Genomic DNA, 57,671 nt, shown 5'->3' on the forward strand with positions numbered 1-57,671 from the left:
TGGTTATCGGCCTGCGTGAAGGCAAATCGTTCGAAGCTGCCAAGAATGACGGCTTTGAAGTATTGTCTGTAGCCGAAGCGGTGTCCCGTGCAGATGTAGTTCAGATCCTCATGCCGGACGAGACTCAGGCGGCTGTATATAAGAACGATATCGAACCGAACCTCAAGAACGGCGCGGCCCTGATGTTCTCCCACGGCTTCAACGTACACTTCGGACAAATCGTAGCTCCTAAGGATGCTGATGTGCTGCTGGTAGCTCCTAAATCCCCGGGACACATGGTACGACGTACTTATGTTGAAGGCTTCGGCGTTCCCGGCCTGATCGCGATTGAACAGGATGCAACCGGCAATGCCAAGGCGATCGGTCTGGCGTATGCCAAAGGGATCGGCTGTACCCGTGCCGGAGTCATCGAAACCTCCTTCCGTGAAGAGACTGAAACGGATCTGTTCGGTGAACAGGCTGTCCTCTGCGGTGGTGTGTCTGAACTGATCAAAGCTGGCTTCGAAACATTGACTGAAGCCGGATATGCTCCTGAGATGGCTTACTTCGAATGCTTGCATGAGCTGAAGCTGATCGTTGACATGGTATATGAAGGCGGATTGTCCAGCATGCGCGATTCCATCAGTAATACTGCGGAATACGGTGACTATGTAACTGGACCACGCATCATTACTGCTGAGACCAAGAAAGCAATGAAAGAAGTACTGTCCGATATTCAGCAGGGTAAATTCGCCCGCGACTTCATCCTGGAGAACCAGTCCGGCCGTGCCTTCCTGACGGCTACCCGCCGCAACGAAGCTGCTCATCCGGTAGAAGTGGTTGGCAGCCAGCTGCGCGAAATGATGCACTGGATCAAGAAATAGGTCATATACTTAAGACTACTTGAATCTTAATGAACACACTCAGATGCGGCCGTACTATTGCGGGCCGCATTTGAGGGTTTACGGACAATCTTCAGGAGGTGCTCAACTTGCGGAAAATCTATGTGTTCGATACAACACTGCGTGACGGGGAGCAGTCGCCGGGTGTGAATCTGAATACGCGTGAGAAGGTAGAAATTGCATATCAGCTGGAGAAGCTGGGAATTGACCGGATGGAGGCAGGCTTTCCGGCAGCCTCCCCGGGAGATTTGGCCTCTGTGAATGCAGTGGCCAGAGCCGTCAAGAACGTTACACTGATCGGTCTGTCCCGCTCCAGGGAGAGCGATATTGATGCCGTCCGGGAAGCGCTGCAGGGGGCACAGGACCCGTGCATCCACATCTTCCTGGCGACCTCGCCGATCCACCGTCAGCATAAGCTGCGGATGGACCGGTCGCAGGTACTGGAGACCGCACAATCGGCGATCCGTTATGCCAAGAAATATTTCCCGAAGCTGGAATTCTCTCTGGAGGATGCCGGGCGCACGGAGCGTGACTTCATGGCCGAAGTGGTGGCGATGGCGATCCGCGAGGGTGCGAATGTCGTGAATATTCCGGATACCGTAGGTTATCTGAACCCGGCGGAATACGGTGCAATCTTCAAGTTCCTGAAGGATACCGTGCCGGATATTGAGAAGGTGCAGCTTAGCGCCCATTGCCATAATGATCTGGGCATGGCTACTGCAAATACGCTGGCAGCCATCCAGAACGGCGCGGATCAGATTGAAGGCACGATCAACGGTATCGGGGAACGTGCGGGGAATACTGCGATTGAAGAGGTGGCCCTGGCCCTTGAGACCCGCAGTGAATATTTCGGCGCCAAGACCTCGCTGGTGCTGTCCGAGATCTCCCGGACCAGCCGTCTGGTCAGCAAGCTGACAGGGATGGTCGTGCCGGGGAACAAGGCAATCGTGGGGGCCAATGCGTTCGCCCATGAATCGGGGATTCACCAGGACGGCATGCTGAAGGAGAAGACCACATACGAGATCATGACACCAGAGACCATCGGCCTTAAGGAGAGCAAGCTGGTGCTTGGTAAGCATTCCGGGCGCCATGCCTTCCGTGACAAGCTGAGTGATCTGGGCTATGACCTCTCGGAGGAGGAACTGAACGGGGCGTTCGCCAAGTTCAAGGAACTGGCCGATAAGAAGAAGGAAGTTTCGGATGAGGACATCCTGGCCCTCCTGGAAGAGAAGCTGATTGATACGCCGGAGACCTTCCGTTTGCAGACGATTTATGTCACCTATGGTAATGAAGCCACACCAACCGCCAAAGTCATTATTCAGGGACAGGACCCGCAGCCGATTGTGGCCGAGGCTGAGGGCAACGGATCGGTAGACGCGATCTACAACGCGATTGATCAGGCGACCGGCGAGGAAGTTACGCTTGGCGATTATTCGATCAAGGCTGTGAGCCGGGGCAAGGATGCCCAGGGCGAGGTGCATGTCGTGTTGTCCCAGGGCGAGGTGGCTGCGCAGGGCCGCGGACTCAGCACCGACATTCTGGAGGCGAGCGCCAGAGCATATCTGGATGCGCTCAACAAGCTGATTGAGAAGCGCAAGACGTATACCAGACGGGAGCATGTTAACCTGTAATAGTTCATATGAACAGAAATGAAGCTTCACCGGACGAACTTATTCTCCGGGGACAGCTTCTTTTTTTTGTTCAACAATCTGTTGAAAATTTTTCTTAAGCAATTAAATCCCCGTGCAGAATCCACATAATCACTTATTGAAACCGGGTTTCCCCTCAAAAATATGAATAACATAAGGCAAAATAACGAAAAACCTTTCGTACCTCTTGTGCAGAATCCTCACTTTTACCATTTGAAACACCCTTTTTGTCGAAAAAAATTATTTATTTTTATTGATAGCTATGATCTAGATCATAATTTGTTCAGAAAATGTTCATTAGCAGAAAGTAGAGTTACAGAAGTACAGCTTAGGCGAATGTTGAAGGCTCACATACATATTAATGACAGGGGGACGATCGGGTAGAAGGGAAGAGCGAGGACACTCCATGCAGTTCGGATTCATCATTTTACTAAAGAGAGAGAGGTTACTGGGATATGAAAAGAAAGACTATCGGCGCTTGGCTGGTTGTAGTCATGATCATCACACAATTTGCCAACAGCCTCGGATTCATCCCGCAGGTTAATGCGGATACTACAGATGAAATCATCACCAGCGTTACTATGTCTGTATATGAGAACGGCACACAGGTTACCGACAGTGTGTATAAGCTTGATTCTGAGGTTAAAGTAGGGCTGACCTTCAAGCTTCCGGTAACGGACCCTGAGACGGGGGCACACGGCTATAAGGGTGGAGATACGTACGTGTATCAGTTGCCTCACCAGCTGGCCATTGATAAAGGCTACACTGGACCGCTGGTATATAGCGGCGTGGATTCAGGAAGCATCGGCACCTACACGGTAGGTACAGATAACAAAGTGGTGCTTACATTCAATAGTGAAATTGAAGGTTTGTTTAATGTAGGCGGTACGTTCAATTTGACATCCACGCTTAGCTCTACCAAAGTCACAGGAACTACCACACAGGAGCTGTTATTCCCGATCGCCGGGAACTTGAGTAATACGATTGTGATCAAAGTTCATCCTAAGGGCGGCACAAGCATTGTTAAGGACGGCATTCCGCAGCCGCAAAAATACAACCCGTCCAGCATTCTCTGGACCGTTGATGTAAACACTGTGCAGGATGAGGTGTACAAAGCGGTCGTTACTGACTCCATTCCGGCAGGCCTGGAGCTTGACCCAAGTTCAATCAAAGTCTATAAGCTTGCGGTGGATGTCCAAGGGAATGCATCGCAGGGAGCAGAAATCGGGTCCGACCAATATGATGCTTCAAGCAGCACGGCGAGCAGCTTGAACGTGAAGTTCTACAATACCATTACAGATGCTTACCGGGTGAAATTCTCGACCAAGATTACAGATACATCGGTTAAAAATTTCACTAATACCGCTAAGCTTACTGGTGAAGGAATCGATAAGAGCTCTTCTAAAACGGTTGGCATTGTGCGCGGAGTTCCGCTTGAGAAGATTGCCGGAGATTTTAATGAGAGCGATGAGACCATTCCCTGGGAAATCCGGTTCAACTATAATGAACAGACCATTACATCCGCCAATGCGGTGTTAGTGGATTATTTTAACGACTCTCAGGTATTGGTTGAAGATTCAGTGACAGTATATAAGATGAAGCTGGACCAGAATGGCAATGCCAGTGAAGACGGAACCCTGACTAAGGGGACGGATTTTACAATCGATACGCCTTTGACCCAAACAGGCAAGACCGGGTTCAAATTGCAATTCAGTCATGACATTAATTCAGCTTACAAAATTGTCTATAAAACAAAAGTTAAAGATCGAGTATACGGGTATACGGAATCGATCCGCAATGATGTGACCTACAACGGTGAAACCAAAGGGGCTACACGGGATATTAACCAGCGCATCGTGGATAAAAAGTACTCGGAAGTGGACTATTTGAATAAGACAGTAAAATGGACTATCAATGTAAACAAAGACTCTAAAGTGATGAACGATCTGGTGTTGAAGGATACCTTTGATAATGGCGGGTTGAAATTAATTGAGCCGATCACTATTAGTTCTACACCGGCTATAGACAGCGCCGATTACACGATTACACCGAACGGAACGGATTATGCCAAAGGTGCAGGGTTTACCATCACATTCTCTAAGCCTATTAATAAGCCGTTTACGGTGACGTATTCGACCAGTTTTGACTATTATCAATTGCAAAGTGGTGCAACCAGCTTCAAGAACACCGCTCAGCTCGATTGGAAGGATACTAACGGTGTTGGCCACACCATTAAGGGTTCATCAACCTTTGATCCGCGATCTGAAGTCAAGAATAACGGTAAGAAAACAGGCTCATACGATGTGAACACCAAACAACTTACCTGGACTGTAGGAGCCAACTATAATAAGCGGGTATTGGCTGCAGGAGCTGCGCTGGTGGATATGATTCCAGAAGGCCAGCAAGTAACCAATGTAACCGCAGCAGTCTACAAGATGGAATATGGCAAAGACGGGAACCACACGAAGGGTGCTGTCATTGATGCTTCCGAATACACGCTTACAGTTAACGATACGAAGCTGACAGTCAAATTTAAAGACCAGATCAACTATGCCTTCTATGTGGTCTTCCGCACGGAGTTCATTGGCGGGGATGTCAATAAAGAGCAGGTTAAGAATACAGCCACTTTATATGACAAGGACAACAACCCGGTTTCTAAGCCCCTGGATGCAACAGTAACAGTTCCTAAGGGCGGACAATATGTAGCTAAAAACTTTACCCAAGATAACAATGACCAGACCCTTCTGAACTGGAAAGTGGTCATTAACGCCAACCAGTCCGTTGTCAAAAACGTTAAAATCGTGGATACGCCAAGTGTGAATCAGGTGCTGTTACATGACAGCTTCCACCTCTACGTGACAACAGTGGATCAGAGTGGGAACGCAGCGAATCCAAAGACTGAGAATGAATTGAAGAAGGATATAGACTACACTCTTACTTTTAAAACCGGAACAGACGGCAAGGAAAGCTTCGAGCTTGTCTTCCTGAACCCGATCAGCAAGCCATACATTCTGACATATCAGTCTGTTGTGACTGAGGCAGGGAATGTGGTGGTGAGCAACGCAATCTCCTTCAGCGGGGATGGCGTGAAGCAAATTGATGTACCTTATACCTCCAATAGCAGTGTAAACATTGTTGATACATCCGGTACGGGTAGCGGTGTTAAAGGGTCCCTGGTTGTAACCAAAACCAATCAGGCAGGCGATGAAAAGCTTGCAGGTGCCGAATTCGCACTCTCACGGGTGGTTGGAACTGAACTGAAGGAGACTCAGAAAAAGACCTCCGCAAACGATGGAACGCTGACTTTTGAAAATCTCAAGGCAGGTAAGTATGTACTGAAAGAAACCAAAGCTCCGGCAGGCTACTCACTGGACAGCTCAGAGATTAAGGTGACGATTAATTCGTCCACTCCTGTACAGCTAACCGTTAAGAATGACTTCTTCGGTTCGCTTAAGCTGACCAAGGTAGATGTGAAGGATGCCTCCAAGAAGCTGGAAGGCGCAGTATTCGAACTGTTCGACTCCAAGAAGGCACTGGTGGGAACGAAAACAACCGATGCCAATGGTGAACTGGAGTTCACTAAGCTCAAAGGCGGGGAGTATACCCTGAAAGAGAAAACCGCCCCTGCCGGTTATGTCCTGGATACCAAAGTCATTAATGTGACCATTGATGCATCACAACAGACAACTGTTTCCGTGACTAACGCACTGATTCCTGCCGAAGTCTTCGGCTCACTGAAGGTAACCAAGGTTGCGCAAGAGGATGCTAACAAGAAGCTGAAAGACGCAGAGTTCGGACTGTATGATTCCGCCAAGAAGCTGGTGGCAAGCGGAAAAACAGACGCTGACGGCGTACTGGAATTCAAATCGCTGAAGCTCGGAACGTACACCCTGAAGGAGCTTGCCGCTCCGGCCGGTTATGTACTGGATGAGACAGAGCATAGCGTAACGATTGATTCTGGCGTGCAAAAGGTACTGTCGCCAATCACGAACAAGCTGATTCCTGCCGAAGTCTTCGGCTCACTGAAGGTAACGAAGGTTGCCCAAGAGGATGCCAGCAAGAAGCTGAAAGACGCAGAGTTCGGACTGTATGACTCCAGCAAGAAGCTGGTGGCAAGCGGAAAAACAGACGCTGACGGCGTACTGGAATTCAAATCGCTGAAGCTCGGAACGTACACCCTGAAGGAGCTTGCCGCTCCGGCTGGTTATGTACTGGATGAGACAGAGCATAGCGTAACGATTGATTCTGGCGTGCAAAAGGTATTGGCCCCAATCAAGAACACCCTGATTCCGGTTGAAATCTTGGGCTCGCTCAAGGTAACTAAGGTAGCGGAAGAGGATGCCAGCAAGAAGCTGGAAGGCGCAGAATTTGGACTCTATGATTCCGCCAAGGCGTTAATTGCAAGCGGCAAAACGGATGCAAATGGTGAATTGGTATTCACCTCTCTGAAGCTTGGAAGCTACGTGCTGAAGGAAATTACAGCTCCGGCCGGTTATGTGCTGGCTGCCACAGAGCATTCTGTGACCATTGATTCAGGTGTGCAAAAGGTACTGTCGCCGATTACGAACCAGAAACAAACCACACCGCCGACAGAACCGACACCGACACCGACTGCAACACCAGTCACAGAACCAACATCAACACCAGTACCAACATCACCGCCGGTGTACTACACACCGACACCTGAAACATCAAGTGTTCCTGGCGTGATCGTAACACCAACGCCATCGGCCACTCCAGGCACAACCGCTACACCGGCTGCTTCCAGCACGCCTGGAGCCAGCGCTACACCGGTAGCTACACCGGCACAGCCAGGCGTAGTGAGCACACCAACGCCGCAGGCTACGCAGGTGACCACGATTGAGGAAGTGCCTGTTGAGGGTGAAATTCCGCTGGGCGGCATTCCTAGCATTAGCAAGGAGCCGGAACATGGTACTGTAACGATTACACCGGACGGTAAATGGACGTATACTCCTGATCCGGGCTACACCGGAAAGGATAAATTCACGGTTGTCGTAACGGATGAGGACGGCAACGAAGAAGAGGTCACGATCGAAGTTGGGGTCGACGAAGTACCGAAGGGTACGGTTACAGAACCAACGGACAAAGGCAACAACAGCGGCCTTCCCGGCAAGCTGCCGCAGACCGGTGAAGAGAGCCCTCTCCCGATCTATCTGACAGGCGGCGGATTGATTATCCTGGGAGCAATCCTGGCCAGAAGATTCAGTGCCCGCAAGAAAATGTAAGAAGCTAATCACAAGCAAAGACACCCGCAGTCATCTGCGGGTGTCTTTGCTGTGATCCGGCAACAATTAATTTACAAGCTCCTGAGATTCTGATGCTTCCATTCATGGAACCAGCGCTTAATGTTGGCTGGAGGCTCCACATTAAGCTCCCGGCGCAGAAGCTCGGACAGTGTATGATATTGCTCTTCGACGGCAGAACGTTCGCCTATGCTGTCATAGACCTTCATCAGCCCGAGATGCCCCTGTTCAAAAAAGGGCTGGAGCTGCACCAAGCGCTGGTAGACCGTCACCGCTTCAGGTATCTTGCCGCTGCTGATATAGAATTCAGCAATGCCCATGGCATGATGCAGCCAGATGGTCCGCAGCCGCTGCCGTTCCCCTTCAGCCCACAGGTAGTCGTAATCACTCAGATAGTCACCGGAATAGAATTCAAACAGCCGCTGATGCTCCTCATAATTGTCTGCATTGATGGCGTCCAGGGTAAGAATACCCTTCTCCCACTCATAGCTGTCCACCAGCAGGCTGCCGGTCTCCAGGGTATAGCCTTCCCCGCCGCTGACATTACTGATCTGCAGGTCAAGATCGGCCTGCTTCAGGGATTGCCGAACCTGATAGATCGTTGTATAAAGATGAGTAGAGGCCTTCTTCTCATTGAAATCAGGCCACAGCAGATCCGTTAAGGTGTCCTTGCTGACGAAGCGGTTGCGGTTATGGAACAGATAAGCGAACAGCTCCTGCGCCTTGGAGGTCCGCCAGCGGATACCGGGGAGCGGCTGGCCGCTGCGCTCAAATCTTAACGACTGGAAGCTGCGGATCATGACAGCATCCAGCGGCTTGGCAGAGCTCTCCTGGGCCTGGCTCACCCGCTTTTCCAGCCGCTCGATGGTCTTCAGCAGGCGGTTCCGCTGCACAGGCTTCAGGATATAATCAAGCGCATAGAGCTCGAATGCCTCGACGGCGTAATGGTTATAAGCAGTAACGAATACGATGCTGGCCTGCGGGCATGACTTCTGCATCGCCTCTGCGGCCTGAACTCCGTTCATTTCTGGCATATCAATATCAAGGAATATCACATCAGGACTGAGCTGCGGGGCAGCACGTACGGCTTCGGTGGGATCGGTATAGGCAGCGATTACTTGTATAGTTGTCAGTTCTTCCAGCATCATTTGCAGCTTCACGAGAGCAAGCCGTTCATCATCTACCAGCAAGGCCTGAATCATATCTATCTCACCACTTCATTTAGGAATGTTGTCATGCCAAACGTTGTTAAAGGGTATGTTAACATCAATTCGACAGGTACGGCGGTATTCCTCCTTACGGCTGAATCAGCGGCCGATTTATCGGAGATAAAGTTTTTTGGAGCCAATCTGAAAATTCCTGCAGGGGAACGGGGACATCCGTCGTCTAACGTTATGTAACTGGAGGAGGGGAGAATAGACTTGGAAGAGACGGAGTGGATCAATGCTGTGCTGGGCGGGGAGCCGCAGGCCTTCGGGAATCTGGTAACCCGTTATCAAGGCATGGTATACAGTGTATGCATCAAAATAACAGGTGAAGCCGAGTCAGCCAAGGATATGGCCCAGGAGGTCTTCATCAAAGCCTATAAAGCCCTCCCCTCCTTCAGAGGGCAGTCGTCCTTCTCGACCTGGCTGTACCGGATCGCTTACCGTACCTGTCTGGACTGGAAACGGGCCAATGACCGGGAATGGCGCCACCGGAGCTCAGCAGATTATACCGAGAACGACTATGTTACCTCACAGACACCTGAGCAGGCAGCGCTCCGCAAGGAAGCCTCCCGGGAGCTGGGTGAGAACCTGAATAGTCTGGCGGAACCGTACCGGTCGGTTGTGCAGCTGTACTATTTTCAGCGACACTCGTATCAGGAGATTGCCGATCAAAAAGGAATTTCAGTCAAAACAGTTGAATCGCAGCTCTATCGGGCCAGACAGATGATGCGCAAAAACGGGGAGGAATGGCGATGAATTGTGCAACAGTAAAAGAGTGGATGCCGCATTATATCGATGGACAGCTGTCCCCTGAGGCGCAGCAGATGATGCATCTGCACATCAGCTCCTGCCCCGGCTGCGCGGAATGGCTGGAGGAGGCGCGCGGACTCGCGGCGATGTGGAATGAGATGGAAGCAGACGCTGCGAGCGGACTCGAGCCGCTGCTGCCGCCGGGCTTCCCTGACCTGACCGCAGACGTTATGGCGCGGATCGGCCAGCTGGAGAGCGGGCGCAGGGAGCGGGCAGTCAAGGCGACTGCGGTAAGACGGCGTGCAGGACGGGGAACCTCCTGGGTCCATTACGGCGTTGCTGTCGGCCTGACGTTTCTTCTGCTCCAGCTTGGCGTATTTGAGAATCTGGCCTACGGAATTACCGAGATTAACGGGCATATGTCCACCTCGGTCAGCTCCTGGTTCAGTCCGCGAAGCAGCACCCCATAGATTACGGGCAGCTTCTCCGGCAGCCTTATGCGGTTCCACGGTTCCACAATACTTTTGGGAGGGTAACACATGATTAAGAAAAGACGCTGGCTCACCTTTCTGCTGGCTATGATTCCGGGACTGGGACATATGTATCTGGGCTTCAAAAAAATGGGCCTGGAGTATATGATTGGAGCATCACTATGTATTATATTCATTCCGTCCATGCCTGCTGTATTTCCGTTTGCCCTGGCAGCCCTCTGGTTCTACCAGCTGTTCGATGCGCTTCAGAAGGCAGCCTGGATGAAGATCACTGCGGCCGAGCATGAACGGATGATGTTCCATCCGGACAGCTTCGGGGCTCCGTGGACGATGGGAATTACGCCGCCCCCGATGTATCCGCATGATGATGTGAACCCGGTATGGGTCGGGATCGGCTGTGTGGTAGCGGGAATTCTGCTATTGCTGATTACAGCTTTTCCAGCCCTCTGGGAGCTGCTTAACGATATGAATATCGGCGCAATTCTGCTGTCGCTTGCCTTGATCGGGTATGGGTTCAGAATGCTGAAGAACAATTCCAAAGTATAACGAAACGGGGAAGTGAACACATGGGGAGATGGAAAGTCGGCAGCTTCACTGCCGCAATAGGCTGTATAGTTGTGGGGGTTCTTGTAGTACTTGCCCAGTATAATATCATTACTTACGATGCACTGGGTTACATCTGGCCTGCACTGCTGATCCTGTTCGGCCTGGAGATGCTGCTCAGGCTCTTCATTAAATCCGATGTCAAGAGCAGGGTGAGCGGCTGGGCCATCGTACTGATCATTGTGCTTATCGCCGCCAGCGGGGCACAGACGGTACTGGCCGGCGGTTCGCTGAGCAGCCTCCTGGGCAATCACAAGCTTGTCCCGGTAAGCGGGAAGGTAGAGGTGCAGCAGGACATCAAGAAGGTGAGAATCGTTCTGCCTCAAGGGAAGGTTAAGCTTGAAGGCGTACAGGGAATCACCCTGGAGTATGAAGGCAAGCTGGAGGTGCCCGGCAATACGGACACTGAAGCTGCTAACGCTCTGGAGCGCAGATGGAAGGTGACAACAGAAAGCGATACGCTTGTCCTGGAGCTGGAAGGGGAGAACAACTGGCTCGCTAACATCCACTTCGGCGTCAATTCCAATTCCCCTTACCTGAATGTCAGTATTCCGCAGAGCCTGGCGGCCCAAGTGGAGACCAGCGACGGCTCGATTGAAGCCGGAGGTCTGGCAGCAGGCGTGGATGTACGCAGCAGCAACGGAACGATGGATCTCCATGACATCTCCGGTGGCGTGACAGCCCGTACCAGTAACGGCACAGTGAATGTACAGAATGTTCAGGGTGAGGTCGATGTGGTCAGCTCGAACGGGGCAATCACGCTCGGCAATATCGACGGGGCTCTGTCTGCCAAGAGCAGCAACGGCAAGGTCACAGCCAATTCTGCGATTACAGGCGACTGGGTACTGAAGTCGAGCAACGGCAAGATTGTCCTCGGAGTTCCGGCGGTTACGGATGCCAAGATCAAGGCGGATACCAGCTCAGGCTCGTTGAAGGGCAACGTAACCTGGGACGGCGGTGACAATCACGGGACGGCTGTACTCGGCAAAGGGACCCATGAGGTCAGCTTATCCACCAGCAATGGTTCCATCACTGTAGAGACCGCTCAATAAAAGAGAGAAGGGTATCCTAAGCCGCCATCGTGCGTGCAGGATACCTTTTTTGATAGTCCGGCAGGTTAAATGAACGCTTATAGGCTATATCTATGGATGTGATAGAATCTATATCTTTGTCCTTTGGTCCAGGTTATGTTACAACAATATACAGAAGAACTATGTCTGCGTGCAGCAGGACTACTAAGGAGTGACTGGAATGAGCGAGGTCAAGAAAATCGCCGTAATTGCCGGGGACGGAATCGGACCTGAAGTTGTGGCTGAAGCGGAAAAGGTATTGAAAAGAACGGAAGAGCTGTTCGGGTATGCATTCGAAACAGAGCATGCCTTGTTCGGCGGAATTGCCATTGACGAGCGGGGAACACCGCTGCCGGAGGATACGCTGGAGATCTGCCGCAGTGCTGATGCTGTATTGCTGGGAGCTGTCGGCGGACCAAAGTGGGACAATAACCCGAAGGAGCTGCGTCCGGAGACCGGGCTGCTTGGCATCCGCAAGGCGCTGGGGCTGTTCTCCAATCTGCGCCCGGCCGTCGTCTTCGACTGCCTGAAGGATGCTTCGACGCTGAAGCCGGAGGTACTGGAGGGTACAGACCTGATGGTGGTGCGCGAGCTGACAGGCGGCATCTATTTCGGGGACAAGCTGCGCCGTCAGGGCGAGCATGGAGAAGAAGCGGTAGATACCTGTGTATACAATGTTACAGAGGTAGAGCGGATTGTCCGTCAGGCGTTCGAGATCGCCGGCAAGCGCCGCGGGAAGCTGGCCAGTGTGGACAAAGCGAACGTGCTGGAGACCTCCCGTCTGTGGCGTGAAGTAGTCAACCGTATTGCGCCGGAATATCCGCAGGTGGAGCTGGAGCATGTGCTGGTCGATAACTGTGCCATGCAGCTGCTGCGCCGTCCGTCGAGCTTCGACGTTATCGTAACCGAGAATATGTTCGGAGATATCCTCAGTGACGAAGCAGCGATGCTGACAGGCTCTATCGGGATGCTGGCTTCGGCATCGCTCGGAGAAGGCAGCTACGGCCTCTATGAGCCGGTTCACGGCTCGGCGCCTGATATTGCCGGACAAGGGCTGGCGAATCCGATTGCAACGATCCTGTCGCTGGCACTGATGCTGCGGATGACCTTCGGCTATGAGGATGCAGCCGCTGCCATTGAAGCCGCTGTGGCTGAGGTGCTGGATGCCGGCCACCGGACCAGCGATATCGCTGTAGACAAGAGCCAGGCCATCAGCACAGAGCAGATGGGCGACCTGATTGTAGCAGCTATCCGCCGGGCCTAGTCATTACCACATTGTTCCACCTTTGAAGCAGACGCAAGAAAAACTTCACAAAATATTGCTTGTTTATAATAATTATAAAAAAGTAATGACTGTAATATTGACTTTGATTTTGTACGATGATAACATTTGTTCTGTACCAGTAAGAAGGTAACCATCCATCAAAATCAAGAAAAGCATATTACACCCGGCAGTGCTCCGGGAGTTGTTTTTCTTACATAATTCAAAGGAGGATTTAAGCAATGGCAGAACGTTTGGTAGGTAAACCCGCCCCTGACTTCACTATGGAGACAGTAACAGGCGACGGTAAGGATTTCGGTAAGGTTAGCTTGTCCGACTATCGCGGTAAATGGCTTGTATTCTTCTTTTATCCGCTTGATTTCACCTTTGTATGCCCAACTGAGATTACAGCCCTGAGCGAAGCTGCGGCTGAATTCGCAGAGCTCGATACAGAAATCCTCGGCGTGAGCGTTGACTCGATCCACAGCCACAAGGCTTGGCTCAATACACCGAAGGATTCGAACGGTCTTGGACCGGTTAACTTCCCGCTCGCTTCCGACATCACGAAGAAGGTAGCCAGCGATTACGGCGTCCTGATCGAAGAAGAAGGCGTAGCGCTGCGCGGCTTGTTCATCATTGATCCTGACGGCGAACTGAAGTATCAGGTCGTCAACCATAACGATGTCGGCCGCAGCGTAGAAGAGACACTGCGCGTGCTGCAGGCTCTCCAATCCGGCGGGCTGTGCGCAATGAACTGGAAGCCGGGCGACAAGAACCTGTAAGCCTGCAGACGCTTTAAGCCGCGATCCTTGATAGTGTGAGAGAACCTCCTTCCCGGAATATTTCCGGGCTGGGAGGTTTTTTGCACCAATGGAAATTATTAGCCGGACAAGCCGTTTGAAATTAGGCTTTCAGGTTAATATATAGCTTAAAGGAGAGGAATCTCTTCCCCTGTTCCGCAATATAATAATAGGAAACCGGCGATGATAATACTCAAGGAGGGTGAACAAAAATGAGCTTTTGCTGTGGAGCGAGTATGGTTGGAACGAAGGGAACCCTAAAGCATTATCGCACGCAAGTCCATAATGTTCCCCTGCTGTTTTGTCCGGTGTGCCACCGGGTAGAGGTACATTACAAAGTCGAGAACGAATATGAAATACTGGCCGAATATGCCCATGGCGACGGTGTCACCGATGTGGATTTCCAGGATTATGTGATGGAAGATGAGGAAGCGATCTTCGAGAATGTCATTAATATGGAGAGCGAAGACCCGCTGGCCATTGTACGCAGCCAGATCGACATGTCGCTTGATCTGCTCGCTATCGCCAAGCAGATCGGTGATGCCAAGTGGGAACGCGAGTTGAAGAAGCGCCTGGCCGTCATGAGCCAGCGCCGTAACCGGCTGCAGCAGAAGGCCTGAGCCGCTGCATGATAAGCTCCCAGTAGGTAATAAATTAATGAGCCTCCGCGCGTTTGCGGGGGCTCTTTTCAATGAATTTGCAGGAAATTAGGTATTCTTCTGATATTAAATGTGTCTTAAGAATCATTTTAAGAATATTTTTGGGATTCGACAGATTCTCTGATTGCGTTGTCTTCTGCTCTTGGATATGATTGGAATATAGTTGAAACGGTTGGATAATATAATACGATTTCCGAATGTTCTGGCGGCTTCGTCATATACTCATATACATAGTAAATTGATGTCGCTTAAGCGTCTTTGTTAATTGCACTAAAAGGGGGAACTTCGTATCGTGATAAGCCAATATCAGGAAAGCTTGCTGTTAACAGCAAGAACGTTTCAAACTGGTGCAATGGATACTACCTATGAGGATGTGCTCGAGCATATCGACAGCGGAATTCTGCTGTTTGACGTGGATGGGGTCCTAACCTTCGTCAACAAGCAGATGTATGGCATCCTGGAGCTTAGCCGCCATTCTCTTCTGGGCTGCACGTTGTCACATTTGTTATCCCATATTCAGTTAAGCCGCTTCAAGAAGAAGCAGGTCCTGCGGAGCTACCGTGAAATGGTGCTCAAAGGTAAGCCAAGCTATGAATTTGTAGACGAATACGGACGGTACTGGCGTGCGTCTCTGTGCAGCGGAGAGCAAATGAAGGGCAGCTATCTGTTCACGTTCAAAGAGATTTCCGATTATAAGCTGATCGAGCAGACCGCTTATCAGAACGACAGTCTGGCGATGCTGGGCCGGTTATCGGCCTCCATTGCCCACGAAATCCGCAATCCTCTGACTGCAATCCGCGGCTTCATTCAGTTGCTGCATCCTCATCTGCATCTGCTTGGCAAAGAGGAATATGCCAAGATTATACTGGCAGAGATCGACCGCGCTAATGACATTATTCATGAATTTCTCAACTCTTCGAAGCCCTCTGTCCCCCAAGTCAGTATGATCCGGGTCTCCGCTTTGCTTAAGGAGGTAGTGCTCCTTACAGAGAGCGAGGCTCTGATGAAGAACTGCCAGATTCATCTGCAGCCGCTTCAGGAAGATCTGTTCATCTCAGGAGATATCAAGCAGATGAAGCAGGTGGTCCTGAATATGATAAGAAATGCAATGGAAGCGATTTCAGAGCGGGCCGATGAATCTGCCGGCAGAGTAGAGGTGGGGGCCCGCAAGGAAGGCACAGAGGTGCGCATCTTCATCTCTGACAACGGCAAGGGCATGGATATCTGCACGCTCGACAGGCTGTTTAACCCCTTCTTCACCACGAAAGAGAACGGGACGGGACTTGGACTGTCCGTCAGTGACCGGATCATCAAGAACCATGGCGGCACGATTTCGGTCAGCAGCCGGCTGAATGAAGGAACCCGGTTCGTTATTTCCCTTCCGCTCGTTCATTGAAGAGCTCATAACCTATAAATAAAGAACAGCCGCAAGTCTTCAGTAACTGAGACTTGCGGCTGTTCGCCGTGTGGACCCTGTATGGTTAGCCAGAGGGAGAGCCCCCTATTTGCGGGCCTTCATCTGCGCAGTGAGGGACTGCACTCCGTTCATAATCTTATCCCGTGTATTCTTGTTCTTCAGCAAGTAGGCCGCTCCCAATGCTACCGTCGTAAATAATGTCTTCTTGGTGTTCATGGTTATTCCTCCTTGGTCTGGTTGTCACAGGCTTATAACTAACATACCCCGAGCCCGGGAGTTCTAAACGAAGGAATACCAGATCCTCAAGGCAAGTCCGGCGTCTTAGCGCTTGTGACCCGCTGTAGTGCCTCCGCAGCACAGGGGGGAGTCCATAGATGCTGCAGGACAGCTCTTGCCCTTGTCACAGCCTGCACAGGCGCCCTGCTTGCCCTTCTGGATATGCCGGTAGATCATCCAGCCGGAGTACCCGAAGATTAGCGCTACAATCAGAATATTAACGATCATCGCTGCCATCGCTTCCTCTCAATATACTTGAACCTTGGACTAAGTTACGGTTACGACCATCCGAGCAAACGCCCGCCTTGATAGATGACCAGTGACACTGCATAAGCCAGCACCAAAGAATATCCCATGGAGAAAAAGGTCCATTTCCAGGAGGCTGTCTCCTTCTTGATGACCCCCACTGTAGCCAGACAAGGAATGTAGAGCAGAATAAAGGCCATGAAGCTAACGGAGCTAAGCGGCGTAAAGACGGCAGCAATCTGGCTCTCCAATCCGGCGGCATCCGGCGCATGGTAGATGATATTCATGGTGGAGACTACCACCTCCTTGGCCAGAAAGCCGGGAACCAGAGTAGAGCCGGCCTGCCAGGTGCCGAAGCCAAGCGGCTGCAGCAGCGGGGCAATCCATCCGCCGAATCCTGCCAGGAAGGAATGATCCATATCAACATTGAGACCGCCAGGGCCTGCGTAGGACATCAGCCAGATAATTACCGAGCCGGCGAGGATGATCGTACCCGCTTTACGCAGGAAGCCTTTACCCTTCTCCCAGGTGCTCCGGCCGAGGGTCTTAAGCTGCGGCATCCGGTAGGGCGGCAGCTCGATAATGAAGATAGAGGATTCATTCTTGAACAGATGCTTGGAGAACAGCTTGCACAGAATCAGTGCAAACACAACACCCAGAACGTACATCGCCATTACAGCTGTAGCCTGCTGGGCCGGAAAGAAGACCGCTGCGAACAGCAGATATACCGGCAGGCGGGCGGAGCAGGACATCAGCGGCAGAAGCAGCGTGGTCAGCATCCGGTCCTTGGGCTGCTCGATGCTGCGGGCGGCCATAATGGCCGGCACATTGCAGCCGAAGCCGATGATGAACGGAATGAAGGCTTTGCCGTTCAGGCCCATCCGTTCCATCGTGCTGTCCATCAGCAGGCAGACGCGGGCCATATAGCCGGAATCCTCCAGGAAGGAGATGATCAGGAACAGAATGAAGATCTGCGGGACAAAGACGACTACCCCGCCGACACCTCCAATAATCCCGTCGACGATCAGCGCATGGGTGAATTCCGAGGCTCCAAGCATCTGCAGCAGCGAATTCGTCCAGTCGCTCAGCGGTCCGCCGATGAAGCCATCAACCAGATCCGATAACGGACTGCCGGCCCAGTCAAAGGTCGTTTTGAACATGACATACATGAAGAACAGGAACAGAGGCAAGCCCAGATACCGGTGAGTGAGAATAGAATCGAGCCGTTCGGTCAGGTTATGCGGCTTCTGCCGGGAGGAATCAATCGCAGCCGCGCATACAGAGCGGATGTAATCCATGCGGACAGAGCGTATCCACTGGGGAAGCGTGAGGGCCAGTTTATCCTTCTGCAGCCTGCTCTGGCAGGCTTCACAAATCTCTGTTAAGCCGGTAATATCCATCCGTTTCATAAGGAATTCTGTAACAACCGGATTCTGCTCCATCAGCTGCAGAGCTACCCAACGAAGGTTAGGCAGTTCAGAGGTTTTCTGCAACTGCGTAACAATAGAGGCGATGGTCTCTTCAACCAACTTGCCGTAATCCAGCCGGAAGCTGACAGTCGGGATATGGGACGGCTTCTCCAGGACGCTGAGCACCTGGCCGGTGCCCTTCCCGGTTCTGGCAACCAGCGGCATGACGGGAATGCCGAGCTGGGCCTGCAGAATACCCGGATTGACCTGAATGCCGCGGGCCTGGGCCACATCGGTCATATTCAGTCCAAGAATAGCCGGTTTGCCGTATTCGAGCAATTGAACTGTAAGGAGCAGGTTCCGTTCGAGCTGGGAGGCATCGACAATGTTGATCAGCGCTTCGGGGTTCTCTTCGATCAGGTACTGGGCAGCAACGCCTTCATCGCGGGAGAGGGGGTGAAGGGAGTAGATTCCGGGCAGGTCGATCAGCTTGCCGGCTCCGTTCTTCAGGCTGCCGATCTTTTTCTCGACCGTGACGCCCGCCCAGTTGCCGACATATTCGTAGGAGGAAGTAAGGGTGTTGAATAGTGAGGTTTTGCCGGTGTTGGGATTGCCCACAAGTGCGATAGAGCTCATGACACCTTCACCTCAATCAAGGATGCTTCTTTACGGCGGATTGCAAATAACTGGCCGTTGCATTCCAGTGTAACAGGTCCCAGGAAAGGCCCCTTGCCCTTCAGACGGATGACCACACCCTCAGACACTCCAAGATCGGCCAGACGCCGCCGCAGGACAGGGTTCATGCCCTCAATGCTATGAATGGAACCGGTTGAGCCTGGTTGTAAATGCAGCAGGGAGCAGGATGCAGATACCATTATTATCCCTCCAAAAGATATTGATAATCAATCTCAATGATATCTTGAAATGTAGCATTTTTATGTAAAAAGTACAGTGATTTATGTCATTGTCTAAGGTTGCTGAAATCAGTATAGAAATCGCGGAATTTGTCTTTACAATATATTCTTCATTAAAGTATGATTGAACGATAATGTAAGCATAGTAAAGAGATACCCCGAAGGGAGAGCCGCATTGTGAAGACGAATCAGAGTAAAATTGTCGATTGTACCATCCGCGATGGGGGATTGGTGAATAATTGGGATTTCAGCGTTGAATTTGTGCAGAAATTATACGCAGGGCTGAATGAGGCCGGTGTTGATTATATGGAGATCGGATACAAAAACTCGCCGAAGCTGCTCAAAGGTTCCGAGGGTGCGGGTCCCTGGAGATTCCTGAATGATGACTTCCTGCGCAAGGTCATTCCGCAAAAGGGTCATACCAAGCTGTCCGCTCTGGTGGACATCGGGCGTGTGGACGAGAACGATATTCTGCCGCGCAGCGAGAGTATGCTGGATCTGATCCGTGTGGCCTGCTACAGCAAGGATGTGGACAAGGCCCTTCAGCTTGTACAGACCTTCCATGATCTAGGATATGAGACGACGATCAATATTATGGCTCTGTCCAATGTAATGGAGAATGAATTACTGGAAGCTTTTGAGATGATCCGTGAGAGCGTTGTGGATGTGGTGTATATCGTGGATTCCTACGGCAGCCTCGACCATAATGATATGCATTACCTGATCGAGAAGTTCAAGACACATCTGCCCAATAAGCGCCTGGGCGTACACACGCACAACAATCTTCAGCTGGCCTTCTCCAATACGCTGGTTGCCGCCGAGAAGGGCGTGGAGCTGCTGGATGCCTCCTGCTATGGTATGGGCCGTGCGGCAGGTAACTGTCCGACAGAGCTGCTGGTTACCCACCTGAAGCATACGAATTACATCCTGCGTCCTGTGCTGGATATTGTCGAGAACCTGATGATCCCGCTGCGGGAGAAGGAAGAGTGGGGGTATATCATTCCTTACATGATTACCGGAACCTTGGACGAACATCCCCGCTCGGCAATGGCGCTGCGATCCTCAGACGATAAAGACAAAGCGGTTGACTTCTATGACAAGCTGACAACACCTGAGGTTAATTTCGGGGATAAATAACCGTCTCGAAGGAGCAAAGCACTCGCCTCTACTTGTGGCCGGTGCTTTTTTTCTTCCGGTGGCGGTTCCGTTCAATATTGTAGATGATCGATGTAACTTTACGGAGCTGTCATGCCGATATTTATACATAGGACATTGTATACATCCAATAGTTACTATAGATATCATTTTTAGACGCGAGGGACTTATGAGACAAGAAGAGAGAAAAACCATTCATGCGGCTGTTCTAGGAGCTGTGCTGTTCCTTCTGATCCAGATTTTTCGTACACCGCTGGGCCTGATTGAGGATAAGGATCTGCTTATGGCGCTTTACCTTATTCTGGGCTGCTGTACTGTGGCGTTTGGATTTGCGATTTTTGCCCAGGGCTGGTTGTTGTTCTCGAGCAGATTATCCAGAGCAAGGCTCTATACATCTGCGCTGTTCCTCGGCGTGAGCATCTTCGACTTCCTGCATGTTCTCGGTTTCACAGGCATCCCGGGAATCACCTCATATATCAGCGTGGAGCAGTCCCTGTGGCTGCTGACCTTCTCGCGTCTGGCCAGTGCCCTGGGCATCGTGTTTATCTTCTGTCATGCGGACCAGCCGGTAGAGGCTGCCAGCAAGAATAAGGTGTTCCGGAATTCCTTCCTGCTGCTGCTGGTGGCCGGTGCCTTATTCTGCTTCGGCAATCTATGGGTGTCCGGGCTTGAGGATTCTGCATGGGCAGAAACAGCCAGAAATCTGATGAATATGGCAGTGCTGTTTGTATATCTGTTTGGCGCAGGCATCATTATCTATCCGGGGAAAAGGGAGAAATCGGCCTCCCTGCTGATTATTATCCGTTCGCTGGTATTTTTCGCCCTGGGCCAGGTCTTCTTCATGAATCTGTTCAGTGTGGGAGAGACAGATTATCTGTTCGGGATGCTCAGCAGCGCAGCGGCGTATTACCTGCTCCTTACCGGGGTCTACCGGCTGACGCTGGAGGAGCCCTTTCAAGAGAATCAGGAGGCGGAGGCGCGAATTAATTACCTGGCCTACCACGATGAGCTGACCGGCCTGCCGAACAGACGCCGTCTGATGCAGCGCATGGAGGAGATCGTACTCCAGAGTGAGAAGGACAAGAGCCGCGGCTTCTCGGGGCTGGTCATTATGAATATCAATCACTTCAAGAATATCAATGATTCCCTTGGCCATTATGCCGGAGATCTGCTGCTGCAGCTGGTCTCCCGGCGGATTAAGGATGAGGTGAAGGCGGGGGAAGAGCTCTTCAGCATGGGGGCGGATGAGTTTGCTTTTCTGATGACGGAGCGGACCGGTCTGGAGCATTGCCTCGTCCGGGCTGGCGAGCTGCTGCAGCTGTTCGATACGCCGGTGGGTCTGGAGTCGGGGGAATACCATATCTCGCTGAGTCTGGGCGTAAGCATCTATCCTGGGGACGGGGATACCGCCGAGCAGCTGATCCAGAATGCGGATACGGCGGTACATAATGCGAAGGAGCAGGGGGTGGAGATCCGGCGCTATATCCCGGCGATGCAGATGAAGGCCAAGGAGCGTCTTAAGCTGGAGAATGATCTGCGCCGGGCCTTGGAGCGGGATGAATTCTATCTCGTCTATCAGCCCCAGGTTCTGCTGGAGACCGAGGAGATTGTCGGCATGGAAGCGCTGCTCCGCTGGAACCATCCGAAGCGCGGACTGGTCTCTCCGGTAGACTTCATTCCAATCGCCGAAGAGAGCGGGCTGATTGTGCCTATAGGGGAATGGGTGCTCAGAACGGCCTGCCTGCAGAATAAAATGTGGCAAGACGCGGGCTATCATCCGATCTGCGTGTCCATTAACCTGTCGATGCGCCAGTTCCTGCAGCCGAATCTGGCCGGCAAGATCGATGCCATCCTGGAGGAGATCGGTCTCGATCCCTGCTATGTGGACCTGGAGATTACCGAGAGCATGACGCTGGATAAGGAGACCGCCTTCGAGCAGCTGATCCGCCTGAAGCGGCTGGGCGTGTGCATCAGCATCGATGATTTCGGCACAGGCTACAGCTCTCTGCATTATCTGAAGAATATGCCGATTGACCGGCTGAAGATCGACCGCTCCTTCGTATCTGATGTCATGGAGGACAGCAACAATGCGGCGATTGTCTCGACCATTACGTCCATGGCCCACCACTTGAAGCTTAAGGTAACCGCCGAAGGCGTTGAGAATCAGGAGCAGCTGCAATTCCTGCGCCAGCAGCACTGCCATGAGGCGCAAGGATACCTGTTCAGCAAGCCGGTGAAGGCGGCGGAGTTCGAGCAGTCCTTCCTGAAGCCTTTGCTGGAGATGCCCTCCTAGCCCCCACAAATCCGCCGCCGCAAGGGTTGCATTTTATTCGTAGCGGTGGTAGAATGTTTCATGTACTCGATTCGAGTTGCGGGTGTAGTTCAATGGTAGAACTTCAGCCTTCCAAGCTGATAGCGTGGGTTCGATTCCCATCACCCGCTCCATAATGATTAACCTAAATCCTTGTTATGCAAGGGTTTTTTTGTGTTTTCCTGGAGGCGGGCTGATGTGGGCGGAAAAGCGAATACGTTTGACTAGTAGATTTCTGCTCTTACATTCAAATAGGTGATTGTATTTCCTGCAATAGAAAATGGATTACTGACCGTAAAATGAGATTCTATTGGATTTCATACAGTAGAATGTTGGGTTTTGGGTGAAAACTGGCCCTTGTTCAACATTCCATTGTACGGAATACAATCGATTCTGTTTCGAAGCCTTTTTTACAGCAATCCAATGTACAAAATGCAGTTACTATCGTTCCAGTAATGATCATATTCACAATATTAAATCTGATGCTGTACTAGTAGAGCATCAGAATTAAACAAGTGATTTCATGCCATAAAACGGTAAGGTATGAAGCTGCGTTCGTAGCAAAAAAACAGGGATAAGTGTATTCTGTGCAACTAAAAACAGTGAAGGCGAAGGTTTTCCTCGTCTAACTGTATTCTGTACAACTAAATTTGCCCGGATGAGCAAAAATCCAGATATAGAGGCATTTTAACTGCAGAAATACAACTAAACGGAGATTCGGCTGCACATCCGGCGATTTAGTTGTACGAATTACAATTAAGCCTACCCCTGCATAAAAACCGCTACTTTCCTCTTCCACCCGAGGTAAACCCTCAGCATAACATTAGTTAAAGTAATTCTCACACGTTTAGATCTGATGAGCTACTAGCGAGAACGCAAACTGAATAAAGCCTGGCTCCTGTATAGGGGCCAGGCTAATTATCCATCCGGGCGGGGCCGGAATTAGACGGTCTTCAGGAATTCCACGATGGTCAGCAGGCCCTTGTCGAAGTTCTCCAGGTTGAAGTGCTCATCCGGCGCGTGCAGGTTCTCGTCATCCAGACCGAAGCCCATCAGGACCACCGGTGCCTTCAGGATGCGGGCGAAGCTCTCCATAATCGGGATGGAGCCGCCGTCCTTGGTGAAGAGGGCACGGGTGCCGTACACCTTGCCGTAAGCATCCGCAGCCGTCTGCAGAATCGGATGGGAAGGATCAATATTGAAGGCGCGTGCCTTCTCCATCTGCTTCACCTGCACCTTGGCGCCGCTCTGGATGTTGGCCTTCAGATGGGCTTCAACGGCATCCAGGATATGCTGCGGGTCCTGGTCGCCTACGAGGCGGCAGGTGATTTTGGCGTGGGCTTCCTTAGGGATGACGGTCTTGCTGCCCTCTCCCTGGAATCCGCCGTAGACGCCGTTCAGCTCCAGCGTTGGACGGGCGCCTACACGCTCTACGAAGCTGTAGCCTTCCTCTCCGTATAATTGCTCCAGACCAAGGCCTGCTCTGACCTTGTCCTCATCGATGCCCTGTTTGGCGAACTCTTCACGCATCAGCGGGGAGAGCTCAGGCACACCGGTGTAGAAGCCGTCCACCGATACGCGGCCCTTGTCATCATGAAGGGTGCTGAGCAGCGAGACCATCGCGTGCAGCGCATTCGGAACGCCGCCGCCATAGGAGCCGGAGTGCAGATCGGTTGAGGCGGTGTTCACGGTCACTTCCATGGAGCACAGGCCGCGCAGGCCGGTGCAGATGGCCGGACGGCCGCGCTCCAGCAGGGAGGTATCGGAGACAAGTACGGCGTCTGCCGCCAGCTTGTCCTGATGGGCTTCCAGGAACGCAGGCAGGTTCACGCTGCCTATCTCTTCTTCGCCTTCGATACAAAGCTTGATGTTGACCGGAAGAGTACCTTCCTGCTTGAGAATGGCTTCGATTGCCTTGATGTGCATGAAGACCTGGCCTTTATCGTCCGTGGCTCCGCGCGCATACAGCTTGCCGTCGCGGATCTGCGGTTCAAACGGAGGCGTGGTCCAAAGATTCAGCGGATCAACCGGCTGGACATCATAATGTCCGTAGACCAGAATGGTCGGCTTGCCGGGAGCATGAAGGTAGTCGGCATAGATTACCGGATGGCCGGCAGTGGGGTGAAGCTCAATATTCTCCAGTCCCGCGCGCTTCAGGGTCTCGACCAGCCAGGCGGCCGCGGCATTTATATCTTCCTTATGGGTGGAGAGGGCGGAGATGCTGGGAATGGACAGCCATTGCTTCAGCTCGGCAAGCTGGGCTTCACGCTCAGCCTGGAAATAATTTTCGTAAGACATAGTGGATATGTACCTCCTTGGATTTCGCTGCTTAATCCGCAGGGACCTGTTATGCGCTGCATAAGGCTCAGGCTCCTGCGGTTCTTAGATTCGGCAGTGTAATGCATCCATTATACTGGAGAACCCCCGATGGATCAAAAAGGAAAGTTCAAGCCCCTGCCTCCCTCCGGGTTATTGATAACTAATCGGCAACCATGATAGACTTAGTGGACTTAAGCGATAGGGGCGAAAAGAACAGTGTCAGTGAATCAATCTGCAAGCCATGAATATGAAACGCAAACGTCCAGCGGCGGGAGCCGGACTTATATCTATACCTATGCCCACTCACCGGATGAGGCCTCGCTGTGCGCGATGGAGCTGCGCTGCCTGTTCGGACGGGAGATTCCGGCAGGGATCTTTGCAAGCGGGGTCCGGGTGGAGGTCAGCCGCAGCCCTTTTATGAAAGAGCGGATCGATGTGATGTATGAAGGGGATACCCTGGAGGAGATCTACCGGCAGACAGAGCAGGTGGAGGTTGAGGGCCAGACCTTCAAGGTGATTTATGTGAAGATTAATGATCTGGCGCCTGAGCATAAAATTGAATACGATGAGCGCCGGGCCATTGAGCGGGAGATCGGCATGAGGATTGAAGGCGAAGCGGATGTGAACCATCCTGAGCGGGTGTACGGGATTGTTACGCTGGGCGGACGCTGGTACTTCGGCCCATACCATAAGAATCAGGCGACCTGGTTCCGGCAGATGAAAAAGCCCCGCAGCTACTCCATCGCACTCAGCACACGGGTGGCCCGGGCGGCGGTTAATATGGCGGTTCCGCGGACCCATGGTGTGAAAATGATCGACCCCTGCTGCGGGATCGGAACTGTTATGGTGGAGGCACTGTCGATGGGAATCGATATTGTCGGCCGTGATATTAATCCGCTGATTGCCGCCGGGGCGCGTACGAACATCGCCCATTTCGGCTTCGAGAGTGAAGTGACGCTCGGGGATATCGCTGATATTACGGAGCATTATGACGCAGCCGTTGTGGATATGCCGTATAATCTGTATTCCCGCATCACACCGGAGGAACAGTACTCCATTCTGGCGAATACCCGCCGGATTGCCGACCGGGTGGTCATTGTGGCCATTGAGGCCATGGATGAGATGATTAACGCAGCCGGATTCAGGATCATTGACCGCTGCGTGGCGAAGAAGGGTGCGTTCTCCCGGCATTTGATGCTGTGTGAATAAATCGAAATAGAGGCGGTGTGCTTATGGAACCGAAATGGTTATCCTGGGCCAAAGAGATTCAGGGGATTGCCCAGACCGGACTGACCTATGCCAAGGATGTGTACGATATTGAGCGGTATCAGGCGTTGCGTGAGCTGAGTGTGGATATTATGGCACATTATACGTATGAGAGCAAAGAGCGCATCCGGCTCTCCTTCGCTGGAGAGGACGGATATGCCACCCCTAAGGTGGATATCCGCGGAGTTATTTTCAGGGATAACCAAATCCTGCTTGTCCGCGAGAAGCTTGACGGCAAATGGGCACTGCCCGGGGGCTGGGCGGATATCGGGTTGTCTCCGAGCGAAGTGGCGGTCAAAGAGATTGAAGAGGAATCCGGGTATAAGGCGGAAGCAGTCCGTCTGCTCGCTGTGCTGGATAAGAAGTTTCATCACCACCCTCCAGAACCGTACCATGTCTACAAAATGTTCATTCTCTGCAAAATCACCGGGGGTGAGGCCGCAGGGGGTGTGGAGACGAGCGCAGCCGGATTCTTTGCCGAGGATGAGCTGCCCGAGCTATCGGAAGAGCGCAATACAGCCGAACAGCTGCACATGGTTTTCCAATATTTACATGATCCCGAAAAAGCGGTAATATTGGACTAAAGCACTGCATATAATATATGACCAAATGTGTATAAGTTTATTTAATACATAATTTGGTTAATAATATTTATGTAAGCCTTTCCAATCGTATTCCGCTGAGCCTTTATATCTAAAAAAATACCCGGAAGTGTATCTTTTTAGGCCAGGCGGTCTACATTTTTTCCTCTGCTTTGACGATAGATATTTTAGGAGGGGATCGCATGGAACAAGAAGAGTTAAGACTTCCGCTTGCTCAGGAGAGTATGTCGCGTCCTGCAGAAGGCAATATCGCCACCGGTCTGGTGTGGGGGGTTCTGATCAGCATTCCCTTATGGATCTCGCTGATTGGCTGGATTACGGGGATCTGGAAGTTCTAAGTCCTGTCCGCAGAAGCTGTATAACTTAATATCAACCTGTACCTATACAATGAAGGCTGCTTCTTCCTGTCGGAGAAGCAGCCTTTTGATTTGTTGCGGATTACAGGTCCCGGTTGACATGCACCAGCCGGAAGTTCTCACAGATGACCCGCATGTCCGGGTCAAAGGATTGCCCTTCGCTCTCAAGCTCCCGGGTGAAGTACACTTTATGCTCATGCCGCCATGATTCGAGGCTGCGGTCGTCTTCGCCCTCTGAATAGGCGAATTCCGCTGTTACTTCGCCAAAGGGAACCACCTCAACCTTCGTTGTTTCAACAATGGCACGCGGCTGGCCTTCGCTGTCCAGCAGGACGGACAGCCCGCCAATGAAGGGCAACGGAATTCCTTTTGCTTCAATCAGCTCATAGTTCTGTGCCGTTCCGGTCTTGATTCCGCTGAGGACCAGCGCAAGCAATTCATCGGCCAGCCGGGGATTGTCCCCGAATGCCCAGGCACTGTCGAACCGGTCCGCCGCTCCCGGATGCTGAACCAGATAGGATTCCCAATATTTCGTGATCTGCGGGGTTAATGTCATTATGGTCACCTCTTTATTAGATTCAAAAGATTAAAAGATCCGCTGTCAGCTTTCGGCTTCGCTTAGCCAGCCGCTGTAAAGTTCATCCAGCTTCTGCTGCGCAGCTTCGCGTGCTGCATGAAGCTCAGCCAGCCGCTGTGCGTCGCTGGCCAGCTGCGGGTCCAGCATCTGCGCGTCAATCCCGGCAAGCTGCGACTCCGCAGCGGCAATGTCCTGCTCCCAGGCAGCGGCCGGGCGCGGCTTGCGGCTTGGCGCGGCGGCAGCAGCGGCGGTGCCTTCAGCTTTCGGGGCTGCCGCCTGGGCAGACCGGGACCGGGTGCTACCGGCTGCGGATGATGCGGAAGCTGGTGCTGCCGCCGCCTGCTGCTGGGCTTGCGCGGCACGCTCGGCCTGCTTCTCCTTGTAGTATTCGTAGTTCCCGGAGAAGGAGGAGAAGCGGCCATGATCGATGCTCCAGAGCTTGCCGAAGCAGCGGTTAATGAAATAACGGTCATGCGAGACAGCCAGCACTGTACCCGGGAATTCCTCCAGCGCTTCTTCCAGCGCTTCGCGGGAATCAATGTCCAGGTGGTTGGTCGGCTCATCAAGAATGAGCAGATTCGGCCGCCGGTGCATCAGGACCGCGAAGCGCAGCCGGGTCCATTCCCCGCCCGAGAGGTTGGCGATGCTCTTGAAGACATCGCTGCCGTAGAAGAGGAAGCGGGCCAGCTGGCCGCGGGCCTCGCCTTCTTCCAGCCCGGCCTCCTCGCGGAAATACCGCAGGACAGATTGCCCGCCCTCCTCCGGCACGGCTTCCTGGGCAAGGTAGCCGACCACAGCTCTGGACGCCAGCGTACAGCTGCCGCTGTCCGGCGCTTCCTGGCCGAGGATAATCTTCAGCAGGGTGCTTTTGCCTGCGCCGTTGCCGCCGATGAGAGCGGTGGTCTCCCCGTATCTCAGAATATCGCTGGCCGCCGAGAAGAGTTGCCGCGGTCCGTAGGCCTTGCTGACCCGGTCCAGGATGACCACCTGATTGCCGGTCCGGTCCTCCTGCTGGAGCTGCAGATCCATGGATTTGCGCTCCAGGATTGGCCGCTTCACCTTAACCATCCGGTCGAGCACCTTCTGCATCGAAGCGGCGCGGCGGTGGAAGGAGGGGTTCGGCGGATTGGAGCGGTTACCCCATTCGATCAGCCGTTTGATGCTCTCCTGCATCTGCTTGATCTTCTTCTGCTGCTCCTGATAGTCGGCGAACTGCTGGAGCAGCCGCGCTTCCTTCTCAACCTGGTAGCCGCTGTAGTTCGTATGGTAGGTGAACGCCTCGCCGTCTTCAAGCTCAATGACCTTTTTGACTACGGCATCCAGGAAATAGCGGTCATGGGAGATGACAAGGACGGTGCCGTCATAGGTCTGGAGGAATTGCTCCAGCCATTCGATGGCCTCCATATCCAGATGGTTGGTCGGCTCGTCGAGCAGCAGAATATCAGGGCGGCGCAGCAGCAGCTCGGCCAGGCCGACCTTGGTCTTCTCCCCGCCGGAGAGTGAAGCGAACCGGCGATCATATTGATCGGTTCCAATCCCGAGTCCGCTTGCGATCCGCTGGATGGAGGCTTCGATCTCATAGCCGCCCGCAGCCTCGAACTTCTCCTGCAAGGTGCCGTATTCCTTCAGCAGCCGGTCCCAGGCCCGTTCGTCTTCACCCGCTCCGGGAGCGGACATCTCCTGCTCCAGCTCGCGCAGGCGGCGCTGCCACTGAAGCGGCTCGGCGAAGCTGCGCTGGAGGACCGCATAGACGGTCTCGTTGTCGTCCGCCTCCTGAATCTGGGCCAGCAGCCCGATGACGCTGCCCCGGCGGATCGAGAGCTGCCCCTGATCCGGGCGCTCCTCTCCGCTGAGCAGATGGAAGAGGGTCGTTTTGCCGGTGCCGTTGCGGCCGATGAGGCCGATTTTCTCGCCCTGGCGGATGTCGAAGGTGACGTCGCTGAGGACGAGCTGGGCACCGTGGTATTTTTGAATATTTTGGCATGAGATAATCATGGTTATTCTCCTTTACGGGAAATGCGCTTATCCGCATACAAAAAGACCGCAGGGAAATATCCCTGCGGCCTGAGAATTCTTCGGGTTATAGCATCCGTTGAAGTGTAGGCGAGAAAGGCATTTCACAATGTTGTAGTGTTATTGAGTTCATGTAAATGGACAGACTTCTCCCGTTGTTGGCCATAACATGAATGATGCCAGACATGATATTAATCAGCCGGCAGCTAACACTGTTGGTCACATTGTGATCCATTCTCCTACACCTCCTTTTGTACATAAATATAGATCAGTGTACCCAAAAACAAGCAAAGAAGCAAGAGGGAATCCGCCTCCCTGGACATAAATGCACCGGAACGCAAGTAGTATGAAGTGAGGCAGCAGCGATATTGCCGGCCGGACGGCTGGGGAAAAGAGGAGAGCGATGGCGATTTTTAACGGATTGTTGGGAAATGCCAGCAAGGTTGCGCCGGGGGAGGTGCAGAAGGAATACAGCCAGATTCTGACTCCGCATGAAACGGTTGAGCATGCCTACAAGCTGATCCGGGATATGCTGATCTTCACGGACAAACGGCTGATTCTCGTAGACAAGCAGGGGATGACCGGCAAGAAAACCGAATACCATTCCGTTCCTTACAAAAGCATCACCCATTACGCCGTGGAGACGGCCGGGCATTTCGATCTGGATGCGGAGCTGTGCCTGTATATCTCGGGGGCGGGGCTGCCGCTGAAGAAGACCTTCAACAAGTCGGTCAATATCTACGAGGTGCAGAGTGTGCTGTCGCAATACATTCTGAAGTAACAGGCTGGCGGAACGCTTCAGCCGAAAGTTTGTGCATGGTTCACAAAAATGGCGGCAGGCGCTGTACGGGGCTGCGGAATCCGTTGACAGGGCGTGCGGGCGTGCGGTTAAATGGCACTAACTTGAACGCTATGAAGGGAAAGGATGGTGGCCGGCATGGCCAGAGGACCTGTGACCGGAACGAAAACGATGGTGGTCAGCCCCCACTATCTGGCGTCGGCAGCGGGCGCGCGCATCCTCGAACGGGGCGGCAACGCCTTCGATGCGGCGGTGGCCGTCAGCGCTGCGCTGGCGGTGGTCTACCCGCATATGACCGGGCTGGGCGGCGATGCGTTCTGGCTGACGTACTGCGCGGGTGAAGGGCGCGTACGGGCCTACAACGGCAGCGGACGCTCGGGCTACGCCGTCCGCAGGGACTGCTATGCCGGGGAGGAGGCGATTCCCCGGCGTGGGGTGCGCAGCGCCATTACGGTTCCCGGAATGGCGGACAGCTGGTCAGCCGTCCAGAGGGAGTATGGGCGGCTGACTCTGGCCGAGGTGCTGGAGCCGGCTATCGGCTACAGCGCCGGAGGCTTCCCGCTGTCCCCGGACCAGCACGGGGGCAGCGTCCTGGCCGGAGCCGCGCTGTCCCCGGAAGCGGCGGCGGTGTATCTGCCCGGCGGCCGGGTGCCGGCGGCGGGCGGGCGGTTCGTGCAGCGGCAGCTGGCCGGGACGCTGCGGGCCTTGGCGGGGGGCGGCCGGGATGCCTTCTATACAGGCCGCATCGCCGGGGAGATCGCCGCGTATATGCGCGCAGCCGGAGGCTATCTGACCCGGGAGGACTTCGCTGATCACCGGGGGAATTGGGAGGAGCCGGTTTGCACGGAATATCACGGGCATACCGTCTATCAGGCCCCGCCCAACTCGCAGGGCTTCTCTGCGCTGATGGCGCTTAATATCCTGGAGCATTATAACTTTGCAGATATCGAGCATGGCTCCTACGAATATTATCATCTGCTGGTGGAAGCGCTGAAGCTGAGCTTCCGTGACCGGGACCGCTACCTGACCGACCCTGCCTTCAGCCCGGTACCGCTGGACCGGCTGCTGGATAAGGCGTATGCGGCGGAGCTGGCGGCATCCATTGATCCCCGCCGGGCGCTTGCTTCACCCGCCGAGCCGGTAGGCCGGGATACGGCATATGCCGCTGTAGTGGACGGTGAGGGCAATGCGGTGTCGTTCATTCAGAGCCTGTATTTTGAATTCGGGTCCGGTGTGACCGCCGGAGATACGGGGATTCTCCTCCAGAACCGGGGGTCCTTCTTCTCGCTCGATCCCGGCCATGTCAATACGCTGGAGCCGCACAAGCGGACGTTCCACACGCTCATGCCGGCGATGGCCTGCCGGGAGGGCAGGCCGGTGTATCTCTACGGTACGCAAGGCGGGGAAGGACAGCCGCAGACCCAGACGCTGCTGCTCACGCGGATGCTGCATTACGGGATGGACCCGCAGGCTGCGGTGGATGAGCCCCGCTTCGTCTGGGGCAGAACCTGGGGCGAGCCTACACAGGAGCTCAAGGTGGAGAGCCGGGTGACGCAGACGGTGCGGGAGGAGCTTGCGGAAGCGGGGCATCTGGTCCGGGAGGCCGGGAGCTACGACGGGATTATGGGCCATGCCCATGCCATTGCGATCGATAGGGGCGGTTACCGCAGCGGAGGGACGGACCCGCGCTGTGACGGAGCGGCCATTGGATGGTGAGCCGCTTGGGGCAGCCGGTGCAGAGCAGAGAGGAACGGTATTCCGGGAGAAAGGGGGCGGCAGCATTGGCACTACATAATCATCACGGCGCCTTCCGGGTGCCGGAGCTTGAGGTTCCCGGCAGCGGGCGAGGTCCCTTACAGGGCCTGAGCTTTACGGTAAAAGATGTCTTCGCGGTGGCCGGGCACCGCTCTTCCGCCGGCAATCCGGACTGGCTGCGCACCCATGAGCCGGCGGCGGATCATGCGCCCGCTGTGCGCAGGCTGCTGGAGGCCGGGGCCGATCTGCGGGGTGCGGCTCATACGGATGAGCTGATGTACAGCCTAGGTGGGGAGAATTACCACTACGGCACTCCGGTTAATCCGCACGGGCAAGACCGGATTCCCGGCGGCTCGTCCAGCGGATCAGCGGTGGCGGTAGCTGCGGGCAGTGTGGACTTCGCGCTGGGGACCGATACCGGCGGATCGGTGCGGGTCCCTTCGTCTTACTGCGGCGTGTTCGGCTTCCGCCCGACGCACGGAGCGGTGCCGCTGGAAGGCGTCATTCCGCTGGCTCCGGGCTTCGATACGGTCGGCTGGATTGCAGGCAGCGCGGAGCTGCTGTTTAAGGTGGGCCGCGTGCTGCTGGCGGGAGCGGATAGTGGCAGGGGCGTGCATGTGCTGCTGGGAGAGACGGATAGTGGTGGGGACGTGCATGTGCTGGAAGCGGGGGTGGAAGATGGCAGGGCCGGGCGTGTGCTGCTGGAAGAAGCGGATAGTGGCGGGAATGGTCGTGTGTTGCTGACGGGGGCGTACAGTGGCTGGGACTGGCGTGTGCTGGAGGCGGGAGCGGACAGCGGAGGTGACGGGAGTGCCCAGGACGGCGGGGAACGGGCGGAGCGGTCAGGCAGGTCAGCGGCTGTCGCTGGCCCCGGGCTGGCACGAATGTTCGTGCCGCCGGAATGCTGGGCGCTTGCGGAGCCGGACAGCGCCGTCTTCCTGAAGCGGGCGCTGGAGCAGCTTCAGGCCGGGGCTTCGCTGCAGGCTGCCGAAGCCGTGATTGCCCCTGAAGGGCTGAAGGCCTGGATGGATGCCTTCCGCGAGCTGCAGGGCGCCGAGATCTGGGCGACCCATGGCGGATGGATCGGCCGGGAGCGGCCGGCCTTCGGGCCCGATATCGCCGCCCGCTTCGCCTGGGCGGCGGGGCTGGCCGGCGCGGATCAGCGCCGGGCCGACGGGCTGCGCCGCAGGGTCGCGGAGCGGCTGCGGCGGCTGCTTGGGAATGACGGGTGCCTCGTCATTCCGACTGTGCCCGGTCCGGCTCCGCTGCGCGGCGCAGCGCCGGACCAGCTGGAGCGCAACCGCAGCGGAGCGATGCGGCTCTGCTGCATCGCCGGGCTGGCCGGGTTGCCGCAGGTTACGTTGCCAGTGCCCGGCCCCGGCGGACTGCCGCTGGGACTGTCCGTCATCGGCGGACATGGACAAGACCTGAAGCTCCTGTCATGGATTCAGGAGATCTGGAAGTAGCTGGAGGCCGGGCCGCTTAACGGGTGCCCGTCTTCAACAGGATGTCGATGGCTCTGACCGGCGGATGGTCCAAGCTGCTCCACTGCTGCACAGCCTGGTACTCAGCGGAGTCCAGGTCAGGGCGTTCCACCCGGAACTGCTGATTGCTGATCCACCGGTAGCTTACAATCGGCCAGTTAGGGGTGTGCATGTAAGTATCAGCTAAGGTGGCAGATGCAGCCGGGAGCAGTTCCATCTTCCGCAGCTCGGCAGCGATCAGTATGTGGCGGAGGAGCGTGCCGCCTTCGTTGTAAGCAAACCGCAGCAGGACGGAATTACCGTCCGGGGACAGCTGGAAGTCCTGATAGATTCCGCCCGCTAAGCCGATGCTGATAGTTGGGCTGCCGCTCTCCGGCTCTGCCATTCTAACCAGATTCGTGTCACAATGCTTGTTCCCGCAATTGTATTTCAGCAGGAGGAAGCGCTCCGGCCTGGACAGAGGAAGGGTCTCGGCCTGAGTACGCGCGATTTCAGCGGGGATATCCCGGCTGGACTCCAGGTACTGCTCGTACAAGGGGAGACTGCTCAGCTCCAGATGAACGGGATTGCCATCCTGATCCACCAGGTCCAGTGCTGACGGCAAGGTGTTGCTGTTGGCGGGAGATGGCGGTACAGCCGATGACTTAGAGATGATGACCACAACGATGGCTGCCAACGCTGCCACGGTCAAGATTACAGTGAACAGTGCTGTAAAGCTCTTGCGATACATAAATGGATCTCCTTGTTCAAGCTCTAGTTCTCTATGCCAAGAGAATTAGGGTTATTTGCGTTGCTGGGTATGCGAAAAACCGGACACAATGCGGCGGGTGGAGGCGTACAGGCCTAATGTATGCGAAAAACCGAACACAATGCGTCGGGTGAAGGCGTACAGGCCCAATGTATGTGAAAAACCGAACACAATCAGAGCAATGCGTGCAACTGCGATGAGGGAGGAGGCTAATGCTCTACAGCCGAGTAACATTTATAGAAAAATCCTGCAGGAAGTGCAACAATGCTGCCCAAATAGAAGCCGCCTATGCTGAAATCCTGCATAAACTGCAACAAAGCTAGCGCTAAGTTACTCTAAACGCCGAAAATCCTGCAAATGATGCAACATTGGATCAACAGCCAGTAACATTACTAAGAAATCCTGCAAAAATAGCAACTATGCTGCTCCATACAAGCCTGATCCCCACCCTCATCCTTCACCCATTCTTCCAGCTTGGTCCATTATATCAAAGCTCCGGTTTAACAAATTTACAGTTTTGCCATTCCTTTAGGGTTGATGTTTGTTTCGTGTTACTTTATATGACGTAATTTATATAACTTATGAAATTTCATCTTCCCAAAGCAGTTCATTTTATCTATAATGTTACATAAAGTAACACAAGGAAATCGATATTCACACAACCTTAAAAGCAAAGAAGGAGGGATGGTCATGCATCTTACCGTAGAAGAAGCGCTGTCCATTTATCCTTTATCCGAAGCCCGGCTGATTGCAGGCTCGAAGGGGAAGCACCGGATTGTCAAATCGATCAATGTGATGGATGCCCCGGATATCTCGGACTGGATCAAAGAAGGGGAAATGCTGCTGACCACAGCCTATCTGATCAAAGACAGCCCGGATGAGGCCTCGGCGCTGCTCCAGACGCTTAACCGCCGCGGCTCTGCGGGGCTGGGGATTAAGCTGGGCCGGTTCTGGGATGCTGTGCCCCAGCCGCTCATCGCTGAAGCAGAGGAGCTGAACTTCCCGCTCATCGAGCTTCCGTTCCAGTTCACCTTCTCCGACCAGATGAACGGGCTGTTCCGCGCCGAGCTGTCGCGCAGCACCAGTGTACTGCAGCGTATGATGGAGAAGCAGCGCGAGCTGATGCGCTTCGCACTCCGCAGTGCCCGCAGCCGTCCGCTGCTGGAGTCTGTCGCCGAGGTGATCGGCTATCCGCTGGCTGTCATCAGTACGCGGGGAACCCTCCTTTTTAACAGCTCCGGGTACTCCGGGGAGGAATTGCTGGAGGGCTGGCCCTGGCAGCAGCGCAGCCAGCGCGTCCGGCTCGGCGGAGGTACGGCTTACCGGATGCCTCTGCTGCAGGCGGGGAAATGCCTGGGCTATCTGCAGTATTGTGATATTGATCCCTTGCTCCTGTCCGTGGAGGAGAGTCTGTTCGTCCAGGGGGCGGAGCTGATTGCCTATCATATCCATGCAGGTCTTGAGGATTACTACGAGCAGGCCGGACACCGGGAATTCAGCGGGCTGCTGCGGCGCTATCTGAACGATGACCTGCGCTATACAGAGCTGGCCCAGGCTGCGCTCCGGCTGAATATCCCGCTGCTGGAAGCCCCGTATCAGCTGGTGCTGACCGATGTGGGCGCTGCGGGGGAAGCCCGGCAGGGAGAGCTGCTGCGCCTGAAGGAGGAGTATTCGGCCCACCCCGGACTGAATGGGCTGGAGGCGATCCATTTCCTGATGGATGAAGGGCTGCTGTCGCTGTATCCCGCCGCTTCCTGCTCCCCCGGGGAGTTCAGGGACATGATTAATGAATGCTTTGCCGGACTGAATTTCAATAAAGGGTATTATCCGCGGGCGGCCGTGAGCAATGTGAAAGGTAAGCCGGAGGGGCTGAAGGAAGCTTTTGCCGAGGTGAAGGAATGTATGGGCATGGCCCGGCACTGGGGAGCGCATGGTCACGTGGTGCATTACCGCCAGGTGGAGCTGGAGCTGCTGCTGAACCGGATTCCGGCTGAGGCGATGGAGCGTTATTGCAGCGGCAGCCTGCGCGGGCTGCTTGGCCGGGAGCCGGAATACGTCAAGGAGATGCTTCATACGCTGGAGGTCTATCTGGAGAATGACGGGCATGTGAACGAGACCGCCAAGAAGCTGTACATTCACCGCAACACGGCGACCTACCGGATTGAGAAGCTGAGCGAGCTGCTGGATGTCGATTTCAAAAAAATCAATGATCTCATGAAGCTGAAGCTGGTCTTCCTCTTCCGCAGCATGCTGGAACGCGAATAGCGGCCAGCCTGGGCAGATCCCATCAAACAAAGGAGTGGAGAACGATGAAAGTGGCCGGAATCTATCTGGCGGCAGGCCGGGGTATGGGGGCAGGGGCCTCTGAAGGTTCTCTGAACCGCAACCGGCCGGGGGCAGGCTCCGCAGGAGCCGCGATGCTCGGGGAGCTGGAGAGGTGCGGACTGGAACCGCTGGTTGTGGTGGTCCGGGCAGATGATCCGCTGCGCTGGCTGCCGCCTGCCGGGGAGGACGGAGGCGCCCGCCGGGTCGAGACTTGTCTGACTGCCCATCTGGGCCTGTCCTTCTCGCTGCGCTGCGGCCTGAATGCCGTCTCCCCGCTGCAGCCTGATGCTGTAGTCATTGCCTCAGCGGACCAGCCGTTTTTCTCTGCTGAGCTTGTCCGCCGGCTGATCCGTACCTACGGGCAGCACCCGGAAGCGGATTACGTAGCGGGTTCCCCGGAGGGGGAGCGGCAGCCTGTCTTGTTCGCCAAGCCGCTGTTCGCCGGACTTCAGGCGCTGGATGAGGAGGAGGGCATAGCCGCCATGATCCGGTCTGCGGAGTATAAGGGCATCCAACTGGAACAGGGGACCGCACCGGCCTCCATCCGGACAGAGCTGCCAGGGACAGGGAGTTTCGCACAACAGCTCAAGTAGCGTCATGTCAGAATAAATCACGTATTTTAACTATAATTTAAACCAGCTTCGTGCATTAAGCACAAAACAGGCGGCCGTTCTTCAGCAAAGAGCCAAAGCTATGTTATATAAATTTACGTAACGCCTCCTCCTCAGTATAGTAGAGATACATTAATGGTTCAGGCCATTAGAAGAGATATTCTGGAGGAGGAGAATTATGAGAAAAAGGGGTCAGGTCTTCACATTCAGCTTGCTTGCCATGTTCCTGCTGGCGGTGGTGCTGGCGGGTTGCGGCAGCAATAACACGGCAACAGGTACCAACGGGGCGGGGGCTACAGCGCCTGCGGCAACCGATGCTCCGGCAGACAGCGGGGCAGCGGCCACAACCGAGCCGGCGGCGGAGAAGCCGAAGGTGGCTTTTGTCTACATCGGGCCTCCTGGGGACGGCGGATATACGTATCAGCATGATCAGGGCCGCCTCTATATGGAGAAGGAGCTTGGCATCAAAGCGGACTATGTAGAGAATGTGCCGGAGAGCGCCGATGCGGAGCGGATTATCACCGAGCTGGCCCAGTCGCATGACATCGTCTTCACTACAAGCTTCGGCTATATGGACTTCACCCTGAATGTAGCCGGCAAATTCCCTAATGTGAAGTTCCTCCATGCTTCCGGGTACAAAACGGCCGAGAACATGGGGACGTACTTCGGCAAGAACTATCAGGCCAGCTATCTGACCGGAATTGCAGCCGGCAAAATGACCAAGAAAAACCATCTGGGTTACGTAGGCGCGTTCCCGATCAGCGAGGTCATCTATAACCTGAACGCCTTCACCCTGGGGGCGCAAAGCGTGAACCCGGACATCAAGGTGGATGTGGTCTGGACGAATACCTGGTATGACCCGGCGACTGAACGCCAGGCGGCAATCAGCCTGCTGGATAAGGGAGCGGATGTGCTGCTGGCGTATCAGGATTCACCGGCGACGCTTCAGGCGGCAGCGGAACGGGGAGCTTTTGCCGGAGGGAACGATTCGGATATGAGCAAGTATGCGCCGGACAATTATTTGACCAATCCGGTGTGGAACTGGGGCCCTTATTATGTGAAGGCTGTGCAATCCGTGATGGACGGAACCTGGAAAAGCGAGCAGTACTCCGGCGATATGGCGGACGGCATGGTTGAGCTTGCGCCATTCGGCAACAAGGTGCCGGACGATGTGAAGCAGCTGGTGGAAGACGCCAAGGCCAAGATCATCAGCGGAGAGCTGGAAGTATTCACTGGACCAATCTCGGATAACAAGGGGAATGTAGTGGTTCAGGACGGCCAAAAGCTGACGCTGGAAGAGGTGCTGGGCATGAACTGGCTGGCTAAGGGCGTCGAAGGCACGATTCCGCAATAACCTGACCTTACAGCTTCATACAGCTCGTCTTATGGGTGGGGCGGGTTCCGCAAGCGGCGGAGCCTTCCCCACCCGTACTATAACTATCAGGGAAGGAGCGTCTTGTGATGCAGGACCCTTCGGTTGAAATGCGCGGTATCGTGAAGACATTCGGCGCGGTGACGGCCAGCGATCATGTTGATTTTGCGGCAAATGCGGGTGAGATTCATGCGCTGCTGGGCGAGAACGGGGCCGGCAAAAGCACGGTCATGAGTATGCTGTCAGGGGTGTACCGGGCGGATGCGGGTGAGATCCTTCTTCATGGCCGGCCGGTGCGAATCCGCTCCCCGAAGGATGCGGCACTTCTCGGCGTAGGCATGGTGTTCCAGAACTTCAGGCTGGTGCAGAGCTTAACGGCGGCAGAGAACATCGTGCTTGGCGAAAAATCGTCATTCTGGCGCGGCGGCAAATGGCGCAGAAGCAAGCAGGAGGAGATAGAAGCGCTTGGTGAGCGCTTCGGGCTGAAATTCCCGGCGGACCGCCCGATCTGGCAGCTGTCTGTCGGGGAGCAGCAGCGGGTGGAGATTGTGAAGACGCTGTACCGCGGCGCGGATATCATCATTCTCGATGAGCCGACCTCGGTGCTGACGCCGGGAGAGGCGGAGCAGTTGTTTGAAACGCTGCGGGTAATGAAGCAGGCGGGCAAGACGGTCATCATGACCACGCATAAAATGAAAGAGGTCATGGCGACCTCGGACCGGATCTCCGTCATGCGCAAGGGGCGGATGATTGCCACGCTGAATACAGCGGAGACAGACGAGCTGGAATTGGCCCGGCTGATGGTGGGCAGAGAGGTGACGATCCGCCGCCAGGAGCGCGAGCAGACGGCGGGAGCGCCGCTGCTGGTCGTCCGGAGCCTTACGGTGGCAGCGGATCATGGACGCAAGGCGCTGGACGCGTTGTCGCTTACCGTATGTGAAGGTGAGATTGTAGGTGTCGCCGGGGTGGCAGGCAACGGGCAGAAGGAGCTGGCAGAGGTGTTGACCGGGCTGCGGACATGGAAGGCAGGCGAGATTCATTTTGACGGCAATCCGGTGACTACGGCCTCCGTCAGAGGAGCGATTGATGCGGGAATCTCGCATGTGCCGGAGAACCGGATGAAGAGCGGTCTGGCCGGAAGGCTCGGCTCGGTCGATAATCTGCTGTTCAAATCCTACCGCAGCGGGGAGCATTCCCGGCTTGGCATCCTGAAGGCGGCAAAGAACCGCTCCTGGTCCCAGGAGCTGGTCCGCCGCTTCAATGTGAAGACGCCGGAGCTGGATACCCCTGTGCAGCAGCTGTCCGGCGGGAATCAGCAGAAGCTGCTGTTCGCCCGCGAGGTCAGCCATCAGCCGAAGCTGATGGTGGCCGTCCATCCGACCCAGGGGCTGGATGTCGGCGCGGCCGCCGGGGTGCATGAGCTGCTGATGGAGCTGCGCGGCTCAGGCAGCGGGGTGCTGCTGATCTCGGAGGATCTGGATGAGCTGCTGCAATTATCCGACCGCATTCTGGTCATGTACAACGGCTCGATCATCGGGGAGAGCGACCATGAGCAGGCGGACCGGGAACAGCTCGGCCTGCTGATGGCCGGAATCCGCAGCAGGGAGGGGAGTGCGGTATGAGCCTGAAGCCTGGAAGCAATTCTGCTGTACTGGAGCCTGCGAAGGACCGCAGCGGGAAATGGTATTCCCTGCGGCTGGAGTATGATGCAAGCCGGACCCGCTCCCCCTGGTGGACCCCTGTTCTGTCTGTTATTCTGGCCCTCCTGCTATGTGCGTCATTCATTGCCGCGAACGGCATGAGCCCGCTGGTGGTCTATGAGAAAATGTTCCGCGGAGCGTTCGGAACCTCCTACGGCTTCACAGAGACGATGGTCAAGGCGATTCCGCTGCTGCTGTGCGGCCTTGGCATCGCGGTGGCTTACCGGATCTCCGTGTGGAATATCGGGGCCGAAGGCCAGTTGACGGTAGGGGCTATGGCCGCTACGGCGGTTACGATTTATTTTCCCGGCCTCCCGTCCTTCTGGTCCATTGTGCTGATGCTGGTCTTCGGTACCGCTGCCGGTGCACTGTGGGGGCTGATGACGGCCATTCCGAGAACGCATTTCGGCGTCAACGAGCTGATCACCTCCCTGATGCTGAATTATGTAGCCCTGCTGGCGCTGGATTATGTGGTGTTCGGCCCCTGGAAGGACCCGAAGGGCTTCAACTTTCCGGGCTCCCCGATGTTCACGGCGGCTGAATCCCTGCCGGTGCTGGGCAGCACCCGGCTGCATATCGGGCTGATCTTCGGTCTGGTAGCGGTTCTTATCTATTATTTGATGATCCGGTTCACCCGCTGGGGGTATGAGCTGCGGCTGATCGGAGCGAATCCGACCGCAGCCCGCTACGCAGGAATCCACATCAGGAAGCATATTATTATCGTGATGCTGATCAGCGGCGGCCTGGCCGGGATCGCCGGAATGGCGGAGGTATCGGGGGTTACGCATAAGCTGATGCAGGGCATCTCTCCGGGCTACGGGTATACCGCGATCATCGTTGCCTGGCTTGCCAAGCTGAATCCGCTAGGGCTCATTGTCACCTCGGTCCTGTTCGGCGGCCTCATCGTCGGCGGCTACAGTGTCCAGACTATCGGGCTGCCTTCGTCCATATCGGAGATGCTGCAGGGGGCGATTCTGTTCTTCCTGATTGCCGGCGACATGATCCACCGGTTCCGCATCCGCCGGAGCGCTTAGCAGCCTACGCTTAGAGAAGGGAGTTCACCTATGGATTTCACTACACAGTTATTAATCGCCGCCATCTCCGCCGGAACACCGCTTCTGCTGGCGACCCTGGGCGGGATTCTGACCGAACGGTCGGGAATCATTCAGCTGGGGGCAGAGGGGCTGATGCTGATGGGGGCGGTGACGACCTGTATCGTCTACATCCGCAGCGGCAATCTGGTGCTGGCGCTGCTTGCCGCCGTAGCGGTTACCGCGCTTCTGGGACTGGTTCATTCCTTCCTGTGCGTTACGCTCAGGGCGAACCAGACGATGTCGGGGCTGGCCATGACCCTGTTCGGCAGCGGGCTTAGCGCCTATCTCGGCAAGCCGGTCAGCGGGGCTCCGCTGCCGGGCACATCGCCGAAGCTGGATCTGGGGGCGCTGAAGTCGGTGCCGGTGATCGGGGAGATTTTTGGACGGATGGATGTGCTGGCCTGGCTCAGTCTGCTGCTGGTGGTTCTGCTGCATTTGTTGATTCACCATACCTCCTGGGGCCTGCATCTGCGGGCGGTCGGCGACAATCCGGCCACTGCGGACGTTATGGGCATCCGCGTGCAGCTCATCCGCTACAGCTATATTACGGCCGGAGCCGCGCTGATCGGCCTGGCTGGTGCCGACATGGTGCTGGCTTATGCGCCGACCTGGAATGAAGGGCTGACCGCCGGGCGGGGCTGGATCGCTGTCGGTCTGGTGATTTTCGCCAGATGGAATCCGCTGCGCGCCCTCTTCTGCGCCTATTTCTTCGGTGCGCTGGATTCGCTGGGCTTCCGTATTCAGCTGCTGGGGAGTGCGGTACCGCCGTATTTTCTCAAAATGATTCCTTATATCGTCACCATCCTCGTACTGATGTATCTCGGCTACCGTAACCGCAACAAGCCTTCCGGCACACCGGAGGCGCTGGGCACGCCTTATATCCGGGAACAGCGGTTCTGAGCCGGAGACTGTGGTGGCATGGTGCATCTGAGAATATTAGATGAAGGGAGGCACGTCTATGAATTCCCCGTCAGGCAGATTGACCCTGGAACAGATTAATGTTATGACTGAGCCGGATTTCGTGAAGGTCCTCGGCGGAATCTTCGAGCATTCACCCTGGGTGGCAGAAGGCGCCTATGCCAAAAGGCCGTTCAGTACGGTGCAGCAGCTGCATACCGCTATGAAGGATGTGGCCGGGACTGCGGAGGATGACCGGCAGCTTGCGCTGCTGAGAGCCCACCCGGATCTGGCGACAAGGCTGGCGGTCAGCCCGCTGTCGGCGGCAGAGCAGCAGGGGGCCGGGCTGGACCGGCTGGCCCCGGAGGAATTCAGGGAGCTGACAGAGCTGAATGCTGCCTATACCGCCAAATTCGGATTCCCGTTCATACTCGCTGTGAAGGGAAAGGATAAAGAGGATATTATCAGCGCTATACGTGAGCGGGTGAGCCGCAGCGCGGAGGCGGAGAGAGCGCAGGCCCTGCTGGAGATCGGCCGCATTACCCGGTTCCGGCTGGAGGATCTGCTGGGAGCGGAATAGCGGCGGGCACTGCATTCTATATAAGATGAACTTAAGAATGATGGACCGCAGATGAACAAACCCCTTGCATAGCAAGGATTTCGTCCATACAGCAAGTTAGATTCTTAAGTTCACTCTATATAACAGGAGGAAGGGGAGGCTTATGTCTATTTCGGAAGTGACCGGGCGGCTGACCACCCATGTGCTGGATCTGTCACAGGGGAGACCGGCCGCAGGCCTGTCGCTCCAGCTCTGGCGGCTCGGTGCCGGGGAGCCTGTGCTGCTGCGGCAGGCAGTCACGAATGAGGATGGCAGGCTGGAGGCTCCGCTGTTATCCGGTGAAGATATGCAGGCCGGAAGCTACGAGATCATATTCATGGCCGGTGATTATTTCCGGGGCGTTCAGGGTGGTGCGGAATTGCGCGTGGATGGGGCGGGAGATGAATCTGTAAGCCTGTTCCTGGACCATATTCCGATCCGCTTCAATGTGTCGGACCCCTCTGCGCATTATCATGTTCCTCTGCTGGTTGCACCGGGAGGATACAGCACGTACCGCGGCAGTTAAGGAGTGTCTATATTTCAGGACCGGAGGTGGCCGATTATGAAGGATGAAGCCTATGAGCTGATTGTCAGAAACGGCGAGGTGGTGCTGCCCGGAGAGGTCCGCAGGCTGGACGTCGGGGTGAAGCACGGCAGAATCGCAGCGCTGGGCGAAGCGCTCCAGGCTTCGCCGGATACCCGGGTTATGGATGCGGCCGGACAATATGTGCTGCCCGGCATGATTGATATGCATGTTCATTTCAATGAACCGGCACTGGGCCACTGGGAAGGCTTCCGCAGCGGGTCGGCCGCCCTTGCCGCCGGAGGCTGCACCTGTTATGCGGATATGCCGCTGAACGGGAACCCGCCGACGGTGAATCTTGAGGCGCTCCGCCTGAAGGCGGAGGCCGCGGCCGGGAATTCGGCCGTGGACTATCTGCTGTGGGGCGGGCTGGTGCCCGGCAATCTGGAGGAGCTGGAGGGACTTGCGGCAGCGGGCGTTGCCGGGTTCAAAGCGTTCATCTCCAATCCCGGAGGTGAGGGGGAGGGCCGGTTCCGCGAGGTGGACGATGATACCCTGTATCAGGGGATGCAGCGGATCGCTGCCGCCGGCGGCATTCTCGCCCTTCATGCGGAGAGTGAAGCAATCACCTCCGTGCTGGGTGCGGCTGCCCTCCGCGCAGGGCGCAGCAGTGCCCGCGATTTCGCCGCCTCGCGTCCGCCGGAAGCGGAGCTGGAGGCGGTATCGCGGGCGCTGCTGTACAGTGAGCGGACCGGGTGCCCGCTGCATTTTGTCCACATCAGCACAGCGGCAGCGCTGGAGCTGATTCATCAGGCGAAGCAGCGCGGCCTGAATGTTAGTGCAGAGACCTGCCCCCACTATCTGATTCTGGATGAGGACAGCATGGAGACGCTGGGGCCGCTGGCCAAATGCGCCCCGCCCCTGCGCAGCAGCGGGGAACGGGAGCGGCTGTGGGCGGCGCTGGCAGCGGGCCGGGTGGATCTGATCGCATCAGACCATTCGCCTTGCCCGCCGGAGCTGAAGCTTGCACCGGAGCTGAGCTTCTTCGAGGCCTGGGGCGGGATCTCCGGGGCGCAGAGCAGCCTGGAGCTGATGTTCCACGAAGGCGTGCAGGTGCGCGGCCTGCCGGTGACGCTGATCTCCGCGCTGCTGTCCGGGCAGCCGGCCAGGCGGTTTGGGCTGGAGCAGCGCAAAGGCGCTATCGCCGTAGGGCTGGATGCCGATCTGGTGCTGCTTGATCCGAATGCCGCGTATACTTTGCGGGCGGAGGATCTGCTGTACCGCCACCGGCATAGCCCTTATGCCGGAATGACTTTGTCCTGCAAGGTCACGGCTACACTCTGCCGGGGCAAGGTTGTTTATACCGCCGGGGAAGGGATTGTTCACGGCGGCGGAGGGGAGTGGCTGCGGCCCGCGCACAGCCAGCCGGACCTATGAAGCGGCCGCTCCCGCAAGAAGCGGCCGGGGAGCTGCTGGGGCTGCTGGCTGAGCTGGCCGCCTTCAGCGCCCCGGGGCCTGGTGTGACCCGGCTGCTGTATACGCCGGAGTGGTGCGGGGCGCAGCATTTTCTGCAGGAGAGAATGGCTGAGCTTGGTCTTGAGGTACGGATGGATCAGGTGGGCAACGTCTACGGAAGATTAACCGGGTCAGAGCCGGATGGGAAGGTGATATTGACCGGTTCCCATATCGACACGGTGGTGAACGGCGGGCGGTATGACGGGGCCTATGGTGTGGCGGCTGCCGTTACCGCGCTGCATTACCTGCGGATGGCCTTCGGTCAGCCGTTGCGGACGCTTGAGGTAGTCTCCTTCTGCGAGGAAGAGGGCAGCCGCTTCCCCTTGACGTTCTGGGGCTCGGGGAATGTAACCGGGCTCTATAACGGTAGTGAGGCTGCGGGCTATGCAGATGCAGAGGAAATCACACTGGCGGAGGCGATGGCAGCTTGCGGTCTGGGAGCTGGCGTCTCGGCAGTGCGGGATGCCCAATTTGCAGGGCTTGCGGGTGACGCTGGTGATGCGGCGCTCGGCCGCAGGCTTATCGATGAAGTGCCGGCCGCAGCCGCTTCGGTTGAACCGGAGAGCGGGCGCGGGTTCACAGGCAGTGCTGTGCGCAGCGATATCGCCGCTTATGTGGAACTGCATATTGAACAGGGGATTACGCTGGAGCGGTCCTTCCGGAGCATCGGCGTGGTGCAGGCCATCGCCGGGCAGCGGCGGTATCTTGTGAAGGTCAGCGGGACAGCAAATCACGCCGGAACAACGCCGATGAGCCTCCGGCAGGATGCCCTCGCCGGATCGGCAGAGCTGCTGCTGGCGCTGGAACGCTCTGCTGTGGCTGAAGGGGACCCGCTGGTAGCGACAGCCGGAAGGCTGGAGGTCTATCCGGGCACGCCGAATGTCATCCCCGGCGAGGTGCAGTTCACGCTGGATATCCGGCACAGCCAAGCGGAGACGCTGGAGCGCTTCTGCGCCGCTCTGCTGGCGGAGTTCGCCGAGCTTAGCGGCAGGCGCGGGCTGACGCTTGCGGTGCAGCCTGTCCTCGCTACCCTTCCGGCCCCGATGGATCAGGGGCTGTGCACAGCGCTTGAGGATATCTGCCGTCAGCAGGGGAAGCCCTACAGGAGTATGGTCAGCGGGGCGGGGCATGATGCCCAGCTGTTCGCCCCGCGCTGCCCGTCTGCCATGATCTTCGTGCCCAGCCGGGCAGGAATCAGCCACTCGCCTGAGGAATACACTTCACCGGAGGACCTCACGGCCGGACTGGAGGTTTTGACGGCCATGTTATATAGATTAGCGTATACAGATAATGGAGATACGGTTACGTAGAGCCATTGCATACCGAAGGGGGAGAGAGGCATGAAGCGGTACGAGGATCTGTCGCCGTCCTTACGGTGTATCATGACCCCGGGCCCGGTTGAGGTGGACCCGCGCGTGCTGCGGGCCATGTCTTATCCGGTGCTGGGGCAATTTGATCCCGAATTTACAGATATGATGAATGAGACGATGGAAATGCTGCGGCAGCTGTTCGCTACAACGAACCAGTGGGCCTATCCCATAGACGGCACCTCGCGCTCCGGGATTGAAGCGGTGATGGTCAGCCTGATTGCGCCGGGAGACCGGGTGCTTATCCCCATTTTCGGCCGCTTCGGGCATCTGCTGCATGAAATTGCTGAGCGCTGCGGCGCTGAGGTGCATACGATCGAGACGCGCTGGGGCAGCGTCTTCGCGCCGGAGGAGGTAACCGCAGCGATCCGCAGCTTCAAGCCCGATGTGGTGGCGATCGTCCACGGGGAGACCTCCACCGGCCGTGTCCAGCCGCTGGCGGAGATCGGGCGGGCCTGCCGGGAGCAGGACGCCCTGCTGATTGTGGATGCAGTAGCCACGATCGGCGGAGTGCCTGTGGAGACGGATGCCTGGATGCTGGACGCCGTGGTTGGCGGAACGCAGAAATGCCTGTCCATTCCTTCGGGGATGGCTCCGGTCACGTACAACAGCCGGGCTGAGGCCAAGCTGCTGAAGCGCAAGCAGGTCGAGCGGGGCCTGCGGAGCGGCGCCGGTGCCGCAAGTGAGCTGCCGGTGATCCGCAGCAACTATTTCGACCTGGGCATGCTGCAGGACTACTGGAGCCCCGGGCGGTTGAACCATCATACGGAGATGACCTCCATGCTCTATGCCTTACGCGAGGGTCTCCGGCTGGTGCTGGAGGAAGGTCTGGAAGCCCGTCACGCCCGGCACCGGCTCCATGAGCGCGCCCTTACCGCCGGTCTGGCGGCGATGGGCCTGGAGCTGTACGGCGATGCGGAGAGCAAGCTGACCGTAGTTGCCTGTGTGCTGATTCCCCCGGGCATCGACGGGGAGTCTGTCCGTTCCATGCTGCTGCATCACTTCGGCATTGAGATCGCCAGCTCGTTCGGCCCGCTGCAGGGCAGGATCTGGCGGATCGGAACGATGGGCTTCAGCTGCCGTGAGAACAATGTGCTGCGCCTGCTCGGGGCGTTGGAGGCCGTGCTTATGCGCCACGGATATGCGGTGCCTGCCGGTGAGGCGGTTCAGGCGGCACTTGACGTATATGAGACAGAGGGTAGATAATAGCATACAATGTTCAGTTAACGGCTTGCGGCCCGGGAGGGACGTAAGGCCGTTTTTTAGAAAATTTAGAGATTATACCTGGAAGGGAGTGTACAGGATGACATTTGCAAGACAACCATTGGCCGACTGTGTGCCGGAGCTTGTGGCTACCGCCCGCGGCGACCGGAAGGCCTCGCTGGTGATTACAGGGGGCAAGCTGGTCAATGTATGCTCGGGGGAGATTCTGGACGGAATGTCTGTTGCGGTGCAGGGCGGACGTATCGCTTATGTCGGCAAGGATGTCTCCCATACCATCGGTGAAGACACGAAGGTGATTGATGCCGCCGGCAAATACATCGCTCCCGGTCTGCTCGACGGACATTGCCATATCGAGAGCACGCAGCTGACGGTCACGGAATTTGCCCGGGCTGTGCTGCCGCTGGGGACGACCGGCGGGTTCTTCGATGCGCATGAGATCGCCAATGTATTTGGGCTGAAGGGTGTGAAGCTGATGCTGGAGGAGATGCGCGGCACGCCGCTGGCTGCCTATATGCAGGTCGCTTCGTGCGTTCCTTCAGCAGGGCCGGAATTCGAGACCACCGGCGCTTCTATCGGGCCGGAGGAAGTGGCTGAGGCTTACACCTGGGGCGCGGATGTCATTGCGCTGGGCGAAGTGATGAACTTCCCGGGCGTAGTCTACGGCGATGAGAAGATGATTGGTGAAATCCAGGCCACGCTGCGGGCGGGGCGGTATGTTGACGGGCATTTCACCTGGCCGTCCGATGACTGGCGGCTTCCGGTGTATGCTGCGGCAGGCGTGACCGGCGACCATGAGTGCGTGACTGCGGAGGATGTTATCGAGCGCGTACGTCTGGGGATGTATGCCAAAATGCGCCGCGGCTCCGCCTGGCACGACGTAGCCAAGACGATCACCGCACATACCGAGCATGGCCTGGACCCGCGCCGGATGATGCTGGTGACCGACGACCGCAGCTCCGAATCGCTGCGTGATGAAGGCCACATGGATTTTGTGGTGCGCCATGCCATCGCCCAGGGCGTGAAGCCGGTCACGGCGTTCCAGATGGCGACGATCAACACCGCCGAGCGCTTCGGCGTCGCTCGCGATATCGGCTCCATCACTCCCGGCTCCTGTGCGGATATCATCCTGCTGGACGGAAATCTGGCGGATGTAAATGTTGTTACGACAATCGCAGCCGGTGTTGTTGTGGCGGAGAACGGGCAGATGATAACCGAACTGAGCCGCTACACCTACCCGGATGAGGTGCTGGCTTCTGTGCATCTGGCCCAGCCTCCGGTGCCGGAGGACTTCGTGATCCACGCTCCGGTTGAGGAGGGGGTTCTCGCCACCCGGGTCATCCGGGTGATTGAGAATCATGTGGAGACAGAGGAGCTGATCCTTGATCTGCCGGTGGTTGAATCGAAGCTGGTGGTTCAAGGCGAACTGTGCAAAATCGCCGTGCTGGAGCGCCACAAGGGAACCGGCAACAAATCGGTGGGCGTGGTGCAGGGCATCGGCTTCCACGAGCCGGCAGCCATCGCGATGACCGTCGCCCATGACAGCCATAATGTGCTGGTCATCGGCAACGACGATGCACTGATGGCAGTGGCTGCGTCCGCCGTGGCGGAGGCGCAGGGCGGCGTTGCGGTGATTACCGCTGCGGGAACCACCCTGTTCCCGCTGGCCATCGCCGGACTGATGTCAGCGGAGCCGTTCGAGATTGCCGCGGCCCAGTCCGCCGCGATCAGCAAGGCCCTGTACAATGCGGGCTGCACGCTGAACTATGCCTTCATGACCCTGTCCCTGCTGGCCCTGGCCGTTATCCCGACCCTGCGGATCTCCGATAAAGGGCTGGTGCGGATCTCGCCGCAAGAGGGCATTCAACTGGTCCCGCTGTTCGTCAGCTAGAGAAGTGCGGAGCTCGCTGTGGAGCGTACTGCCTATAGCTTAAATTTGGAGCCATCCGGTCTTTCGCGAACTCGCGGACTGGGTGGCTTTTTATATGCGAAAAACCAAATACATTCGGCGTTACGTGTGCACGTGGACCAAATATAATCGAAAAACCGACCACATTCGGCGTTACGTGGGCACGTGAACCAAAATATAATCGAAAAACCGACCACATTCGGCGTTATGTGGGCACGCGTGCCAAATATAATCGAAAAACCGACTACATTCGGCGTTGCGTGGGCGCGCGGGCCAAATATAATCGAAAAACAGGCATGACAAGGCAGAGGCCTTGTCACCCCCAGGAATGAAAATAAGTGGTTGGCATCCGTCGCATCCATTCTAAATGAGGCTGTAGTCGTCAACACTTACATATACAAATCAAAGGGCGGAAACGGTTACTGGGACCCACCCCGTTCGAAAAACCGTTCTATTGCGCTTTTCGAGCATCGCCTATTGTAGCCCCCAAAAGTACGTGTATTAAATTACACTCACTCGAGCGCATGATTTGTAAACTGACGATGGAGGATGGTAGGAATGGATGCTGTACGTATGTGTTGCGCCGGTCTGGACGTGCATCAGGAAACCGTTGTAGCCTGCGTGTTAAAAGGACCGATCGAACAGAAACCCCAATATCACCTGAAAACGTTTGGGACGACAACCAAAGAATTGCTCGGCCTGCAAGATTGGCTGAGTGAACACGGCTGCCGGGAAGTGGTGATGGAGAGCACCGGCGTGTTATGGAAACCGGTATGGAACATCTTAGAGGGCAGTTGTGACCTCGTCCTGGCCAACGCCCGGCGGGTAAAGAATACGTCGGGTCGAAAAACGGACATGCAAGACGCGCGCTGGTTAGCGCAATTGCACCGTTGCGGGCTCATTGAAGGCAGTATGGTGCCCGAACAGGACATCCGGGATTTGCGGGATTTGACTCGTTACCGGAGTAAGATGGTGCAGGCGGTGACGGCGGAGAAAAACCGCATTCACAAAATCCTGCAGGATGCCAACATCAAACTAACCACCTTTATGTCCGATCTCTATGGGGTTACGGGACGGGGCCTGCTCCAGAAGATCATGGACGGCGAGGTCGTGGACGAAGTGACCGTTAAAAACCTGGTCAAAACCCGTTTAAAAAAGAAAGTTCCGCAGCTACTCGACGCGCTCAATGGCAAGTTGCGCCGTCATCATCGGGAGATGATTCGAGACCACTGGGACCACTTGGTCTATTTGGAGAAAAGAATCACGGAACTGGAAGCGCGAATCGAGGCGAAGGCAGAACCGTACCTGGAGGTGATTGAACAAATTGACTCCATTCCAGGAATTGAGCGGACGTCTGCTGTGACCATTTTTGCCGAAGTGGGGCCGCATGTCGCGGAAATGTTCCCGAGTGATGCGCAGTTCGCTTCATGGGCGGGAGTGTGTCCAGGGAACAACGAAAGTGCGGGAAAGCGAAGAAAGTCAAAAACGATGCAAGGGAACAAGCATCTGAAAGGTGCGTTGTGTCAGGCGGCTTGGGCGAACGCTCGCTCCTCGAACCGGATCGGCCAATTCTTTCGACGAATCCGGAAGAGACGAGGAGATAAAAAAGCAAACGTCGCCACGGCGCATTTGCTGATTCGAATCCTCCATGCCCTGATGCGGGAGAAGAGGTCATACCAAGAAATAGACGTCTCACTAGGCGATGAGACGTCCAAGAAAAACAGGTTGGATCGGTACGTTCAATATATCCAGCAGTTAGGATATAGCGTGCAACTAAATCCTACCCCATAGTCTTCCCTTTTTCAAAAAAACGAAACGTTTTTTGGGGGCGGTGGGTCTTTTTTTGTCAAAACCCAGTCTGCGGCGCGTTTTCCGGTACTTTTATTTTCGTATTAAACCGAACACATTCGGCGCTGTGTAGGCACCTGGTCCAAATATAATCGAAAAACCGATTACATTGCATCGTCGCAATGGCCAATGAACCGGGTGAACATCGCCTGAAAGCAGGCGGGGCAGAACAGTGTTGTCCGCAAAAAAAGAAGATAATTAACCATTTCCACGCAGGCTGAAACAGAATTTTTAAAATTTAATTAAAAAAACATTAACAATACATAGGAAAAAGTCGATAATACTTTTAAATTCAATAAAATTGTTGTCGAATTGCAAGTTTTCAGAAACCTAAGGGGAGTCCAAATAAGAGGAACGGGGTGCATGAGATGATTAGATTAGAAACGCAGGACATCTTGAATATCACCAGGAAGCAAATTGCCGGTATTTTTAAAATGGAGCCGGTTGAACTTAGATTTGTCAATGATTTTCAGGGTGAGCAGTATCTTCTGACCAATGATAAGCTGCATCTCAGCAACCAGCATTATTGGGCCAAGGTGATGGATTGCGTTTTCGGGAGTCATGTCCGGCCGGTCCTGATGTGTGAGGTGCTCTACTTCCTGCGCAATGAGTTCCTGGAAAGCGACATCAAGCTGATGTTCTCCTATGATTTCTCGGAAGGCTCGGCAGGGGAAGCGGCGGCTTCGGCGGAGATCAGCTTCAACGATACGCCGGACCTGCAGCCGGAGGAGATTGCCGAACTGATTGATTTCGCTCTGACGCTGCAGGATAAGCAGTGGTTCGAGGAACTGACCGCCAAGTACAAACAGCTGACTGTTCAATAATGCTACTATAAAATAAAACGCCCGGCTCACAGGAGGATGCTATCCCTGAGGCCGGGCGTTATTGTTATTCTGCGGCAGCCAGCCAGCCCTGGGCTGAGCGGCTCACCAGTCCAGCGAGGAAGCTGATCCATTCCTCCGTGTCATTGAGGCACGGCGCAACCTCCAGATTCTCTGCGGCTCCGCCGCCGGAGGCGAAGAGCTCCCGGCCTTCGATTGCCAGCTCATGCAGCGTCTCCAGGCAGTCCGTAACCAGCCCCGGCGAGAAAATCAGCGGTCTGCGGATGCCCCGGCCGCTAAGCTCCTTCAACGTATCAGCCGTAGACGGGCCTACCCAGGTCTCCGGCCCGAAGCGGGACTGGAAGGTGAGCTGCCAGCGGTCCGGCGTCCAGCCCATAGCTTCAGCCAGCAGCCGTCCGGTCTCCTGGCACTGCTGCGGATACGGGTCGCCGGTCTCGGCGTAGCGGCGGGGGATGCCGTGGAAGGTCAGGATATAGTAATCCGGCTCTGCGCTCATGGCTTCGATCTGCCGCCGCAGCAGCGATTTCATCGCCGCGATGTAGCCCGGCTCATCGTGGTAGGCCTCGATATAGCGCAGGGCAGGCACGAAGCGCTTGGAGACCTGGCCCAGGCGCCCTTGCCGTCCCAGGGCGGCGAAGCTGGCCGCTTCATAGACAGAAGCCGTTGTAGTTGAGGAGTACTGCGGGAACAGCGGAAGTACAATGATGCGCGTAACTCCTGCGGACTCCAGCCTGCGGAAGGCTTCGGACATATCCGGATTGCTGTAGGCAAGCCCCAGCTCCACCTGATAGCGGCTGCCGAGCTGTGTCTGGAGTGCAGCCTGCTGGGCCCGGGAGTGGACGAGCAGAGGGGAGCCCTCCTCCAGCCAGATCTCCTGGTACAGCTTCGCCGACCTGCGCGGCCGGGTGCGCAGGATGATGCCCCGCAGCAGCGGCTGCCAGAGCAGCGGATGATAATCAATAATTCTGCGGTCAGACAGGAACCGCTTCAGATAAGGGCGGACCGCTTTGGCGCTGGGAGCGTCAGGGGTACCGATTTGGGCGAGAATAACGCCGACGGGTGACGGATTCATGTGCAGCTGTTGCTCCTTTCCATGAATATGACATCGTTCTAAAATATCACATCTGGGCCTGAACGTTCAATATATTCTGTCACATAGCTATCATAAGAGGGAGTAAATGGGAGATAGCGGGAGACTTAAGAAATATATTTTTTCTGCGGCCGGAAAATAGTGATGTTTCTTATAGGGTGTGTGATTTTGTATACAGAGAAAAGAGTTTCAATTTTGTTACCATCAAGCCAGAAATGAGCCGCCAGCAGCTTAAAGTCCATTTATGTGAATTAATTCACCTCATTATGTGAATTCTTTCACCTTTTGAAAGATTGTATAAATAGATGAATCTTTTATTACACGGGCTGGGCCGGGCAGGAATAGGAAGGGGGGAATGACCTCGGCGGGAGGCCGGGAAATCTGCGGAATCCGCAGTCCGTAATGAACTGAAGGCAGCACATGGTTTACTGAAGCTACATATTACTGGGGATATGGTAAAGGAGAATACGCATTTGAAAAAAATAATTTCTTTGACTGTAAGCGCAGCCTTATTGCTCGCGCCGCTGGCCTATACGATTAACGCACCGGCATTGAACCTGAAGGTGGATGCGGTTTCAGCAGCCTCTGAGGAAGCACCGGCGGCGACAGCTAAGCCAGCCCCGAAACCAGCGGCAACTGCGAAGCCGGCTCCGAAACCGGCCGCAACGCCGAAGCCAACTCACAAACCGGTGGCCACGCCTAAGCCGACCCACAAACCGGCCGCAACACCGAAGGCCACTGCGAAACCGGCGGCTACGCCGAAGGCGACTGCCAAACCGGCCGCAACGCCAAAAGCAACAGCTAAACCTGCAGCCGTACCAGCAGCGACGGCCAAGCCAGCAGCGACGGCTAAGCCAACTGCAACGGCTAAGCCTGCTGCAACCGCTGCTCCGGCGACAGTGCACCAGGCGGTGTATCAGGACGGAGTGTATGTAGCTTATGGAGATGCGTATTCCAAGGGTACTGAAGGTGCTAAGGTTACCATCAAGGACGGCAAGATTGCCGACATCGAGCTGCTCAGAACCAGCCCGAAAATCATCGACCGCAATGCCCGCGAGAATTACAGCGGCGTATGGGTGGCCTACGGCCTGATGAAAGACAGACTGCTCGGCAAAACCAGAGACGGCGCTGCCAATGTGGACGCTGTATCGGGCGCAACCCGGACCAGCAACGGCTGGAAGCTGTCGGTCGACAGAGCGTTCCAAAGATCGCTTGAGCACAAACCGGCCGGTGCCGTGTATTTCCCTGGCGTTCATATGGGTGTAGACCCTGAAGGCAAATATGCCGTATTCGCTACCTATGAAGCCAATAAGCTTACGGAAGTTAAGCTGTACCCGCTGAATGCAAGCGGCGATTTCGTAGACGAGAAGGCTTATACGCCTGAACAGGCCGCAGCAGTGGCCGCCATTACTCCGGCTCTGCTGGCCAAAGGCTCTGCAGCGCAGCCGGTAGCCGGCTTCGAGGCTGAGACCAAAGCCGCAGTTAACGCCTTCTGGGATGCAGAGCAGAATGCCAGCATCGACAACAAGGCTGCGTATATTGACGGATTCTATTCCTCTTACGGTACTGCCAGAAGCGTTGGTGTGGAGAGAGCAGATATTGTGATCCGCAACGGCAAGCTGGTGGATGTGAAGCTGTACAGACTGGGCACTAACCTGATTGACAGAGGCGCAACCGCTTATGCGGAGGTTGTGAAGGCGAATGCTCCAATGACAGCCAAATTGCTGGCGAACGGATCTTATATCGCTAACTATGATGAGAAGGTAGATGGAATCTCCGGCGCTACCGAGAGCAGCCACGGCTGGAACCAGGCGGTAGAGCGCGCTTTCGAGAAGGCCCTGAAGGTTCCGGGTGAAGGCCAATACTTCGAAGGCAAATTTGCTGGCGTAGACAACCAATCTAAGGTGTTCCTGCTGGCCGATATCGCTGCTGACCAGGTAACAGGAATCAAGCTGAGCCTGTTCGGTGCAGACGGCAAGCTGATTGCCGATGACAAACGGACCGAAGAGCAGAAGGCGCTTGTTGACAAGCTGACTGCCGGATTGCTGGCTGACGGCGTGAAGGCTGCCGATATTGCCGGACAGGAAGCTCTGTCTGCTGCTGCGAAGGCTGCGCTGACCGATGCCTTGACCAATGCTTCCAAGGTGCAGGGCACTTATAAGGACGGTACCTTCACCGCTTACGGTGATGCTTATGACAAAGGCACCAACAAAGCAGAGGTGACTCTGCGCAACGGCAAGATCGTTAATGTGGCTCTGTCCCGTGTAGGCATGAACATGGTCGACTTAGGCAAAGCCGCATACGCTGAAGTGCAAAAAGCCATTCCGGTGCTGACCGCAAGCTTCCTTGCAGCAGGTACAAGAGAAGGCGCTCAGGATGTGGATGCCGTATCCGGCGCTACAAGCAGCAGCAGTGCGCTGAAGGCAGCGGTTGACCGCGCCTACGGCAAGGCTGAGATTACCGAGCCTGACAAAGCGGCTTACTTCGACGGGATCTTCATCGGCGCAAGCGCAGACAAGACGGTGAATGTAATGGTCACTACGAAGTACAACGTGCCGGTTACGATGGTCGTGTACTTCCTGGATGACAAGGGCAAAGTCAGATATGGTCTGAATGATGATGAGCTGACCGTGAAGTACGAGATTGAGAATACCTCTAATGGCAAAGGCCTGCATAAGTACGGATACCGTGCGGCAGCCTTCGGAGCCAATGACGCCCAGAAGGCCATCTCCGCCAAAGCGGTAGAAGCCATCAAAGCAGCGCTCGAAGCTGCGGGCAAATAAAAGATTTCATTGACCAGGGGCTGTCCTTGACCATACAAATGGCGGGGGCAGCCCTTTTTGTGCTGGATTCCAGGCGGCAGGACATAAATAGGAACGGCAATCGTATAGTAATTTAAAGGGATTTGGCAAGGGAGTGTCTAAACTCTTATATACACACTAATCTAACACCGCAGGCTGAGGCCTGTAAGACATAGGAGGCTTCACAATGACATTAATCAAACAGCTGTCCCCGCAGGATGAATTCACCGGCTTCTATCTGCTCCGGGAGCTGGTGCTGAAACAGACGAACGGGAATCCGCCCAAGGATTATTTCGATATTGTACTCGGTGATTCCAGCGGCCAGCTGTCGGCGAAATATTGGGATGTGAGCGTGACGGACAAGGAGACTTTTTTTCCGATGGCGCTGGTGAAGGTCAGAGGGCTTGCCCACACTTACCGCGAGAAGCTCCAGATCAAGATTACGAAGATGAGACTGGTGCAGGAATCGGACGGGGTGTCGCTGACAGAGTTCATCCGCGCGGCTCCTGTGCGCCCTGTGGATCTGGTGCATACCATCAAGAATGCCATGGCCAGTATTGCAGACCCCGAGATTGCAGCGATTGTTAATTTCTGTGTCGGCAAGGTGGAAGAGAAGCTGATGCACTACCCGGCCGCCAAAACCCATCATCACGCCTATTATGCCGGACTGGCTTATCATATGGTACGAATGCTGGAGATCGGGGATTTCCTGTGCAAGCAGCGGCCATTCCTGAACCCGGATCTGATGCGGGCGGGCATTATCCTCCATGACATCGCCAAGCCGGAAGAGATGATCTCGCAATACGGCATTGTGTCGGACTACAGTGTACCGGGCAAGCTGATCGGGCATATCTCCATGGCCTCAAACTGGATTACGGAGGCGGCTATCCGCACCGGCATTGATCTGGAATCCGAGAAAATTCTGGCGCTTCAGCATCTGGTATTGTCCCATCATAATTTGGGTGAGTGGGGCAGTCCGGTCCAGCCGCAGACGGCGGAAGCCGTTGCCCTGCATCATATCGACGCCATGGATGCGAAGCTGCAGATGGTCGAGGACGCCCTGGACACCACGCCGGAGACAGAGGAATGGACGCCGTTCATCCGGGGACTGGAGAATAAGGCCGTGTACCGCATGAAGTTATAACGATCGAGACCCTTATATCGCTGAAAATAAAGCAATCCCCCCAAACCGCAATTACGGGATGGGGGGATTGCTTTATTTAGGATTCTCAGTCTCCGCCGCTGCGGCGGACTCCGCCCGGACCTTCCCGGTACTGTCCGCCTCCAGGCCGTAATGGCTGCATAGGGCGGGAAGGCCGCCCGGCACTCTCTCTCCGACAGCAGCGAATCTCCATTTGTCCTTGTAACGGTAGAACTCGCCGATCACAACAGCCATTCCTGGCATAATGCTCTGGCCGATGGGGAACACCGCCAGCTTGGCTCCCGTCCGGGAATCAATCAGTGATACGGAAGCGTTCATAACCGGGTCCGGATTGCTGTCACCGCTGACCTCCGCAAGCGTGAGGCCCAGGGCAATCCGTGTAATGGCCGCAGGCAGGCTGGTCAGCTGAAGATACAGATGCCCCATGTGCGCAGCAGGCTTCGAGCAGAAGACGGAGCCGCTGGGGTCCTCCATGTTCCCATAGAAGATAAGCTCCCGCTCCTGCTCACAGCG

General features: G+C 55.6%; 46 protein-coding genes and 1 tRNA gene (2 of these 47 only partly in view). 36 read left to right on the top strand and 11 right to left on the bottom strand.

The genetic code is table 11. The annotated features are described in order from the left end of the window. The 3 genes from ilvC to MHI24_RS23330 form a co-directional block, all read left to right on the top strand. Positions 1–863, top strand: the 3' portion of a protein-coding gene (ilvC, locus tag MHI24_RS23320; RefSeq protein ID WP_340021903.1) for a ketol-acid reductoisomerase. The gene continues 130 nt to the left of window position 1, outside the view; only the last 863 of its 993 coding nucleotides appear in the window; its start codon lies off the left edge, out of view; the stop codon is at positions 861–863. Positions 864–970: 107 nt separating this feature from the next. Continuing rightward, complete coding sequence (locus tag MHI24_RS23325) at positions 971–2,512, top strand: 2-isopropylmalate synthase (RefSeq protein ID WP_340021904.1); 1,542 nt, start codon at positions 971–973, stop codon at positions 2,510–2,512. A 473-nt stretch (positions 2,513–2,985) separates the two neighbouring features. Then, the gene (locus MHI24_RS23330; RefSeq protein ID WP_340021905.1) at positions 2,986–7,776 is read left to right on the top strand and encodes a SpaA isopeptide-forming pilin-related protein; all 4,791 of its coding nucleotides are present in this window, start codon (positions 2,986–2,988) and stop codon (positions 7,774–7,776) included. 71 nt (positions 7,777–7,847) lie between these two features. Here the strand turns inward: MHI24_RS23330 and MHI24_RS23335 are convergent, their stop codons facing one another. After that, on the bottom strand, positions 7,848–8,996 hold the full coding sequence (locus tag MHI24_RS23335; RefSeq protein WP_340021906.1) for a response regulator: 1,149 nt from the start codon (positions 8,994–8,996) through the stop codon (positions 7,848–7,850). A 219-nt stretch (positions 8,997–9,215) separates the two neighbouring features. Here MHI24_RS23335 and MHI24_RS23340 point away from each other — a divergent pair, with 219 nt between their 5' ends. From MHI24_RS23340 to MHI24_RS23375, 8 genes are all read left to right on the top strand, one after another. Beyond that, the gene (locus MHI24_RS23340; RefSeq protein ID WP_238655050.1) at positions 9,216–9,758 is read left to right on the top strand and encodes an RNA polymerase sigma factor; all 543 of its coding nucleotides are present in this window, start codon (positions 9,216–9,218) and stop codon (positions 9,756–9,758) included. Then, positions 9,755–10,222, top strand: a complete 468-nt coding sequence (locus tag MHI24_RS23345; protein ID WP_340021907.1) for a zf-HC2 domain-containing protein — start codon at positions 9,755–9,757, stop codon at positions 10,220–10,222. Before MHI24_RS23340 ends, MHI24_RS23345 begins: the two co-directional genes overlap by 4 nt. A 69-nt stretch (positions 10,223–10,291) precedes the next feature. After that, entirely contained in the window at positions 10,292–10,789 is a 498-nt protein-coding gene (locus tag MHI24_RS23350) for a hypothetical protein (protein ID WP_340021908.1), read from the top strand. Positions 10,790–10,809: 20 nt separating this feature from the next. Beyond that, positions 10,810–11,898, top strand: a complete 1,089-nt coding sequence (locus MHI24_RS23355) for a DUF4097 family beta strand repeat-containing protein (RefSeq protein WP_340021909.1) — start codon at positions 10,810–10,812, stop codon at positions 11,896–11,898. Between the two features lie 199 nt (positions 11,899–12,097). Beyond that, a complete protein-coding gene (gene leuB / locus MHI24_RS23360; RefSeq protein WP_340021910.1) occupies positions 12,098–13,180 on the top strand; it encodes a 3-isopropylmalate dehydrogenase in 1,083 nt (360 codons plus the stop codon). Between the two features lie 239 nt (positions 13,181–13,419). Further along, on the top strand, positions 13,420–13,959 hold the full coding sequence (locus MHI24_RS23365; RefSeq protein WP_340021911.1) for a peroxiredoxin: 540 nt from the start codon (positions 13,420–13,422) through the stop codon (positions 13,957–13,959). A gap of 230 nt (positions 13,960–14,189) precedes the next feature. Continuing rightward, the gene (locus tag MHI24_RS23370) at positions 14,190–14,597 is read left to right on the top strand and encodes a hypothetical protein (protein ID WP_340021912.1); all 408 of its coding nucleotides are present in this window, start codon (positions 14,190–14,192) and stop codon (positions 14,595–14,597) included. A gap of 331 nt (positions 14,598–14,928) precedes the next feature. Continuing rightward, on the top strand, positions 14,929–16,032 hold the full coding sequence (locus tag MHI24_RS23375) for an ATP-binding protein (protein WP_340021913.1): 1,104 nt from the start codon (positions 14,929–14,931) through the stop codon (positions 16,030–16,032). Between the two features lie 105 nt (positions 16,033–16,137). On the opposite strand, the gene MHI24_RS23380 is transcribed toward MHI24_RS23375, so the two are convergent. From MHI24_RS23380 to MHI24_RS23395, 4 genes are all read right to left on the bottom strand, one after another. Then, on the bottom strand, positions 16,138–16,269 hold the full coding sequence (locus tag MHI24_RS23380; RefSeq protein ID WP_256707444.1) for a hypothetical protein: 132 nt from the start codon (positions 16,267–16,269) through the stop codon (positions 16,138–16,140). A 105-nt stretch (positions 16,270–16,374) separates the two neighbouring features. Continuing rightward, complete coding sequence (locus MHI24_RS23385; RefSeq protein ID WP_340021914.1) at positions 16,375–16,566, bottom strand: FeoB-associated Cys-rich membrane protein; 192 nt, start codon at positions 16,564–16,566, stop codon at positions 16,375–16,377. 41 nt (positions 16,567–16,607) lie between these two features. Further along, positions 16,608–18,620: a ferrous iron transport protein B gene (gene feoB / locus MHI24_RS23390; protein ID WP_340021915.1), complete on the bottom strand. Its 2,013-nt coding sequence runs from the start codon at positions 18,618–18,620 to the stop codon at positions 16,608–16,610. Beyond that, a complete protein-coding gene (locus tag MHI24_RS23395; RefSeq protein WP_340021916.1) occupies positions 18,617–18,859 on the bottom strand; it encodes a FeoA family protein in 243 nt (80 codons plus the stop codon). The genes feoB and MHI24_RS23395 overlap by 4 nt, the downstream gene beginning before the upstream one ends. Before the next feature lie 216 nt (positions 18,860–19,075). On the opposite strand from MHI24_RS23395, the gene MHI24_RS23400 reads away from it, so the two are divergent. The 3 genes from MHI24_RS23400 to MHI24_RS23410 all read left to right on the top strand — a co-directional run bounded on the left by MHI24_RS23400 (position 19,076) and on the right by MHI24_RS23410 (position 22,498). Then, a complete protein-coding gene (locus MHI24_RS23400; RefSeq protein ID WP_340021917.1) occupies positions 19,076–20,035 on the top strand; it encodes an aldolase catalytic domain-containing protein in 960 nt (319 codons plus the stop codon). 187 nt (positions 20,036–20,222) lie between these two features. After that, the gene (locus MHI24_RS23405; RefSeq protein ID WP_340021918.1) at positions 20,223–22,346 is read left to right on the top strand and encodes an EAL domain-containing protein; all 2,124 of its coding nucleotides are present in this window, start codon (positions 20,223–20,225) and stop codon (positions 22,344–22,346) included. Positions 22,347–22,424: 78 nt separating this feature from the next. After that, a tRNA-Gly gene (locus MHI24_RS23410) sits at positions 22,425–22,498 on the top strand. An 808-nt stretch (positions 22,499–23,306) separates the two neighbouring features. Here the strand turns inward: MHI24_RS23410 and MHI24_RS23415 are convergent. Next, entirely contained in the window at positions 23,307–24,662 is a 1,356-nt protein-coding gene (locus tag MHI24_RS23415) for a dipeptidase (protein ID WP_340021919.1), read from the bottom strand. Positions 24,663–24,968: 306 nt separating this feature from the next. Between MHI24_RS23415 and MHI24_RS23420 the strand changes: the two genes are divergently transcribed. The 3 genes from MHI24_RS23420 (at position 24,969) to MHI24_RS23430 (ending at position 26,889) form a co-directional block, all read left to right on the top strand. Then, positions 24,969–25,892 (top strand): RNA methyltransferase, encoded by a 924-nt coding sequence (locus tag MHI24_RS23420; protein ID WP_340026766.1) that lies wholly within the window; start codon positions 24,969–24,971, stop codon positions 25,890–25,892. A gap of 23 nt (positions 25,893–25,915) precedes the next feature. Further along, positions 25,916–26,533, top strand: coding sequence for an NUDIX hydrolase (locus tag MHI24_RS23425; RefSeq protein WP_340021920.1), 618 nt, complete (start codon positions 25,916–25,918; stop codon positions 26,531–26,533). Positions 26,534–26,733: 200 nt separating this feature from the next. Beyond that, positions 26,734–26,889: a hypothetical protein gene (locus MHI24_RS23430; RefSeq protein ID WP_238655035.1), complete on the top strand. Its 156-nt coding sequence runs from the start codon at positions 26,734–26,736 to the stop codon at positions 26,887–26,889. Between the two features lie 100 nt (positions 26,890–26,989). On the opposite strand, the gene MHI24_RS23435 is transcribed toward MHI24_RS23430, so the two are convergent. Together MHI24_RS23435 and abc-f are read right to left on the bottom strand one after the other, a co-directional pair. Beyond that, entirely contained in the window at positions 26,990–27,463 is a 474-nt protein-coding gene (locus MHI24_RS23435; RefSeq protein WP_340021921.1) for an ASCH domain-containing protein, read from the bottom strand. A gap of 45 nt (positions 27,464–27,508) precedes the next feature. Further along, the gene (gene abc-f, locus MHI24_RS23440; protein ID WP_340021922.1) at positions 27,509–29,479 is read right to left on the bottom strand and encodes an ABC-F type ribosomal protection protein; all 1,971 of its coding nucleotides are present in this window, start codon (positions 29,477–29,479) and stop codon (positions 27,509–27,511) included. Between the two features lie 421 nt (positions 29,480–29,900). Here abc-f and MHI24_RS23445 point away from each other — a divergent pair, with 421 nt between their 5' ends. The 3 genes from MHI24_RS23445 to MHI24_RS23455 all read left to right on the top strand — a co-directional run bounded on the left by MHI24_RS23445 (position 29,901) and on the right by MHI24_RS23455 (position 33,517). Further along, on the top strand, positions 29,901–30,278 hold the full coding sequence (locus MHI24_RS23445; protein ID WP_340021923.1) for a PH domain-containing protein: 378 nt from the start codon (positions 29,901–29,903) through the stop codon (positions 30,276–30,278). 156 nt (positions 30,279–30,434) lie between these two features. After that, positions 30,435–32,012 carry a gamma-glutamyltransferase gene (gene ggt / locus MHI24_RS23450; RefSeq protein WP_340021924.1) on the top strand — a complete coding sequence of 526 codons (1,578 nt, stop codon included), beginning with the start codon at positions 30,435–30,437 and terminating at the stop codon, positions 32,010–32,012. Beyond that, entirely contained in the window at positions 32,006–33,517 is a 1,512-nt protein-coding gene (locus tag MHI24_RS23455) for an amidase family protein (RefSeq protein WP_340021925.1), read from the top strand. The genes ggt and MHI24_RS23455 overlap by 7 nt, the downstream gene beginning before the upstream one ends. Before the next feature lie 16 nt (positions 33,518–33,533). Here MHI24_RS23455 and MHI24_RS23460 read toward each other — a convergent pair whose 3' ends face one another. Continuing rightward, complete coding sequence (locus MHI24_RS23460) at positions 33,534–34,265, bottom strand: hypothetical protein (protein ID WP_340021926.1); 732 nt, start codon at positions 34,263–34,265, stop codon at positions 33,534–33,536. Between the two features lie 708 nt (positions 34,266–34,973). Here MHI24_RS23460 and MHI24_RS23465 point away from each other — a divergent pair. The 14 genes from MHI24_RS23465 (at position 34,974) to MHI24_RS23530 (ending at position 52,087) form a co-directional block, all read left to right on the top strand. After that, positions 34,974–36,548 (top strand): PucR family transcriptional regulator ligand-binding domain-containing protein, encoded by a 1,575-nt coding sequence (locus MHI24_RS23465; protein ID WP_340021927.1) that lies wholly within the window; start codon positions 34,974–34,976, stop codon positions 36,546–36,548. A 44-nt stretch (positions 36,549–36,592) separates the two neighbouring features. Beyond that, positions 36,593–37,201: an NTP transferase domain-containing protein gene (locus MHI24_RS23470; RefSeq protein ID WP_340021928.1), complete on the top strand. Its 609-nt coding sequence runs from the start codon at positions 36,593–36,595 to the stop codon at positions 37,199–37,201. Positions 37,202–37,397: 196 nt separating this feature from the next. Next, on the top strand, positions 37,398–38,573 hold the full coding sequence (locus tag MHI24_RS23475; protein WP_340021929.1) for a BMP family ABC transporter substrate-binding protein: 1,176 nt from the start codon (positions 37,398–37,400) through the stop codon (positions 38,571–38,573). A 107-nt stretch (positions 38,574–38,680) separates the two neighbouring features. Continuing rightward, the gene (locus MHI24_RS23480) at positions 38,681–40,213 is read left to right on the top strand and encodes an ABC transporter ATP-binding protein (RefSeq protein ID WP_340021930.1); all 1,533 of its coding nucleotides are present in this window, start codon (positions 38,681–38,683) and stop codon (positions 40,211–40,213) included. Continuing rightward, positions 40,210–41,325 carry an ABC transporter permease gene (locus MHI24_RS23485; protein ID WP_340021932.1) on the top strand — a complete coding sequence of 372 codons (1,116 nt, stop codon included), beginning with the start codon at positions 40,210–40,212 and terminating at the stop codon, positions 41,323–41,325. The genes MHI24_RS23480 and MHI24_RS23485 overlap by 4 nt, the downstream gene beginning before the upstream one ends. Before the next feature lie 30 nt (positions 41,326–41,355). Further along, positions 41,356–42,285: an ABC transporter permease gene (locus MHI24_RS23490; RefSeq protein ID WP_340021933.1), complete on the top strand. Its 930-nt coding sequence runs from the start codon at positions 41,356–41,358 to the stop codon at positions 42,283–42,285. A gap of 58 nt (positions 42,286–42,343) precedes the next feature. After that, the gene (gene uraD, locus MHI24_RS23495) at positions 42,344–42,862 is read left to right on the top strand and encodes a 2-oxo-4-hydroxy-4-carboxy-5-ureidoimidazoline decarboxylase (RefSeq protein ID WP_340021934.1); all 519 of its coding nucleotides are present in this window, start codon (positions 42,344–42,346) and stop codon (positions 42,860–42,862) included. A 142-nt stretch (positions 42,863–43,004) separates the two neighbouring features. Further along, positions 43,005–43,406 (top strand): hydroxyisourate hydrolase, encoded by a 402-nt coding sequence (gene uraH / locus MHI24_RS23500; RefSeq protein ID WP_340021935.1) that lies wholly within the window; start codon positions 43,005–43,007, stop codon positions 43,404–43,406. A 36-nt stretch (positions 43,407–43,442) separates the two neighbouring features. Beyond that, a complete protein-coding gene (locus tag MHI24_RS23505) occupies positions 43,443–44,840 on the top strand; it encodes an allantoinase (RefSeq protein WP_340021936.1) in 1,398 nt (465 codons plus the stop codon). Further along, entirely contained in the window at positions 44,804–46,228 is a 1,425-nt protein-coding gene (locus MHI24_RS23510) for a Zn-dependent hydrolase (protein WP_340021937.1), read from the top strand. The genes MHI24_RS23505 and MHI24_RS23510 overlap by 37 nt, the downstream gene beginning before the upstream one ends. A 30-nt stretch (positions 46,229–46,258) precedes the next feature. After that, positions 46,259–47,491, top strand: coding sequence for an alanine--glyoxylate aminotransferase family protein (locus tag MHI24_RS23515; RefSeq protein WP_340021938.1), 1,233 nt, complete (start codon positions 46,259–46,261; stop codon positions 47,489–47,491). A 97-nt stretch (positions 47,492–47,588) separates the two neighbouring features. Continuing rightward, positions 47,589–49,397, top strand: coding sequence for an adenine deaminase C-terminal domain-containing protein (locus tag MHI24_RS23520; RefSeq protein WP_340021939.1), 1,809 nt, complete (start codon positions 47,589–47,591; stop codon positions 49,395–49,397). Between the two features lie 576 nt (positions 49,398–49,973). After that, positions 49,974–51,206, top strand: coding sequence for an IS110 family transposase (locus tag MHI24_RS23525; protein WP_340020827.1), 1,233 nt, complete (start codon positions 49,974–49,976; stop codon positions 51,204–51,206). Between the two features lie 425 nt (positions 51,207–51,631). Beyond that, complete coding sequence (locus MHI24_RS23530; RefSeq protein ID WP_340021940.1) at positions 51,632–52,087, top strand: IDEAL domain-containing protein; 456 nt, start codon at positions 51,632–51,634, stop codon at positions 52,085–52,087. A 64-nt stretch (positions 52,088–52,151) separates the two neighbouring features. Here the strand turns inward: MHI24_RS23530 and hemH are convergent, their stop codons facing one another. Beyond that, a complete protein-coding gene (hemH, locus tag MHI24_RS23535) occupies positions 52,152–53,177 on the bottom strand; it encodes a ferrochelatase (protein ID WP_340021941.1) in 1,026 nt (341 codons plus the stop codon). 491 nt (positions 53,178–53,668) lie between these two features. On the opposite strand from hemH, the gene MHI24_RS23540 reads away from it, so the two are divergent. Continuing rightward, a complete protein-coding gene (locus tag MHI24_RS23540; RefSeq protein ID WP_340021942.1) occupies positions 53,669–55,978 on the top strand; it encodes an FMN-binding protein in 2,310 nt (769 codons plus the stop codon). A gap of 205 nt (positions 55,979–56,183) precedes the next feature. Continuing rightward, on the top strand, positions 56,184–57,140 hold the full coding sequence (locus MHI24_RS23545; RefSeq protein ID WP_340021943.1) for an HD domain-containing protein: 957 nt from the start codon (positions 56,184–56,186) through the stop codon (positions 57,138–57,140). Positions 57,141–57,212: 72 nt separating this feature from the next. Here the strand turns inward: MHI24_RS23545 and MHI24_RS23550 are convergent, their stop codons facing one another. Then, on the bottom strand, positions 57,213–57,671 hold the end of the coding sequence (locus MHI24_RS23550) for a TerD family protein (protein ID WP_340021944.1). The gene runs 903 nt beyond the window's last position; the window shows 459 of its 1,362 coding nt (coding positions 904–1,362); its start codon lies off the right edge, out of view; its stop codon occupies positions 57,213–57,215.

Origin of the sequence: Paenibacillus sp. FSL K6-1096 (assembly GCF_037977055.1) — a bacterium.
In the GTDB taxonomy this organism is placed as follows: domain Bacteria; phylum Bacillota; class Bacilli; order Paenibacillales; family Paenibacillaceae; genus Paenibacillus_AQ.

Bases quoted from the DNA above. Each gene is read 5' to 3' on its own strand.
- MHI24_RS23330 (WP_340021905.1), top strand. From the start codon at position 2,986: ATGAAAAGAAAGACTATCGGCGCTTGGCTGGTTGTAGTCATGATCATC.
- MHI24_RS23335 (WP_340021906.1), bottom strand. From the start codon at position 8,996: ATGATTCAGGCCTTGCTGGTAGATGATGAACGGCTTGCTCTCGTGAAG.
- MHI24_RS23345 (WP_340021907.1), top strand. From the start codon at position 9,755: ATGAATTGTGCAACAGTAAAAGAGTGGATGCCGCATTATATCGATGGA.
- MHI24_RS23350 (WP_340021908.1), top strand. From the start codon at position 10,292: ATGATTAAGAAAAGACGCTGGCTCACCTTTCTGCTGGCTATGATTCCG.
- MHI24_RS23355 (WP_340021909.1), top strand. From the start codon at position 10,810: ATGGGGAGATGGAAAGTCGGCAGCTTCACTGCCGCAATAGGCTGTATA.
- leuB (WP_340021910.1), top strand. From the start codon at position 12,098: ATGAGCGAGGTCAAGAAAATCGCCGTAATTGCCGGGGACGGAATCGGA.
- MHI24_RS23365 (WP_340021911.1), top strand. From the start codon at position 13,420: ATGGCAGAACGTTTGGTAGGTAAACCCGCCCCTGACTTCACTATGGAG.
- MHI24_RS23370 (WP_340021912.1), top strand. From the start codon at position 14,190: ATGAGCTTTTGCTGTGGAGCGAGTATGGTTGGAACGAAGGGAACCCTA.
- MHI24_RS23380 (WP_256707444.1), bottom strand. From the start codon at position 16,269: ATGAACACCAAGAAGACATTATTTACGACGGTAGCATTGGGAGCGGCC.
- MHI24_RS23385 (WP_340021914.1), bottom strand. From the start codon at position 16,566: ATGGCAGCGATGATCGTTAATATTCTGATTGTAGCGCTAATCTTCGGG.
- feoB (WP_340021915.1), bottom strand. From the start codon at position 18,620: ATGAGCTCTATCGCACTTGTGGGCAATCCCAACACCGGCAAAACCTCA.
- MHI24_RS23395 (WP_340021916.1), bottom strand. From the start codon at position 18,859: ATGGTATCTGCATCCTGCTCCCTGCTGCATTTACAACCAGGCTCAACC.
- MHI24_RS23405 (WP_340021918.1), top strand. From the start codon at position 20,223: ATGAGACAAGAAGAGAGAAAAACCATTCATGCGGCTGTTCTAGGAGCT.
- MHI24_RS23415 (WP_340021919.1), bottom strand. From the start codon at position 24,662: ATGTCTTACGAAAATTATTTCCAGGCTGAGCGTGAAGCCCAGCTTGCC.
- MHI24_RS23425 (WP_340021920.1), top strand. From the start codon at position 25,916: ATGGAACCGAAATGGTTATCCTGGGCCAAAGAGATTCAGGGGATTGCC.
- MHI24_RS23430 (WP_238655035.1), top strand. From the start codon at position 26,734: ATGGAACAAGAAGAGTTAAGACTTCCGCTTGCTCAGGAGAGTATGTCG.
- MHI24_RS23435 (WP_340021921.1), bottom strand. From the start codon at position 27,463: ATGACATTAACCCCGCAGATCACGAAATATTGGGAATCCTATCTGGTT.
- abc-f (WP_340021922.1), bottom strand. From the start codon at position 29,479: ATGATTATCTCATGCCAAAATATTCAAAAATACCACGGTGCCCAGCTC.
- MHI24_RS23445 (WP_340021923.1), top strand. From the start codon at position 29,901: ATGGCGATTTTTAACGGATTGTTGGGAAATGCCAGCAAGGTTGCGCCG.
- ggt (WP_340021924.1), top strand. From the start codon at position 30,435: ATGGCCAGAGGACCTGTGACCGGAACGAAAACGATGGTGGTCAGCCCC.
- MHI24_RS23455 (WP_340021925.1), top strand. From the start codon at position 32,006: ATGGTGAGCCGCTTGGGGCAGCCGGTGCAGAGCAGAGAGGAACGGTAT.
- MHI24_RS23460 (WP_340021926.1), bottom strand. From the start codon at position 34,265: ATGTATCGCAAGAGCTTTACAGCACTGTTCACTGTAATCTTGACCGTG.
- MHI24_RS23465 (WP_340021927.1), top strand. From the start codon at position 34,974: ATGCATCTTACCGTAGAAGAAGCGCTGTCCATTTATCCTTTATCCGAA.
- MHI24_RS23470 (WP_340021928.1), top strand. From the start codon at position 36,593: ATGAAAGTGGCCGGAATCTATCTGGCGGCAGGCCGGGGTATGGGGGCA.
- MHI24_RS23475 (WP_340021929.1), top strand. From the start codon at position 37,398: ATGAGAAAAAGGGGTCAGGTCTTCACATTCAGCTTGCTTGCCATGTTC.
- MHI24_RS23480 (WP_340021930.1), top strand. From the start codon at position 38,681: ATGCAGGACCCTTCGGTTGAAATGCGCGGTATCGTGAAGACATTCGGC.
- MHI24_RS23485 (WP_340021932.1), top strand. From the start codon at position 40,210: ATGAGCCTGAAGCCTGGAAGCAATTCTGCTGTACTGGAGCCTGCGAAG.
- MHI24_RS23490 (WP_340021933.1), top strand. From the start codon at position 41,356: ATGGATTTCACTACACAGTTATTAATCGCCGCCATCTCCGCCGGAACA.
- uraD (WP_340021934.1), top strand. From the start codon at position 42,344: ATGAATTCCCCGTCAGGCAGATTGACCCTGGAACAGATTAATGTTATG.
- uraH (WP_340021935.1), top strand. From the start codon at position 43,005: ATGTCTATTTCGGAAGTGACCGGGCGGCTGACCACCCATGTGCTGGAT.
- MHI24_RS23505 (WP_340021936.1), top strand. From the start codon at position 43,443: ATGAAGGATGAAGCCTATGAGCTGATTGTCAGAAACGGCGAGGTGGTG.
- MHI24_RS23515 (WP_340021938.1), top strand. From the start codon at position 46,259: ATGAAGCGGTACGAGGATCTGTCGCCGTCCTTACGGTGTATCATGACC.
- MHI24_RS23520 (WP_340021939.1), top strand. From the start codon at position 47,589: ATGACATTTGCAAGACAACCATTGGCCGACTGTGTGCCGGAGCTTGTG.
- MHI24_RS23525 (WP_340020827.1), top strand. From the start codon at position 49,974: ATGGATGCTGTACGTATGTGTTGCGCCGGTCTGGACGTGCATCAGGAA.
- MHI24_RS23530 (WP_340021940.1), top strand. From the start codon at position 51,632: ATGATTAGATTAGAAACGCAGGACATCTTGAATATCACCAGGAAGCAA.
- hemH (WP_340021941.1), bottom strand. From the start codon at position 53,177: ATGAATCCGTCACCCGTCGGCGTTATTCTCGCCCAAATCGGTACCCCT.
- MHI24_RS23545 (WP_340021943.1), top strand. From the start codon at position 56,184: ATGACATTAATCAAACAGCTGTCCCCGCAGGATGAATTCACCGGCTTC.